Raw genomic sequence first — 57,671 nt, 5'->3', positions numbered from 1 at the left:
CATCAGGTCGGCGTTTTCTTTTTATGCCCACCCTCCAAGAATGGCTATCAGTATTGGGAAATGGTCGAGCAGATTGTTAAAAGGTGGCGCGAAATAAAAAAGCTTTGCAAAGAAAACAAACCTTTCGCATTTCGGTGCACCTCCAGAAGTAATGTATTTGAGAGATGGTAATCCATCCTCTTACAGTTACCTTTGCCGCATGAATTTGAAAAATGACCTTTTATTACGTGCGGCGAGGGGAGAGAAGACGGAGCGGACGCCTGTTTGGATGATGCGGCAAGCCGGAAGAATTTTGCCTGAATACAGGGCGGTTAGGGAAAAAGCCGGAAGCTTTATAACATTGGCAACAACCCCTGAAATGGCTGCCGAAGTGACATTGCAACCTGTTGATATCCTCGGCGTAGATGCAGCCATAATATTCTCCGATATCCTGGTTATCCCCGAAGCAATGGGACTACCTTATGAGATGATCGAGCAGCGCGGACCGGTTTTTCCAAAAACTATCCATACAACCCAGGAACTGGATAAATTACACGTCGCAGAGCCGGAAACGGATTTAAAATATGTGCTGGATGCGATTAAACTGACCAAACAAGGACTAGGCGGCCGTGTTCCGCTGATTGGGTTTGCTGGTGCGCCTTTTACCATTTTCTGTTATATGACGGAAGGAAAAGGCTCTAAGACGTTTTCTATTGCAAAAAGACATTTGTATGCTGATCCGGAATTTTCGCATTTGTTACTCCAAAAAATAACCGACAGTACCATTGCCTATTTCAAAGCGCAGATCACTGCCGGTGCTGATCTTGTTCAAATATTCGATTCCTGGGCAGGTATCCTTTCGCCGGAACAATATAAAATATTCTCATTGCCCTACATCAAGCAGATCTGCGATGCAATCAGCGAAGTACCTGTGACGGTTTTTGCAAAAGGCGCTTTCTTTGCCAGGCAGGAAATCGGGGAGCTTAATTGCTCCGTAGTTGGTCTCGACTGGAATATGGACATCGCCGAATCCCGCCAACTAATCCCTGAAAAAACGTTGCAGGGAAATCTGGACCCCTGTGTATTGTACGCATCTTACGATCAGATACGGATTGAGGTGAAAAATATGCTCCACCAGTTTGGCACACAGCATTACATTGCTAATCTGGGACATGGAGTATATCCTGATACAGACCCTGACAAAGTCCGTTGTTTCATTGAAGCAGTCAAAGAATTTTCCTGCTAGCTCGTTCCATTATGTTCCTTTCAAAATCAAAATGCGTTTTCCTGGATCGGGATGGAGTACTTAATGAAGATTGCCCGGATTATGTCTATCATTTGGAAGACCTGATTATTCCGGAGGGAGTAGTTGAAGCATTGAGAATGTTAAAGGAAGCCGGGTATTTATTGATTGTGATCACCAACCAGGCTGGAATTGCAAAGGGGTTATATACTGACAATCAGGTTTATGCCATTCATCAAGAGATGCAGAAGGTATCTGGCAATGCGCTGGATGACCTTTATTTCTCCCCTTATCATCCGCAATATTCCGGGGCATCGTTATCCAGAAAGCCTGGTTCACTCATGCTGGAAAAGGCGGCCGCTAAATATAACATTGATTTCAAACAATCCTGGATGATCGGAGACCGGGAGGGAGATATGCAGGCAGGAAAAAAAGCGGGGGTCAGAACAATTCACATTGTTCCTGATACTGAGCTTTCGAAAGGCGATTTTTTCGCAGCCAATTTATTAGAAGCTGCCAAAATAATATTGAGTAATATTAATTAAGCCTTAACCGAAGGTGCGGGCTGCGTTTTTTGAACTGAGCCGTATGCAGGGCAGGCATGTTTGGTGCAAGAAGCTGCGGCGAGGGTTCCGCAAATGGCAAGAAGAAATATGAGCTTTTTCATTTTTCTGTTCGTATAAGATTTTGTCACCGCAAAAATATAAAAATAAATTCTTTGAATGAGTGTTTCAGCAGAACTAATAACGAACTCATTCAAAGAACTTTATAAGCAATATCAAATTTTTGTTTCTGCCAGCTCTTCTTCAGCTTCCACCGGCTCGCCTGCTTTTTTCTTTTTACTTTCGGCTGCTACGAAAGGTTCGTCTTTAAAACCAAGGATTTTCAGCATGGTATCACTGTTCTGTTCTTCCGCAAAAACACGGGTTGTAAGGCGTCCCTCCTCGTCCCTATCCACCAGCACATGCTTTGGCGCCGGTATCAGACAATGTTGAATGCCACCATATCCGCCCAATGACTCCTGGTAAGCTCCCGTATGAAAAAATCCAATGTATTGCTTTTCCGAGTCTTCCTCGAAAATAGGCATGTACAAATCGGCGCTGTGCATCTCACTATTATAAAAGTCCTGGGAATCACATGTTAAGCCGCCGAGGTTAACTTTCTGATAAGGACTATCCCAATTATTGATCGGAAGCATGATGTATTTCTGGTTCATGCCCCAGGAATCAGGAAGCTGAGTGATAAAGGATCCATTGATCATATACCATAACTCCTTGTCATTCTGCAACTTCTTATCAATGATCTCATAAATTACCGCTCCGCTTTCTCCGACGGTATAGCTGCCAAATTCTGTAAAAATATGGGGAACCGGAACATTATTCTTGTTGCAGATCCATTGGATATTTTCAATGATTTCATCGATCATCTGCTGGTAATCAAAACCAGTTTGCAGCGAAGTCTGTATTGGAAGACCGCCACCTATATCGATCGAATCAAGCTCCGGACAAATTTTCTGCATTTCGCAGTACTTAAACATAAACCGGGTAAGCTCGCTCCAATAATAAGCACTGTCCTTTATCCCAGTATTGATGAAGAAGTGCAACATTTTGAGTTTAAACCGTGGATTTGGTTCAATCTTCTCTTTGTAAAGCTGTTGTACATCATTATAACGAATACCCAAACGAGAAGTATAGAAGGCAAAATTCGGTTCCTCATCCGTTGCGATACGCATCGCAAAATTGACCGTGTCTGCGGTGACCTGTTGCTCGTAAGATTCAATTTCCTTCAGGTTGTCCAGGATGGGGATCACATTGAAGCCTTCGTTAATCAACTCACTTAAATATTGCGTATAACGGGGAAGCTTGTAACCATTAGCCAGAATAAAAGTTGATTTATTAACCTTTCCTCTGCGATACAATTCACGGATGATAGGAATATCGAAAGAGGAAGAAGTTTCGAGATGTATATTATGTTTTAGTGCTTCTTCCAATACAAAACTGAAATGTGAAGACTTTGTGCAATAGCAATAGGTATAGGTGCCCTTGTAGTTATGCCTTTTGAAAGCATTCCGGAAAAACATATTCGCATTGTAAATATGCTCGCCGATCTTTGGTAAATAGTTTAATTTCAGAGGTGTACCATGTTCTTTGATGATGTCCATCAACGGTACATTGTTGAACAGCAATTCATTATTGTCAACATTAAATTCCATGGTAGGAAACTCGAACGTCTGCTGAATCAGGTCAATGTAGCTGCTTTTCATTGATTTATTGGTCTCGATGGCAATAAGTGAATTATGAGTTACGAAAAGAACGAAACGACCCGAAATTTGGGCACAATATGCGTTATTTCCAAACACGGTCTGTTACTAAATCATTCCCGTTTCGTATTGATTGATCGGCTGTTTTGGCAAGTTCATACCATAAATAGTCCGTTTGATAATCTTTTTGTTGACCACTCACCGTCGCCATCCCTACTTTTAGGTTTGATCATGTAGCGAAAATGATCCGGTTAGTTACACATCCGATACTTTAATACCACACTTTTCAAATACTATATCTTTAAATTATACTATTCATGTTTCGAGTGATTACAATTGCCATGTGGAGTGTTCATTAGTGTTTTGACTCGCAAGAAAGCCTATACAAAGTGGGATTAGGGAATAAAAGTTTGATATACAATACATTATAATAACACTTGCTTTAACTGATTCTGTATTTCTGTTAGCAATCCAAACGCTTTTCAGAAAACTTTAAACATTTTCATAGTTTTCTTAGTTTTTATCATTCGAATATTTCAAATTTGCCACGTGAAAGATCGAATTATAAAATCAGCATGTAATCTGTTTTGGCGCTATGGAATCAAAAGCGTCACAATGGATGATATTGCCAAGGATTTGGGTATATCAAAAAGGACAATTTATCAGCATTATTCAGACAAGGAAGCGATTCTCGCGCTCGTAATTCAAGACGAGATTAAATCGCAGAAATGCGAAATGCAAAAGTTGGATGAGCAGGCCTCCAATCCCATTGAACAGATGATGTATTCATCAACACAGATGCGGGACACACTTTCGAATATGAATCCTACCCTTTTATATGATCTCAAAAAATATTATCCGTCGGCCTGGGAATTGTTCCAAACTTATAAACATGAATATGTTCTTAAAAGCATCCGTGACAACCTGATCCAGGGAATTGAGCTTGGCCTTTATAGACAAGACATTGACGTTGAGGTACTTTGCCTTCTACGGATTGAACAAGTGGTAATGGCGTTTGACCCGAATATTTTTCCGCCTAAAAAGTTTGACATGATGCGGACCCAGATGCAATTCCTTCTTCACTTTTTGAGGGGAATTCTGTCAGAAAAAGGATTTGAATACTATAACACCATAAAAGATAAATCAGCATTTGAAATCAATATCCATGAAAAATGACCAAATCTTTCGCAGCGGCTTATTACTGCTGGCGATTTTACTCAGTTTCGCCCCCTTAAGAGCGCAAGACGGCAGTTTCTCATTAGACCAAGCCGTAGATTATGCTATAAAACACAATTTGAATATCAAAAACTCGCAACTGGATGCTAATTCAGCCGAAGCGCGTATTGGAGAGATCAGGGCAGCAGGTTTGCCTCAGATTAATGGTAATTTCACATTTACCGATAACCTGATTATTCAGCGTTTCTTCCTTCCAGCCAACTTTGCCGATCCAAATGCGCCAGCAGATGCTCCGCCTGTGGCCGTCAAATTCGGGGTACAATACCAGGGTTCTGCATCTGGAACATTAAGCCAATTAATTTTTAATGGTTCCTATTTTATTGGTTTGAAAGCAGCGGCTACCTATCGCGAACTGGCACAGAAGAACATTACATCTTCCAAAGTGTCCGTTGCCGAAGCAGTAACGAAGGCATATTATTCTGCGCAAGTAGCGGAAGAACGCGCCAAGTTGCTTGATCTCAATATCAGTCGTGTAGATTCGCTGATGATCGAGACAAAGGCCATGAATGTTGCTGGCTTTGTAGAGTTATTGGACGTCAACCGGATTGAAGTGCAGATTAATAACCTGCAAACCGAGCGTCAGAAGGTGCAAAACCTGATCGACCTAAGCTATGCCCTACTTAAATACCAAATGGCAATGCCTCCGGACGAGCCGATCAAACTTACGGACGATATCAATTCTGTGAACATCGATTCACTTAAAACCGCAACCGCACAACTAGGTACGTCTTACGAAAGCCGAATCGAATATTCGCTATTGAATACCCAGGGAAAATTGGCAGACCTGGATCTCAGAAACATCAGGGCAGGATATTTACCAAATGTTTCGGCATCGTTGGGCTACGGTCATAACAATGGACGCGATAGTTTCGCCGATTTGTTCGGATCCAAATGGTTTAATAATTCGGTCCTGACGGTCACAATTAACGTTCCGATTTTTGATGGCTTTACCAAAAAATACCAGATAGAACAGAAGAAAATCGCGATTGACAAAGTGAAAAATAGTCAGACGCTCCTGAAACAATCCATAGATCTGGAAACCAATCAGGCTGGCATTACCATCAAAAACGCATTCGCAACGCTCGAAACGCAAAAACGCAATCTTGATCTTGCCCAGGAAATCGTCCGCGTCTCGAAAATCAAATACAAAGAAGGCGTAGGTTCCAACATCGAGGTGATCAATGCCGAATCTTCGTTCAAGGAAGCCCAGACCAATTATTTCACGGCACTTTACGATCTGATGATTGCGAAAGTGGACCTAAGCAGGGCAAGAGGAGAACTCTATACCGATACCGAAAAATGAAATCAACACGAAAACAAAACTTCAAACAGCTACTTACTAATACCATGAAAAAACATATTTTGCTTATAGCGGTTCTGGCCTCCATACTCGCCTCTTGCGGTGGACAGAAGAAAGAAGGCGTGGAAGGTAAAAAAGAAGAATTGACCAAGCTGAAAGCCGAGCGGGTCGAAAACGAGAAGAAGATCAAGGCACTCGAAATTGAAATCGGGAAGCTCGAACCGAATAAGGTTATAGAGGCAAAAGTGAAGCCAGTTTCTGTGGATACCCTAGACGCTGAAACTTTCCGCCACTATGTTGAGCTTCAAGGTTCTGTTGACGCTAAAAACAATGTTATGGTAACTCCGAAGTCGGGAGGTGCTGTGGTAGCGATGTATGTAAAAGAAGGAGATTTTGTAAAAGCAGGAAGCGTGATCGGCAGGGTTGATAACAGTATCCTAAAAGAATCCGTCGAGGAGCTGAAAACACAAATGAGCCTTGCAAACACGCTTTATGAAAAACAAAAGAGCCTTTGGGACCAGAAGATAGGCACTGAGATACAATTCATTCAGGCCAAGAATAATAAGGAATCGCTGGAGAGAAGGATGAGTACTTTAAATACACAGCTTTCTCAAACAAACATTGTCTCTCCGATGTCCGGAGTGGTAGATATGGTCAATGTGAAAGTGGGTGAAATGGCGTCCCCAGGTGTTGGCGTTGTTCGGATCGTAAACCTTAGCAATTTGAAGGTATTGGCAAAAGTTTCCGATACGTATGCGTCGAGCGTTAAGAAGGGCGACCAAGTAATTGTCAAATTCCCGGACTTGAAAAAGGAGTTTAAAGCCAAGGTTTCATTCGTCAGCACAACCGTTGACCCACTTTCGAGGACATTTACTATTGAAGCAAACCTTCCTTCTGACAGGGATATAAAGCCTAATATGATGGCAAACGTCCAGATCAATGATCAAACAGCCAAAAATGCATTAGCGATCGACCAGAATTTTGTCCAAAGCACTGAGAAAGGCAATGTTGTGTATGTGGCGGTGACAGAAGGAAACAAAAAAGTCGCCAAAGCGAAGGAAGTAAAAACAGGGTTGAGCTACAACGGAAAAATAGAAATCCTTTCGGGATTAACTGCCGGAGATCAATTGATCACTCTAGGTTATCAGGAAGTATCCGACGGACAGCCCATCAGTTATTGATCCTACAAGAGTGGACATTCAATCATTCACTCATTCACTCATTCAAAATTAGCATCTATGAAATTTGAGGAATATAAAACCCTTGGCTTCACCAACTGGTGCGTAGAGAACCGGACAACGATCTACATCTTTACGTTTATCATCACGTTGGCTGGGTTTTTGGTTTACACCAATTTACCCAAAGAACAGTTTCCGGATATCAAAATCCCGCAGATCTATATCAACACGGTCTATTTTGGTACCGCGCCTGCTGATATAGAAAATACCATTAACAAACCCATTGAGAAACAACTTAAGTCTCTTAGTGGTGTTAAAAAGGTAAAGTCTAATGCATTGCAGGACGTTTCTGTAATCCTGGTCGAATTTACTCCCGACGTACCTGTCGAGGTTGCACTTCAGCGGGTCCGTGATGCGGTGGATAAAGCCAAAACAGATTTGCCGCAAAACCTCGACTCCGGCCCTACTGCGCAGGACGTTAACTTTTCAGAGTTCCCGATCATGAACGTCAACATTGCGGGCAACTATTCTCTGAAACAACTTAAACAATATGCCGAAGATCTGCAGGATGGAATAGAAGCGCTGCCAGAAATTACGCGTGTGGATATCCTCGGTGCATTGAACCGCGAAATCCAGATCAATGTAAATCTGGACCGCATGAAATCGACCGGACTGACCTTTTATGACGTTCAAACTGCTTTGCAGGGTGAGAATATCAACGTATCCGGCGGTGAACTGAATGTGGAAGGCGTGCGCAGGACATTGCGTGTCAAAGGTGAGTATACCAATGTTGCAGATATGTCTAACATCCGTATCCGTACCTCAACCGGCGCGACGATACGCTTGGGGGACGTTGCCGAGGTGATCGATGATTTTGAAGAGCAGCAAGATTTCGCGCGTCTGGCCAACAAGTCCGTAATCACGCTGAATGTCATCAAGCGTTCCGGTGAAAACCTCGTAGAAGCGGCGGATAAGATTGAAAATGTGATCGCAGATTACAGAGAAAACCGCTTCCCGTCCGGGCTGGAAGTTAAAATCACAGCGGATTCGTCGATCCAGACGAGGGCCGACCTTCATGACCTTATCAATACCGTCGTACTAGGTTTCATCTTTGTGGTAATGGTACTGATGTTCTTCATGGGCGTCCGGGATGCCATTTTCGTTGGTTTGTCAGTTCCACTATCTGCATTGGTTGCATTTGTAATGATGCCGATCATCGGTCCAATGGTAGGGACCGAATTTACATTGAATACCATTGTTCTTTTCGCATTCCTGCTTGGTATTGGTTTGGTTGTGGATGATGCAATTGTGGTAATTGAGAATACTCACAGGCTTTTTAACAACCACAAGGATTGGACCATTCAGCAAGCAGTAAAAGCTGCGGCAGGTGAGGTATTTATTCCTGTACTTTCAGGAACACTTACCACCATTGCGCCCTTCTTTCCATTGCTTTTTTGGACCGGTATAGTCGGGGAATTTATGAAGTTTATGCCGCTCACGCTAATTATAACGCTGGGTGCTTCCCTTTTCGTAGCTTATGTAATGAACCCGGTTTTTGCGGTATCATTTATGGGAAGGCATGACGATGAGAAGAAAGCGCACGATACCAGCTTTAAGGGAATCCGCAGGCCATTGATCATCTTAGCTGTGGCTGCTGGGGTAGGTTATCTGATCGATCGTGGTATTGGAAACTTTGTTGTATTCATATTAATCCTTTGGATTTTCAATCATTATATTCTGACACCAAGAATCCTTGTACCATTCCAGGATCGCTTGTTACCTGCATTGAAAAATAATTACAGAAAGCTGATTGACTGGTTATTAAGAGGATGGAGACCTGTTGTCATGATCGTTTCGATGGTCGTTTTACTGGTCGTAACCTTCGTCATTACTGGTATTGTTCAGCCGAAAGTACTTTTCTTCCCAAGCGGCGACCCGGATTTTGTGTATGTGTATGCCAAGATGCCGATTGGAACAGATGCGAAAATAACTGACTCTGTGACCAGAGTCATTGAACAAAAGGTTTTCGCTGTTTTGGAAAAAGAAAAGGCAATGGATATGGTCAATTCGGTAATTGCCAATGTGGGTAAAAACGCAGGTGACCCCTATAATCCCGACCGTGCTGCTACACCGCATAAGTCGAAGGTTACCGTTGCTTTTGTTTACGGAACTGAAAGAGGCGGCCGTTCATCAGAACTGATATTGCGGAAAATACGTGACGCGGTAACCGGAATTCCCGGCGCTGAGATCTCCGTTGAAAGAGAGGCGGTAGGACCTCCAACCGGTAAGCCTATTTCCATTGAAATATCAGGTGATGATTTTGTTACTCTTCAAAAACTGGAAAAAAGTGTTTTGCAACGCGTTCAGCAGTCAGGAATTGAGGGTATAGATCAGCTTCGTTCCGATCTGGTAACCAACAAGCCCGAAATCGTCATTGATATCGACCGGGAAAAAGCGCAGCGGGAGGGAATTAGCTCTCAACAAGTAGCATTGGCAGTGCGGACCGCATTATTTGGTCTTGAAGTTTCCAAATTCAGGGATGACAAGGATGAGTACCCGATCATGGTCCGATTGGAAAAAGACGACCGTGAACAAATTGAAAAGCTGCTGAGCCTTAATGTGGTTTATCGCGATATGGTTATGGGAGGTGCTTTACGGCAGGTACCCATTACCTCGGTCGCCGACATACATTATTCTACCACATTCAGCCAGATCAACCGGCAGGATCAGTCCCGTATTGTAACGCTTGGCTCAGACGTATTGCCTGGTTACAATGCAAATGAGATTGTAGCGCAGATCGAAACACTGATCGCTGACATGGAAGTACCGAATGGTTATATTATTAAAATGGGTGGTGAACAGGAAGAGCAAAATGAGTCGATGGCATTTTTGGGAACTGCATTTGGTGCAGCGATCCTGCTGATTTACCTGATCCTGGCAACACAGTTCAATTCCGTCGTTAAGCCATTTATCATCTTCTTCACGATCGTACTTTCACTAATCGGTGTACTGTTGGGTTTTGTCATATTCAAGAAGGATTTCTCCATCATTATGTCTGGTGTGGGTATCATTGCATTGGCCGGAATCGTGGTCAAGAACGGTATTTTGCTCATCGAATTTATCGAGGAGCTTCGTGGAAGGGGTTATCCAATGCGGGAGGCCATTATTGAAGGCGGGGCCATTCGTCTGACGCCAGTATTGTTAACAGCTTCGGCGGCGGTACTGGGTCTTGTTCCATTGGCATTGGGTATCACGGTCGACTTTGTCGGTCTGTTCCGCAACCTGGAACCTCACCTGATTGTGGGAGGGCCAAGTTCTATCTTTTGGAATATCCTGGCCTGGACGATCATATTTGGGTTAACATTCTCGACCATCCTAACCCTGGTCATGGTTCCTTGTATGTATTATGTAAATGAAAGGATAAGGGATAAATGGTTCAGAAAAGAAAAACCAGAAGTGGTTAATCCAAAATGGCAGGAAGAAACGATTTGATAAAGGCGTTGTTTAGATAAAAACCGCCTCAGATATTTGATCTGAGGCGGTTTTTATTTAAATGAAAGTATTGAGTCGATTTCGACCTTTTGTTTGCCGCGGAAACCCGGCGAACCTACTCCGTCGGTCAATGCGCTTCTTCGACAACCCCCAAATAATTGAAAGGACTTAACGCGCGGAGTTCTTCGCGAATTTGTTCGGGAACGTCCAATGTTTCTATAAACCGCGAAATGGAATCGTGGGTGATCTTTTCGTTGGTTCGGGTCAATTCTTTTAATGCTTCATACGGCTTTGGATAACTCTCGCGGCGCAGGATCGTCTGGATTGCTTCGGAAACCACGGCCCAGTTTTCTTCTAGTTCGGCTTTAAGAACTTCGCCATTCAATTCCACTTTACCTAATCCTTTTAGCAAGGAGTTTAATGCAATCGCCAAATGTGCCAGCGGAACGCCAATGTTTCTTAAAACAGTTGAATCGGTCAGGTCGCGCTGCAAGCGGGAAACCGGAAGTTTCGCTGCGAAATGTTCAAATAATGCTGTGGCAAGACCCAGGTTCCCTTCGGAATTTTCAAAATCAATTGGGTTAACCTTATGCGGCATGGCAGAAGAACCTACTTCACCTGCTTTAATCTTCTGTTTGAAATAACCCATGGAAATGTATGTCCACATATCCCGGTTTAAATCAGTTAGGATCGTATTAAGCCTTTTTAAACAGTCGAATGTTGCAGCCAGGTTATCATAATGCTCGATTTGAGTGGTATGACGGCTTCTCTTCAATCCTAAACCTTCTACAAAATGATTGGCAAAAGCCATCCAATCTTGTTTCGGGTAAGCCGCATGGTGCGCATTAAAGTTACCGGTTGCGCCCCCGAACTTGGCGGAATGTGGGATTTTGTCCAGCATTTCAAGCTGACGTTCCAATCGCTCTACAAAAACTAAAAATTCTTTCCCTACGCGTGTTGGTGACGCAGGTTGTCCGTGCGTGAAAGCAAGCATCGGTACATTTTTCCATTCGATCGACATTCTTTTCAAAACGAAAAGTACCTGCCGGAAAAGTGGCTTGATCTGGCGCTCCAATGCATCTTTCAGCGAAAGCGGGATCGCCGTATTGTTGATATCCTGGGAAGTGAGCGCGAAATGGATGAATTCCTGATAAGACTCGATTTCAAGCTTTTCAAACTGCTCTTTAAGGAAGTATTCTACCGCCTTAACATCGTGATTGGTAACTTTTTCAATGTCTTTAATATGAAGTGCATTCTCCTCGTTGAAATCTTCATAAATCTTTCGGAGAGCAGGGTATTTTTTCTTGTCAAATTCGGCTAATTGGGGGAGAGAAAGCTCGCAGAGTGCAATGAAATATTCTATTTCAACGAAAACTCTGTAATATATCAGGGCATACTCAGAAAAATAAGCCGAAAGCTCAGATACTTGTTTGTAGTAGCGCCCATCAACAGGAGAGATGGCCGTAAGTTGATTTAATGACATGATTTTCAATACTCAAATTGATTATCAGGCAAAGTTAGTAGAATTCAGCGTGTTAAATTGGTAAAAAGAATGGGAAATATTCTTTTTGGGATTTGTATCAGAATTTATAAAACTATTCGCATATTCGCTCATTCAACCTCATTTTTAACTTATGCAGCCTTCCCCTTTTGTCGGAGAACTCGTCGGGACTATGGTTCTTATATTACTTGGTAATGGCGTTGTCGCCAATGTAGTACTCAAAAAAACGAAGGGTGAAAGTGCCGGTTGGATCGTGATCACCGCTGGCTGGGGTTTTGCCGTAATGATCGGAATTTTTGTTGCAAATGCTTTCGGAAGCGCAGCCGCACATTTGAATCCGGCGGTAACCGTCGGATTTGCGGTTTTAAGGAATGATTATAGCCAAATCACCACCTACATCCCTGCGCAACTGATCGGAGCATTTCTTGGTGCGATACTGGTTTGGCTGCAATATTTCCCTCATTGGAAGGAAACAGAAGATGGAGGAGCAAAATTGGCTTGCTTTGCCACTGACCCGGCTGTCAGGAGCGTCGGGCCTAACTTTCTCAGCGAATTCATCGCTACCCTATTGCTGATCGTTGGCGTTGTTGCGATTGGTTATGCAGGTACTTCTGATCCTGATAAGGGTGGCATTCCATCGGGTGTAACGCCTTATCTGGTGGGTCTGCTGGTCTGGAGCATTGGATTATCCCTGGGAGGAACAACCGGTTATGCGATTAATCCGGTTCGTGACCTGGGTCCCCGGATAGCGCATGCTATTTTGCCAATTCCTAATAAAGGAGGTTCGGATTGGGGATATGGCTGGATACCCGTTGTGGCCCCCATTGCGGGAGCCATCGTGGGTGGACTTATTTTGCGCTCTTTCTCTTTTTAAACATTACTCTACTGTAATTTTTCCTCCACCCGAATAGCTTCGGTACTCTCCCTGATACATGGCGTCAGCTGCTGCCGGACCGACGGTGAATGTACCTTTGGACACAATGCGAACCTGGTAGTAAAACGATTTTTCGGCCGTGTTGGCGGTTGTGAAAAAGTGGATCCGATCGTCACGAATGTCATAATATTTAGGAACGGCCGCATCTTTTATCCACGGCATATCCCTTGGCTCGGTTACTCTTGGGTTTTCGATTTCAAAACCGGAAGGAAGCAAATCAGTAACTACAATGTTTTCGATAGGTAACCCATTTGTGCTGGCTAACGTCAGTTTTACAACGACAAGGTCATTCTGGTGAAATGCCTGTACCGGCGTGCCGGCTTTCGTGAGGAATTGTCTTCTAATGCTAAGTCCCTGATCTTCTTCTACATAACTTCCTGTCGCAGACATTCCTTCTGATTGTGAGAACCAATAAAGATCCCCCTTGCCCTGTGTTTTCACTAGCAGCTTTTGATTGACAATCCCTTTGGAGATTTTGACTTCTTTGCCAGAAAATGCAGATAGGTTTTTGCCATTTGCCGAAACAGTAGCAGTAACCGTCGATCCGGAAACTTTCTTTGCCATTTTTCCAAGTGCTAACACCGCAAACGCTGCCTCTTGCGTATTGAGGTAAGAGGTAGACGCAATTGCTTTTGATAATTGCCTTGCTATAATCGGAATTTGCAGGTTATCTGAGTCAGATTCGAGCAAAGTGTTCAATACCAAAGCTATATTTCGAAGGGGCGATGCATAGCTATTATCGAAATAGGTTTTATTGGTTTCCGTTACGTATGTTTTGGGAAGTAGGGAGGCGAAACTTCTGGCGTCTCCGGTCAGCTGAAATGCTCCCGCCAGTAGATATCTGGAATCTAATGTCAGCAGGTTCGGATTTTGTTTGTAATAATTCATTGAAGCCCTGTTTGGACGTCCGTTCAATGCCAATACGTAAAGTGAATAGATCGCCTCACGTCGCGCAACGGTCTTTCTAACCTGTGATCCTGATGACGGCTGGCCTTCATAACCAAGACCTGATCCTGTGCTGGCAATGATTACCTCGCGATTGGCAGTGGTGCCGGTTTGTAGGGTCAGGTAATCAATCGCCCGGCTAACGCTTTGAGCATTGACTTCAAAACCAGCCCCTCTCGCTTCTTCCAGAAAATGAACTGCATAAGCCGTTGCCCACCAATCTTCCACGGTACTGCCAGGCCACATAACCATTCCGCCATTGAAAAGTTGTTGCGATTCTATCTTCCTGATGGCCTGCTGCACATTCGTCATTGGGTTGAAGTCACTTTCACCCGTTTTTACAGTATAAACCGGAGCAGCCATCGCCTTGGCAAGATCAGCAAAATAGATTTGAGGAAATGCTTTTGAAACGATTTGTTCAAGGCAGCCATAAGGATATCCTAACAATGTTGAAAGTGCTTTCCCTCCGCCTTGAACCAGGGGTGATCGGCTCAAAATAACCTGGCTGCGGGTAGTGGCAGGAATAAATGAGGATGAAAGATCAATCATCCCCTGTTTTTCACCAGCGATCAATCCGGACGAGCTTGTTTTGAGAAGTGGTGATGCAGGACGGACCGTCAGTTCGGTCTGGTTTACGAATGTTTCTCCGAAGGCATTTACTTTGACAATTATCTTGCCTAGACCAATGGCTTGTACGGCCTTAACGGAAAATATCGCCCTGGATTCTTTGCCTGCCGGGATGACTATTTTTTGGGTCGCTGGCGCTTGTCCTGCCGCAAGCGGACCCGATAACTGTAATGATACAATAGCCTCCGCCGGTTTTTTCTCGGTGTTACTGATATTGACAGGAAGTATAAAATCGTCGCCCGGGCTCAGGAACCGCGGCAAGCCTGCGCTGATCACTACCGGATCGGCCACTTTCATATTGCCAGTAGCAGAGCCAAACGCATTATCCTTATAAGCAACAGCCATAATCCGCAGGTCGCCGCTGAATTGTGGAATGTTGATATCAAAATTCACTTCTCCACTTCCATTTGCAGTTAAAATGCCGCTCCAAAACGATACCAGCTCAGTTCGCCCGTTACTAAGCGGGTTAATCCTTCTTTCAAGATCATAACCATCCCCGCCAAAGCTGGAAGTTCCTGTGATTTTCAATTCGGGAAATAATTGAGCATACAAATCATGGCTGGTAACTTCCAGTGCCCGTTTTTGATAAAAAAGGCCGTGAATGTCTGGCGTTTTTGAATTCTTAATTTGTAGGATTCCTTCGTCCACAATGGCCAGGGTAACCTGCGCATTGGGAGCTGTATTAATCCGGATCTGTTGTTTGGTTTTCGATCTGGATTTTTCAATTGCAGTAATCGTTACAGGCAATTTGCGATTGGGATCTTCTACGAAAATGGGGGTAAATCCGTGGGCTACGGTTAAGGGAATGTCCGAAGCGTCCAGGGTGCGGATCAAAGTCGCGGTAATGAATATATTCGGCAAATGTACTTCCTTAATGTCCAGTTTAAATTCTGCTGCTTTTTTCTCGGTGGTCAGGATATGTTGCTCCAATACATTATTGCGCTCAACGGTAATCAGAAGCCTTCCATCGAACGGTGTTTTGAACAAAACCTTCGCCGATTCTCCAACTTTGTATTTATCCTTATCCGTCTCCATCAAAACCCTTCCCTCATTGCTTACTTCAAAGGATGAGTATTGAGTATAGCCATATCCGTAAGCATAAAAATTAGCGAGCGAATAGTGCTCCGCCCCTGGCCTGCGAACACGAATTTCGTATTCTCCCGATACTGTGGGCACATATTGGAATGATCCGCGCCCAGCTGTCATTTTTAGAGAATTAGAATACACCACTTTTTCGCTTTTGCGTGAAGTGTATTGGAGGCGTTCATATTTTTTCTCTACAACCGTCTGATATTCAATGCGGACAACTTCCACGCTCGCCGAAATGCCGCCTTTTAACACACCTTTACTATTAACTCCGACTAACTCGATGGGAACTGGCGCATTAACCCCAACATAAGAATCGGGAAGACGGATCCCGTAAAATACAGGTTGGGTAATGACATCAAAACGCTGCAAACGATTAACGGGTCGACCATTCTCATCAAAAACAGTAACGTAAATTTTACCTTCCAGAACACCAATATCTTTGAGACCAGCCGCCAATAGAAATTTTTCGGTTGCCTGGCCTTGTTCACTCGTCACACCCTGCCGACTATCACGCTCGAAAGTCGTTTCGGCGGGAATATCGAAGGTGAATTCTGGAAAAGATTTGGCAAAAAAGCCCTTTCGCTTTAACTGGAACTCCATTTCGTAATTCCGGTTAGCTGCCGGAGGCCCGAATAAATTAAGCGCGGTGGCTGTCAGCGAGACATTTGCGCCGGATACATATTCGGTAGCAGCGCCGCTCAAATCAACTTTAATGCGGTCGGGCATAAATTCCTCTACGCTCACGGCCTGAGAAGCAAGCAACAGATCGTTGGCATTGTAAACCTCCAACACATAAGTGCCCGTAAGAACCGCAGCGTCCATTGGGATTTCAGTTTCGACGGCTCCCTGCTCATTGGTTGTTTTTCGCCAGGTTCGGTATTCCCTGCCATTTGGGGTCACCAGACGTAATTTTAAAGGAATTTCACGCGCCGTCTGCCAGCTTTGGGTCCGCAGCACGGTATTGAAATGCATTGTTTCCCCTGGCCGGTAAATGTCACGTTGACCATAAATAAAGGCCTGGAAACCAGATGTGTTATCCCGCAAACCATCAACTTCAAATCGGGAAGTTTCAACTTGTGTGTCATTGAGAATGAGGTAGTTGAAATCATCCTTATTGCTCGCCGTAATCATGGCAATTTTAAAGCCAGGCGCTTTTTCACCCAATTTTTCAACATAACCTACACCCTTTCCGTCGGTGGTGAATGTATGTACTGCTTGGTTATTGGAACTAATGAGCGTGATTTCAAGATCAGCGATCGGCTCATTCGTTTTAATTGAATTGGCAAAAACCCAAATCTCGTCCTTGCCTTGCTTGGTGATGAGTCCGATATCCGATATGGAAACGAGCTTTGACGCACTCAGATAGGCTTCATCTTTTGAGTTCACCGAAACCAGGTAAACGCCGCGGCGTTGATTGTCTTCGGGCAATGCAACATTCAGTGCCGAAATACCTTTGCTTTTTGGAAGGTTTTCAGTTTCAACGCTTTTATCAACCAGCACATCACTAAAATTGCTTTCGGCATCGTCACTATATTGATATGCCCCGGTTGCTTTCCACTCATCTCCGACGTAGGAATAGTCATCCCAACGGTTGTTCCGGATATAACCCAGGATATTATTGGCATAAATTTTCGAAATCTTTACCTGCACCTTTGGAATGTTAACAATCTGCACGCCAATATTTTTGGAGCCTTTTGTCGACATGTAAACCGCCTTTTTATTGGCAAAAGAGATGGCAGCAGGCATTTTCCCAAAGAACAAGTCACGGGAAACCTCTTCTTCCAGAAATGGGCCAAGCACTCCTTTGAGCGTCTTATTGACCTGCAAGGCATAAGTCTCGGTTTCATTAAACTCACCACGAATGATAAAACCATTTTCGGTAGGCTCGATTTGCAGGGCGATTTCCGGGCTGATGGTAAATCCGGTAGCAATGCTTTCACGGTCCAGCTCCTGGGTGGTAATGATGCGGGTATAGCCTGAATTGTTTTCAAAACCTGTCTGAATGTCAACAACTTCCAAATGGAGCGGTGAAGGCAGGCTGGTTGTTTTTGTTAAAGCTTCCTGGCTTGTGTAAGCAGTATTTGGAATTTTTAGCCCTTTCTCAATTGCAATGCTCAACGGAACCGGATTGTTATCAGCTTTGCCCGTATTTTCGATGGATATGACTATCGATTCTTCATCTGTGGAAGGTAGTATCTTGTAATTAAGCGATTTATCAGCTTCCATCACTTTCAGTTTTTCCGCCACGTTCTGCTGGTCGACCGGGTAATTAAAAGTAAGCCGCAGTCTCGCCTCCTGCCGGTTAGATTCCTGCGAAAGCGCCCACCAGCTTTCAATGGTGGTTAATTGTAGGTAAGGGGTGTGGAAATCAATGGGATCTTTCGAAACATCCAGTTTTTTCTCTTTGTCCGCTTTTTCGGTCAGGAAATTGGTCAGTTGCGCCTTATATGCGGTTGCGGCGCTAAATCCTGCAATGGGAGAAAAAATCAGTTCATTGGGGGCTGTCCATTTGAATTTTCCTTTTACCGCGGGTTCAAATCGAACATATTGGGTAGAGTCCCAGCTGTTAAGTTCTGCGTTGGAAACCAGGTCTTTGTTAAAGGTAAAAACTAGGTTTTGAGACTGGCTGATTTCATCGGTAAAATTGGTTCCGGCAATGCGGATCTCGTTTAAAGTTGAGCAGCTATTGAGCAGCCAGGAAACGAACAAGAGGCAAAAAATGGATGTAGAAGAGATCAGTTTCATAAAGATGGGCATATAAAAAAACGGATGATTTTTATGACAAAAAACCATCCATCTAATTTAACTTTTATAAGTCACATCGCTTGAGATATTAATTCTAAATGAGTGAAAGGTTGTATATGCTGTTTTAACGGCTATTTTAATTAAAAAGCCTGCATTACTTCTTCTACAGGTCTGGCGCCTTCGAAAAAAGACACAAGGCGAATTAAAATGGCTTCAACAACTGCGTCCGGGCAGGAGGCGCCGCAGGTTAGCATAATGCGGACGGGCGATTTGTCGGGCAGATAATGCTGGGTTACCATTTCTTCTTTCAGGTGCAGATCGTAATGCCGGACCAATTGTTTATCCAGGATCTTATTGACGGATTCAATAAAGTAAGTCGGCATTTTTTGCTCACAAAGTTCTACCAGATGTGAGGTATTGGAGCTGTTATAACCTCCCGCAACGACCACTAAATCAGCTTCGTGGGTTAGCAATGCATAAGTCGCATCCTGGTTATCATTGGTTGCATAGCAAAGTGTGTCGCGTGTATTTGCAAAATGTTCTTCAACCTGCTCCGGGCGGAGGCTGTAATGCCTGATCATCGTATTTTTCAAAAAATCAGCAATGCCCTGAGTATCAGAAGCAAGCATTGTTGTCTGATTCACCACGCCAATTCTTTTTAAATCCTTGTCCGGATCAAAACCCAAAGAATATTGACCCTGAAAATCCTGGAAAAAATGGGCTGATGGCTCAGAGCCAATCATAAATTTTGCCAGTTGCTGCGCCTGGGCCATGTTTTCGACCACAACGGTTGGCGCATTTTCCTTGCTGTGTGAAAAAGTGGCCCGCGTCTCTTCGTGATTAGGTTTGCCGTGAACAATGATTGTATAATCTTTCTCACCGATCTGCGAAGCGCGGTTCCATACTTTTTCTACAAATGGGCAGGTGGTATCGTAAACAAATGAGTTAATGCCCAGCTCAGTCAGTTTTTTCTGATTTTCAATGGTTGTTCCAAAAGCCGGAACGATGACAATATCCTCATTAGTAAGTTCTTCCCAGCCAATGAGCTGATTTCCTTTGGTATCCATAATAAACCGCACGCCTCTATCGACCAGATCCCGGTTAACATCCGGGTTGTGAATCATTTCACTAAGCAGGAAAATGCGTTTATCCGGATTTTCAGAGATTGCTTTGTATGCAATGTCAATCGCATTTTCAACCCCATAACAAAATCCAAAATGGCGTGCGATCAAAAACTGAACAGGCCCGAAATCCAGCAATGTAGGCGCATAATCACGTTTCAGCTTGTCATTTTTACGACGGAATTCCTTGATCGGGGTAATGATCCGGCTCCGGTAAAAATCAGGAATGTTAAACGTTTTCATTTACTAAATTGGTAGATTGCTTTTTAACAAAATAGGATATTTTAATACCAATATTCAAAGAAACACCGGCCTTTTTTAACAACAAACCATGTTGACTCTTTGTTCGGGAGGGAATTTTTTGGAAAAAGTTGAATGTATGGTGCAACATGTATTCTTAACTACTGTCTTTACCTCAGAACGTTCAAAATCTAAACCTTCTGCTTGAAAACACAAATTTATCCCGACCGGCATGTCGATCTGGTGGAGCGTTGTAAACTCGGGGAGCGCAAGGCACAATATGAGTTGTACAAGCATTACTCCAAGGCAATGTTCAACATTTGCATGCGGATTTTGAACCATATGGGTGAGGCGGAAGATGCTTTACAGGAGGCATTTGTGGATGCATTCACAAATCTCCATCAGTTCCGGCAACAATCAACTTTTGGCGCCTGGCTGAAACAGATTGTTGTGAACAAGGCGATCAACCATATGAGGAGCAGAAAAGTTAAATGGGTTGAAATTGATGAGTTTCAGGAGACGTTGGAGAGGAGTGACCGCAATGAGGATTCGTTTGGACTGGATGAGAGTGATACGACATTGGAGGTCGAAAGGATTAGAAATACAGTTCAAAGGTTGCCGGATGGATATCGGGTTGTTTTAAGTCTTTACCTTTTCGAAGGGTATGATCATGAGGAGATCGGCGAGGTGCTTGGGATCAGTGAAACCACTTCGAGAACGCAATATATGAGAGCGAAAAGGAAGTTGGCGGAGATGCTGGTACGGTGAAATAGTCAGATATGGTCATTGATTGTCATTAGTAGTCATTCATTGTACTTTTTATAAAACGACTAGTGACTATAAATGACCACAAATGACAATTAGTGACTACAAATGACATTTAATAGCAGATAGTTAGTCTTTTACTTTAACTTTTACTGATTTGGAAAAATTATTTACACATGACAAGTTTATTAATCTATGAAAAATTCTTCTGATAAAAAAGATCGATTGGAGCGGTTTGTGCGAGATAACAGGGATGGATTTGATACTTTATTACCGCAAGATTCTTTATGGAGCCAGATTGAAAGCCAACTTCATAATGAGTTTCCGGTAGTTCCCGAGAAATCCCAAAAAAAAATTAGGCGATTAAGCAGCCCTTATTTTGACTGGCGGATTGCCGCTGGTGTCTTCCTGGCCTTGGGAATAGGGTTTTTGGCATACCTCAACAATGAGTACGGCATTACCCGTGACCCGCGCGTAGCTTTAAAAGTCCCTACCTACGCCCGAGAATTCAATCAGTACAATGTTGCAATAGACCAAAAAAGAGAGGAAATCATTAAGCTGGCCCGGAATAATCCGGAGGTTTACAAAGATTTCGCTGCTGATTTGGAAAGCTTGGAGGCGAGTTATCGAAACCTGCGCTCCAACTTATCGGATGCTCCTAACCAGGAAGCATTACTGGAAGCCATGGTCCAGAACTTACAGTGGCAGGTTGATCTTCTCAACCAACAGTTAGATATTTTGCAACGCATTAATAAAGTGAAAAATGACAACGATAAAGAGAACAGTAATACACCTGTTATTTAGTCTGGCAGTTTTGCTGCCACAGGTCGTATCAGCAATAAATATTTGTTGCGAAGATCCGGGATCCGAGCAAAACGGACTGATTGAGAAACGGAGAAATATTGTAAAGGTATTTGATGTAAAAAGCAGCGATTTGCTGGTGGTGGACAATCAGTTTGGGCAGGTAAAAATCAATCTCTGGAGCAAGGAGGAAATTAAAGTTGAGATTATTATTACTGCCAATGCGCCTTCTGATGATAAAGCATCTGACTATCTGGGAGCGATTAATATCGACGAAAAACGGGTTAAAAACCAGATCAGCCTGACCACGCATATTGACAGGAGCAGGTTCGGCAATAATGGATGGAACAATAGAAAAGGAGAGAAAAACTACATTCAAATCGATTACACAGTGTACATGCCCAAAGAGAATGCACTGATCGTTCGTAACAAATTTGGGAACACGGATATCCCGACTTTCCATGCACCATTGACTGTTAATTCCAAATACGGCAGCTTTGTGGCAACGCTGCTGGACAATGCCGACAACAACATTGATATCAGTTACGGCAGCGCAAAAATCGGTAAAATGGATGGGGGTAAGATGGAATGTCAATACTCCAATCTGACATTGGACCTTGTGAAGGATGTGCTGATCAATAACAAATTTGGTGAGCTCAACATTGGTGATGTCATTAACCTGGATGCAGATATAGACTATTCCGGGGCTAAAATTGGAACAATTCGTGGCTCAGGAAAGATAAAACTGAATTATTCGGGAAACTTTAAAATTAATGAGCTGACCAATTCTGCTCAGAATGTGGATATTCAGGCGGCTTATTCTTCCATCATATTACCCGCAGAAGCCAACCAATTCAATGTAACCGTTACATACGGTAATTTTAGTTATCCGGCAAGCAATGTTAATTTCTCAGTGCAACCCGCCAAGGATAACAAGTCTTACAAAGTGAGGCAGTACCAGGGTAAGATTGGGACAGGATCTGGTACCAAGATAACCGTGAATTCTACTTACGGAGATGTGAAGTTGAAAGATTAATCTGGCATTTATTCTTCCAGAAGGACATTGTATCTAAAATCCAACGGATCAAAGGCACTAAATAATTTCTGAATAAAAGCCGGATCGTTAATATAGAAATTCAGAAGATTATCATACCGTTCCTGGGCGATTCCGTTCGGGAACAGTTTGTTTTTAAGCCCCAATAACTGATCAATTTCTGATTCGTAATTGCGTTCTTCCGCTTTCGCAATGCGTTTTTCAAGATGTTTTAATGAGTTGAAAAGTCGCGTTTGCTCTGCTTTGACGGCTCCAAGCATTGTTTGATCAATTGCAACAGCCTTCGCCAATATCTCTTCGAAAACCTGATTAAAAGTAATCTTCTGATCTTCCAGACTGAGGATGTGATCGGTATTCTTTTCTACGAACCTCTTACGCAATGCTATTTCATCCAGAAAAAGATCTTTAAAATTGATTTTAAGTTTCTGCGCCTTTTTACATTGATGACCACTGAGATACAATGCAAAATTTCGGGGCATCAGCATAGGGAATGGCACCTGAAAATGATCAAAAACACCCTTCAATTGCATCCAGTACGGCACCTCTGACGGTCCACCAATATACGCAAGATTCGGAAGTATAATTTCTTCGTATAAAGGCCGCAGGATTACATTGGGGCTGAAATATTCGGGATGGTTATTGGCGAGTTCAAGGATTTCCTTTTCCGAAAATGCAATGTCCGTATTTAGGACTCTATAAGTCTCACCTTCCTTGGTAATGCGTTCCCTTAAATTATCATCCAGGTAAAACAGATTGATCTCCCGGGCGTGAAGCGGCGTATGGTATCCGAGAGAATTGAGCTTGGTAGTGGTTGTGGTAACCAGTTTTTCAGACACAGAACCAGTAAGTTCTTCATAAATAACTGGCAAAAAGTGGCGTTTCAGATCCGCGTGATCGGCGTCGATACTAATCAGGCCGTACTGCCCGAATAATTCGTGCATATAACATCGGACCGCATTGGCCAATGTTTCATTTTCGAGATAAGCTTTTGCGAATAAAAGTGGCTTATCGGGAAGCTGCTTTAAAATGCTTTCGAGATCGCGGGGATTCAATCTTCCTACCGCACCCTGATGCTCGCCAGTCCATTTATGTGTTTGGCCGAAAAGATGAAAAGATGCAATTTCTTCAAAATCATGGTCTTCCGAGGCCATCCAGTAAACGGGCACAAAATTGTACTCCGGATAAGCCTCTTTCAAAGCTTTGGCCAAATTGATCGTCGTAACAATCTTATAAATAATGTACAACGGCCCGGTAAAAATATTGAGCTGATGACCGGTCGTTACCGTGAATGTATTTTCTTCTAAAAGGATTGAAAAATCGGGCAGGTAAGGCAGTCCAAGGTATTGTTTGGTCAGTACATCGACCAGCGTTTTACGTTTTTCAGGATCGAAACCCTCCTTATTCAATATGGCTTCCCTTGCATTCTGTAACGTTGGATAAACGCTGTAAAACTCCTCTAAACCAGGCTTTTGATCAAGATAATCAAGAAGCAACGCCGGGAATTGTCCGGTCGTACGCAGATCCACAGAATGCTGGGTCATGAAAGGTGGTTTTTCAGTAGCTGGTAGAGAATCCAACGTAATATTTTAGATTTTTTATTCAAAAGAACCTCCTACCTAACGTGAAAAGGCCGGAATTTGGTTTCCCAAAATTGCGCAATTTGAGGTAGAATAAAAAACCTAGAAAATGTAATCGTTTTTGGAAATTATCTCGTCGGCGATCCTGCGTCGTGCGTCTTTCAGGTTCATTGGTTCTATTTTGGTGAACCGTTTAAGGCCCATCAGCATGACGCGTAATTCGTCACTTTCTGCAAAGCTCGTGATCGCAGATCTGCCGGCCTGATTCACTTTTTCAACCGCCCGGTTTAAATAGATTTGGGCGATGTCCTTTTGTAAAGCATTGGCGTCTGCTCCAAGCAACTCAACGCGTTTTTCAACGCGGAGCAATACCGATTCTGCCGCATATATTTCAATGACCATATCAGCCAGGTTCATGATAATTTCCTGTTCTTCTGAAAGTTTCATCATAAATTTCTGTACTGCCGCGCCAGCGACCATCAAGGCTGCTTTTTTTAGATTTTTGATCACTTTTTTCTCTGCAGCGAAAAGTGTTTCATCTTCATCCATATTGAAATCCGGGATGGACAAAATCTCTTTTCCAACGGCTGTCGCAGGTCCCATCAGGTTCAGCTGACCTTTCATGGCGCGTTTCAAAAGCATATCCACGACCAAAAGCCGGTTTATTTCATTGGTACCTTCGAAAATGCGGTTGATGCGACTATCACGATAAGCGCGATCCATGGGCGCGTCGGCCGAATAGCCCATTCCGCCATAAATCTGAACACCTTCATCCACAACATAATCCAGCACTTCTGAGCCATGCACTTTCATAATGGCGCATTCAATGGCCAATTCTTCCAATGCTTTCAGCTTAGATTCAGCGTCCGACAATCCTTTGGCCTGGTACGATGAGATCAGATCGTCAATATTCTGCCCGACTCGGTATGCTGCGGATTCCGTCACAAACATTCCCACCGCCATTTCAGCGATTTTATGTTTGATGGCCCCGAAATTGGAAATGGCTGTTCCGAATTGTTTGCGCTCATTGGCATAATTTATCGCCTGTTTGGCAACTCTTTTGGCTCCGCCAAGTGCAGCGGCAGCTAATTTGATGCGTCCAATGTTCAGAATGTTCACCGCTATTTTAAAGCCGTTTCCCTGTTCTGACAGCATATTTTCGGCCGGTACCAAACAGTCATTAAAGAAAATCTGCCGCGTATCTGACCCTTTAATGCCCATTTTATGCTCAGGCTCGTTCATCGTGACGCCACCGAATGACTTTTCAATGATGAACGCACTCAGGTTTTTATCTGCTAGTCCATTCTCTTCTACTTTTGCAAAAACAATCAGAATATCAGCAAAGCCGCCGTTTGTGATCCACATTTTCTGACCATTAATGACGTAATGCTTGCTATCTTCGGTCAGTATCGCTTTTGTTTTACCAGAATTAGCATCAGACCCCGAATCAGGCTCAGTGAGGCAATAGGCCGCTTTCCACTCCCCCGAAGCCAGCTTTGGTAAATACTTCGATTTCTGTTCCTCATTTCCATAATAAAGGATTGGCAATGTACCGATGCCCGTATGCGCCGAAAGTGCGACTGAAAATGAATTTCCCGCGCCGGTTGCTTCGGCTACCAGCATGGACGTGTTGAAATTCATGCCAAAACCTCCGTATTCTTCGGGTACCGCGGTGCCTAGTAAGCCAAGCTCTCCAGCCTTGTCCATTAAGCCTGAAATTAACTCAGGGCTAGTCGCATGGTCAATTTCATCCAGCCGCGGCCAGATTTCTTTACTCAAAAAATCCCTGCAGGTATCTGCAATCATCCGTTGCTCCTCTGTAAATTCTTCGGGGATAAAGATTTGTGAGGCAGCCGTTTCCTTGATCAGAAATTCTCCTCCCTTAATAGACGTTTTGTTTGCTTCTGCAACGGACATATGACAAGTTTTTTAGTCAGCTAATAAAAGGTATGCTTGCATACTATACATACAAATATAAATTATTAGTGCTTATCATGCACACATACTACTGGCAAAAAAGCCGCAATCAAATCTATCGAATACAGTTATTTTTTGAAAATCCGGAATTGTTTGAGTAGGGCGCCGTTGTTTTTGAGGCGGATAAAATAGATTCCGGACGAGAGCCCGAGACTGGAAAGGTCAATGTTGGCGAGATTGTCCGCTGCAACTACATACGTTTCCGGAAGTGCTATTCGCTTTCCGGACGCAGTTACTATTTCGTAAGACAAACTATCACCTTGCTGAACTTCCGGTAGTTTGATGTTCAAAATTTCTTCAACGGGATTTGGATAAAATGCCCAATCCTCCATTTCCTGGGTAATATTTATAGAGCCGCTGTACGAAATGCTGAATTGAATTGAATTCGTCACAACGGCCGAATCCTGCTTGGCAGCTGTGACGGTAAGGGTATAGTTGCCGACATAAGGTGCAAAACCAAGCTCGTTTTCATATAAAGCGTAGGGGAAAATAGTTGTTGTAGACCTCTTACGGTAAGGGCCGTTTAGATCGAACGTAACTTTATCGTATTCAAAGTTTCCATATGCATAAATGTTCAGCAATGGGGGTAATGAGTCATAGGGAAGGATATCGTCACCATCCAGCTTTCGGATCACGCTTTGATCCACTTTGCTGCCGCCTTTAACCAATTCAAAACGCAATTCAGGGATTTGCACCAGGATGATAAACGGTACTTCCACATAAGCACCTGCATTGTCATATGCCCGGATAATCAAGCGATACTCCCCTTCTACTGTCGGCGTTCCAGAGAATACATTAAGCGCGAAATTGAGCCACGTAGGGCGATTCACTACGGAAACGGAAGAAATGTATCCGTCGGGATCACCAAAAATGTTCGAAGGAAGAATGTAATTGAAAGGCATATTGATCTGCGCAAACTTGATCGGAAGGTTGCTGCTTGCAAAGGGTGGGGCGTTCAGGAACTGCGGCTCTACCACGCGGATTGTAAAATAGGTTTCTACAAAAGCATTGAGGTCATCATATGCTTTCAGGATAATGCGGTATTCACCCAATTGCGCTGGAGTTCCGCTTAGCGTGCCATTGGAAAATTTAAGCCAAGCAGGCAGTTCACTTGCTTCAATTCTGGTGACAGTTCCATCACTGTCTTTGAAGGCATCGTTGGGAATTGCGATGCTGAAAGGTTTGCTGATCGCAACAGTTTGATTAGAAAAATTACTGTCCACGGTAGGCGGCTTATTTACATTTTCCCGGGTATCCACACGAATTGTGAAAAATGCTTCCGCAGTTCCGCCCTCGTCGTCTACTCCTTTGAGGGTGATTCGGTAATCACCCAATGCTGTGGGTTTACCTTTGAGGATCCCGCCTTCATATTTGAGCCATGAAGGAACTGAGGCTACGTCAATTTTAACAACCGTACCGTCCACGTCTGAAAATGTGTCAATAGGTAGTCTGTACGAGAAATCCTTATTGACTGCAACGACCTGCATAGGAACTGGCCTGAACACATAGGGCGCATGATTGGAAGCTTCATTCCAATACTCAGCAGTTAGCAAATCTTCGTGAAGACGGATCAGGACAGGTTTGGGATTGGCTGGATTGGCATAAGCTTTCTTGGCCCATTCATCGTACGCGACTGCAACGGCTCCTTTTTTTTCCACCGCCGCGGACAAGCGATAGTTGACGGTATCGGCATATGTAATTTTTGGAATTGGATTATTGAGCCATGTGGTTGTTGCAGGTCGTAAGAATGTCTCAGATCTTACCATTTGATCCATTGTCGAAATAACGACTGCGACAACATTAGCGCCATGTGCAAAGTTTTCGTTGATCTGTTTCGCATGGGAGACGTTATCAAGATAAGAGCTGACGAAAAGCTCATTAGCGGTAATAAAACTCGCTGGCGCGTCACTTTTCAATATATCCACCGACCACCTGTGGTCATGGTTGGCGTTATCATTAACCTTAATGCCGTCTGCTTTGGCATTTAAATCCCGAAAACCCAGCGTCCCTCTCATGACGGAGGGAGGATCGAAAACGGAGCCATAATCGGACACAAATTTGATGGCCGGATCCACGGACTTAACCGTGCTGATCATTTGCTCTATGTATTTTTTGAAAACCATATGGCGGTAGATGTACCAGTCCTTGCCATATCGTTGCCGAAATGATTCCGATGGGTCCCAGGGCGTTGCGGGTGGTTCAGCGTCTTCAAATTTTTTGAAAGTCGTTCCCCAAAGAAAATTCAGCCGTTCAATTTTGGTATAATGGGATTTTAGAAAAGCCTGAAAACCACTTTTCATAGACTTAGAGTAATCGAACACAGCTGTGTTTTCTCTTCCGGAAGAGATCAGCCCGCTTGGATATTCTCCTTCCTGGGTTGAGGTATTGGTCACAGAAACATAAAGCAGCTTGTTACTCGCCTGAAGGTATTTGTAATGATTGACAGTTTCTTTTACAAAAGCCAAACCTTTATTCACGATGGCTTGATTGTCAAACCCGAAAAAAGTATCCAGATAACCACTGAGCAGCGGGATGTTCGAGTGACTGAACTGGCTGTCTGAAGACTCCCAAAATCCTTTAATGCGGGTGCTATGGCGTCCCAAATGAATTCTTAGCGCCACTTTCATACCCAAATCCGTGGCGATTTTGATCTGCTCATCATACTTGGCCCATTGCGGCGTTTCAGTTGGCGAACTAAAATAAACCTTATCCCAGGGAATCGTTATATAGACGGCATTCATGCCGTATTGGGCAGCTGTTCTTATCAAGTCAGGCTCCGGACCGCGATTGTCGGGATCCGTAAGGTTGAGGAGCATTAATGCCAGGTATCGCTGGGAATCAACTTCTGTTGTTTTCTGATTGGTTTGGGCAAATAGCGGTGTAGCACTAAATACTCCGCATATGATTAAGAAAAATACTTTGGCGAAGACATTTAAAACGGTCGTAAAGTTGATCATACTAACAATCTTTGTCAATTAATTTAACCCATTCATTATACCCATTTTCCACACTGAAACGGCTGGCCACCTCAGCACTTTTAGCCGCATTTGTGGCGACTTTACCAGTCATGATCAGCCGCATCGCGGTAACCATTTGCTTCACACTGAGATCTTCGGTTACAATTCCCATGCCATCCTCAACGAACTCCAAAACGCCTCCAGAAGGGAACGCAACAATCGGTTTCCCTAAATGAGCAGCCTCGATCATGACCAGCGGAAAAGGATCTTGCCTCGAAGTCAATAAAAACCCATTTCCCATATCCAAATAATTGTAATAGTCTTCTTTTTGCTTACCAAGAAGATGAATATGTGTTTTAGCTTTGGTATTCAGGCATCTTTGCTCGGTATAGTAAACCAAGCCGTCATCTATCGCGGCACCTACCCAAATCAAATGGACGCTTGCGTCATCCAATTCCTCTGCAATGTCAGGCAAAAAGTCGAATCCTTTTCGTTCCGAGGTCATTCCCGACATCATCCAAATATAATCATCTTTGGGAATATTGAGTTTTTTCCGCAGCTCGGCTGTCCGCTCAGGATTTCTGATTACTTTTTCAGAATCTATAAACTCGTATAAAAGACTAACGTTTTTGCCTCCGGCTTGTTGGATGGCCTCACAAGTTACTTTTGAGCAACCAATAAGCCTGTGAGAATTGCTGATAATGCTTTTAAAATCCTGTGAACTCAGATATATATAAGTTAACGGCAGCTCGTGAAAGTGCGTGATCAGCTTGATTGAAAATTCTTTGGCAACCAATGCAGTTTCCGGGAGCATGGTCGTGTTCACATACCACAGATCAGCTTTGAATTCTCTTGCTAGCTTTCTCAGCGAGCGTAAAATGGGATTTACACTCAAATGAAACATTACTTTCTGAGCCAGGCTGAACTTCCTTGGAATGATAAATACAGGGATATCAGACGGAAATTCTTTCAGTAATTCACCATTTGCAAAGCTGACAATCCCCACGTCAAACCGGCTTCTGTCGATGCGGCGAAGGATGTACAAAAGCATCATTTCCGAACCTGTGCGTGTGGCGAAAGGGGTAAAAAAAAGAATACGTTGTTTGACGTTGTTCATGAAAGCAGGGCAGAGAAGGAAATCTATGAAATTGTCAGGCGGTCAATGTTTTCGGAAGGATCAATTTTGTACAGTCCTTTCTTCAAAAATAATGTCCTGAAAAAGTATTTTAATATCACCCGTGTTTTTCGCACAAAGATAAACTGGGTGGTCAGTTCGGAAAATGGTTTTCCCGATTCTCTTAAATTAATAGCAATGCGCCAGGCGAAAACGACGGGTATCATAAAAATATAATGAATTATCAGGATCAAATATGAGATAATGCCGTACTGTTTCCTGATCCACAGGAAGTTAGAGACCTGCATTTGCGTACTGAAGCGATTGATCCAAGAAATTCGTGTGCGCCGAAAAGGGTTTTCATTTTCAAGGTGAATGAATTTGCTGTCTTTGAGTAGGCAAAGCTTACCCAACTTACCCAGCCGCCCCGACCATTCCACATCTTCTCCATACATAAAAAAATCCTCGCTGAATCCGCCGGTTAATTCGAATCCCTTTCTTCTAACGAATACAAAAGCTCCAACCAGCCAGTCGTATTGCTCGGGATCTGTGTAATTGGGTTCAGGGAATAATGTGCCCATTACATTTTCAACAATGCGACTGGGAGGCAGAATGAAAAATGTCTTTCGGAAATCATTGAAGCTTTTATAAAATGGCATCGGCGTACCGTCTGCGTAATACTGATATGCCCCGCAGGCAATTACATCCTGCCTTTTATTCAATTGGTCGAAGCAGCGATAAATGATGTTATCGGTAATAAGCGTATCTGCATTCAGCAACAAAAAATAATCGCCGGTCGCTACTGACATTCCTTTGTTGTTAGCCCTTCCAAAACCGGCATTATAATCCATGTCAATCCATGTAATGTCCGGGTATGTGTTTTTGATTTCCTCTGCCGCGCCATTTGCGGGATCGTTATCGACAATAATAACTTCGAATTTTATATTGGATGTATGTGCATAAATTGAATTTAAGCAGTTGAGTATCAGATGAGGTATTCGGTAATTGATAATGATAATGGATACATCCATGAAAAGGGGCGTGCATATTATGGGGGTAAAAATAAAGAATCTCCCCGGAAGATAGATAACTCTTCCAAGGAGACCGGTAAATAAGTAGGATATTAGTATACGGCTTAATTGAGCCTTTCAAAAATCCCCGCCACGCCCTGGCCGCCTCCAACACAAGCAGTAACCATGCCATATTTTTGGTTTCTACGCTGCATTTCGTTAAAAAGCTGAACTGAAAGCCGGGCTCCCGTAGATCCCAATGCGTGCCCTAATGCAATGGCGCCGCCATTTGGATTTACGATTTCGGGATTGATCCCAAGTTCCTGGATTACGGCAAGCGCTTGTGCTGCAAATGCCTCATTGAGTTCAATTTGCTCAATGTTTTCTAATTTCAGCCCTGCTTGCTTTAATGCAAGAGGAATAGCAGCAACCGGGCCAATTCCCATAATTCTCGGGTCCACGCCAGCAGTCGCATAGGATAGCATTTGTGCTACTGGCTTTAAATTCAATTCATTAACAAGCTTTTCCGACATTACCACTACAAATGCCGCCCCATCCGAAGTTTGAGAAGAATTTCCCGCGGTAACAGTGCCTCCGGCTGCAAAGACCGGTTTTAGTTTACTTAAGGCATCAATATTAGTATCTGCCCTTGGTCCTTCATCTTGCGAAATGACGGTTTCTTTCGTCTTTTTCTTACCCGAAGCAGCGTCGAAATAAGTTTCCTTTACCGTCACTGGCACAATGCCATCTGCAAACCAGCCCTCTTTTTGAGCCCTCAATGCTTTCTGGTGCGACTGAAAAGAGAATTCGTCCTGTTTGTCCCGTGAAATATTAAAATCCTTAGCGACTTGCTCAGCAGTTAACCCCATACTCAGATAGTAATCCGGATTGCTGTGGGCAATGTCGTAATTCAATGCTGTTTTCCAACCCATTGTCGGTACCATGGACATTGATTCTGTACCGCCAGCGATAATGCATTCAGCCATTCCGGCGTGGATTTTAGCGGATGCCATGGCAATTGCCTCAACGCCTGAGCCACAATATCTATTGATGGTGATGCCTGAAACGTTTTTTGGAAGCGCGAGCAATGCAACATATCTACCCATTTGCATTCCCTGTTCAGCTTCGGGAACCGCATTTCCAACAATCACATCATCAACCCGTGAGGCATCCAATGCAGGTAGCTTTTCAAGCAAATATTTTATAACGGAAGCCCCGAGGTCATCCGGACGGGTAAAGCGAAATCCGCCTTTCGATGCCTTTCCAACAGCCGTACGGTATCCGGCAACGATATATGCATTCATATTTGAAATTTTAATCGGATAAAAAAAAGCGGAAGCAAGGAGATAGTATGTGTGCATACTATCGGTAAAAATAGCAATTATGCATAAAACAACAAACCGCCAGAATTTGTTTTCCGGCGGTTTGCAACTACTAAGTCTTTGCTGATAGATAATGATTTTTACGAAGGAATTTTACCTTCCTCTAATGATTTCGGGCGTTTTGCAATGTCCGGCATGACGATCCATAACGTGATGTAAATTATAATCACGGGAAATGTTACTGGGATGAAAACGGCCAGTACCAAAATTACCCTAAGGATGGTGACGTCAATGTCAAAGTATTCTGCAAGTCCGGAAGCAACGCCGCCAATCATTTTGTTGCTTGAATTTCTGAATAATCTATTGTGGTTCATGGCTATATCCGTTTATTTTCTTTTTGATAAATCAAAGGTACTATGCATTACATAGTAGTTGTGTTTTTTTTGATAAACGGTTTCATAAGGTGAGAACGGGTAATTTTTGATTTTGAATTTAGAATGCTAGGAAAGATCCGAAGGCATTATATCTGCATTAGGATTCTGAAAGATGTTGCACAATACTATTGCCAATGAATTACCTTTGCAACTTGAAATATCATCCTTGCTGACAATCTGACATTTAGGTAGAAGTAGGCTCAATATTTTTTAAAGAAATTGATCGGTTAAAACATACATTAAAATCATGTTTAAAATATTTTCTAAGCTATTTGGCACAAAATCAGAGCGGGATTTAAAAGAACTTGTCCCGTATGTTGATAAAGTCAATGCCGAGTATGCCTTGCTGGCCTCCCTATCTAATAATGAACTCCGCGCCCAGTCCGAAGGTCTGAAACAGCAAATTGTTGATCAGCTCAAATCCATTGATGATCAGATCACTTCATTAAAACAAGAGGCTATTGACGAACCCAATGTGGATAGCAAAGAGTTGATTTTTAAGAGAATTGACGCGCTTGAACTGGATCGCAATAAAGAACTTGAAAGGATACTTCTTGAAATACTCCCCAAAGCATTTGCCATTGTAAAAGATACTGCCCGTCGTTTCAAAGACAACGAGCAACTGGAAGTCACTGCAACCTATTTTGATCGCGAAATTGCCAGCAGAAAATCGCATATCACCATTGAAGGCGATAAGGCTGTTTGGAATACAACATGGGATGTAATCGGCCAGCCTATCAAATGGAATATGCTGCACTATGATGTTCAGCTGATTGGTGGCGTCGTTTTGCATCAGGGAAAAATCTCTGAGATGGCGACCGGGGAAGGTAAAACCTTGGTAGCAACACTTCCAGCTTTCTTGAATGCATTGGCTGGTCAGGGTGTACACATTGTTACTGTCAATGATTATCTGGCTAAGCGTGATGCCGAATGGAATGCCCCTCTTTTCGAATTTCACGGACTGAGTGTTGATTGTATCGACCGCCATCAGCCCAATACCATCGCCCGCAGAAATGCATATAAAGCGCATCTTACTTACGGAACCAATAATGAGTTCGGGTTTGATTATCTGCGTGACAATATGTCACGGACGCCGGAGGAACTGGTTCAGCGCAAGCATCATTTTGCAATGGTCGATGAGGTCGATTCCGTACTGATTGATGATGCACGTACTCCTTTAATCATCAGTGGACCAGTTCCAAGAGGGGATGAACAGGAATATCTGGAATTGAAACCCCGCGTTTCGAGGATTGTAGAGGCCCAGAAAAAATTGGCCATGGATTTTCTGAATGATGCAAAAAAGAAAATTACTGCCGGAGATAAAAAAGAAGGTGGTCTGGCATTGTTCCGTGCGCATCGTGGTATGCCAAAGTACAAGCCACTGATTAAATACATGAGTGAATCCGGTATTAAAGCCTTAATGCAGGAATCAGAGTCCATACATCTTGCCGAAAATCAGAAATTAATGCCGGTTGCAGATGCACCGCTTTATTTCACAATAGACGAACGTCACAATAGCATTGAGCTGACCGAAAAAGGGATCGATTTTCTTACAGGAGAATCGGAAGAAGCCAATTTCTTCATTCTTCCGGATATCGCAGTTGATCTGGATATGATAGAAAAAAATCCTTCTTTAAATGAACAGGAACGCATCATTCAAAAAGAAGCATTGATCCGCGATTATTCTGTAAAAACAGCCAGGATCCATACGGTTAATCAACTTTTGAAAGCATTCACACTTTTCGAGAAGGATGTGGAATATGTGATTATGGATGGAAAAGTGAAGATCGTTGATGAGCAAACCGGCCGTATCATGGATGGTCGCCGCTACTCAGATGGTTTGCACCAGGCAATTGAAGCGAAAGAGAGTGTTCGGGTGGAGGACGCAACCCAGACGTATGCGACTGTTACCCTGCAAAATTACTTCCGTATGTACCATAAGTTGGCCGGTATGACCGGTACAGCCGAGACAGAAGCAGGGGAATTTTGGGAAATTTACAAACTGGATGTTGTTTCTATCCCAACCAATGTCAATGCGGTTCGTAAGGATCAGGAAGATAAAGTATATCGCTCGGTTCGTGAAAAATACAATGCGGTTACGGACGAAATCGTAGAATTGGTAGAAGCGGGCCGACCGGTCTTGGTGGGTACGACCTCGGTCGAAAATTCGGAGATTATCAGTCGGATGCTGATGCTTCGAAAAATCCAGCACCAGGTATTGAACGCCAAGCAGCACCAGCGAGAAGCCGAAGTGGTTGCGGAAGCCGGAAAGCCGGGAACTGTTACCATCGCTACCAACATGGCGGGACGTGGTACGGACATTAAGCTAACGCCAGAAGCGAAAAAAGCAGGTGGCCTTGCCATCATTGGTACCGAAAGACATGAAAGTCGCCGTGTCGACAGGCAGCTGCGTGGTCGGTCGGGTCGCCAGGGTGACCCTGGCTCTTCCCAGTTTTTCGTATCCCTGGAAGATAACCTGATGCGTCTTTTCGGATCTGACCGAATGGCAAAAGTGATGGACCGGATGGGATTGGAAGAAGGTGAGGTGATCCAGAGTGGTATGATCACGAAATCTATCGAAAGGGCTCAGAAAAAAGTGGAAGAAAACAACTTTGGAATGCGTAAGCGTCTTCTTGAATACGATGACGTGATGAATTACCAAAGGGAAGCCATATATACCCGTCGCCGCAATGCATTGTTCGGTGACCGTCTGGCGGTGGATATTGCCAATACATTGTACGATGTGAGTGACGAGCTGGTCAATTCCGCAGGAACCTACGCTGAACTTGATTTGGCTGTTATTACTACCCTTGGAATGGAGCTTCCCTTTACCGAGGCAGAATATGCCTCTTTCAAGCCGGCGGATCGTTCCCAGAAACTGTATGAAGCTGCCGAAAGACATTATCAGGATAAAAACAACGCAATTTCTCAAAAAGCATTACCTGTACTTCGTTCCATTCACGCTGATCGGGGTGCGACGATAACGGAGATCATGGTTCCTTTCAGTGACGGTATCCGCCAGGCCGGAGTCGTTGTCAACCTGAAAAAGGTGCTTGATAATGAAGGAAAAGAAATTACGCATGAGATGGAAAAAGCAATTGTTCTTTCGCTAATCGACCAGGAATGGAAAGAGCATTTGCGTGAAATGGATGATTTAAAGCAATCGGTTCAAAATGCGGTTTTTGAGCAAAAGGATCCTTTACTGATCTATAAATTTGAATCAGTCGAGCTTTTCAAACGCTTTTTGAGCAAGGTTAATTTTGATATGATCTCCTTCCTGATGAAGGCAGATATCCCTCAGGAAGAGGCAGTTCCGGCAACCGCTGTTCAGCAAACTGTTCGCCGTACCGCTCCTGCGCCCGCATTGCACACCAACCGTGAAGAAGATTTCGATCTCGACCTGGATGCTATGAATGAATATGCGCGTCCGGAATCCACTACTAAAGCGCAGCCGGTTCGCACGATCAAAATTGCCGACAGAAATCAAAAAGTTTCAGTCCAATACCGTGACGGCCGGATTTTGCGGGATGTAAAATTCAAAAAAGTAGAACAGGAAGTGAAAAATGGGGAGTGTGTGGTGATTGAATAGAGAAACGTCAATGATAGTCATTCATGGTCATTTATAGTCACTTATTGTAAGCAGTGATCATACATTGTCACTTATAGTCAAGAATAAAACAATGAATGACTACAAATGACAATTATGACCATTCTCCCCGTCATTAAAAATTCCGAATACCGGCCCCGACCTTCGAAAATCGATCGTCGGGGCTTTTTCTTTATCGCGAGAACAGTATTTATCCGATATTTGCACCAGGGTAAGACTTTAACAAAACACAAGCCTGCATGAAACTGCATAGAGAAGGATATGCAATTATGGCGATTACAGCCATCATATTGATACTGATAAACTTAGGAATACATTATCTTCTACCCGGCGGCTTCTGGATCCCAGGACTGGTTTTAATCGGAAGCATAATTATTTTTTTATTGATTGTCCAATTCTTTAGAGTACCCTCCAGAGTAGTACATAAAAGTGACCGGCAAATTGTTGCGCCATGTGATGGTAAAGTGGTTGTCATCGAAGAAGTTGTAGAAAACGAGTACTTCAAAGGCCCGAGAAGACAGATCAGCATTTTTATGTCCCCGCTGAATGTACATATCAACTGGAATCCTGTCAGTGGCGTGATCCAATATTTCAAGTATCATGCCGGACTGTACTTAGTTGCGTGGCATCCAAAATCCAGCACGGATAACGAGCGTACAACCGTCGTGATCCGCACCATTGAAGGAATTGACATATTGTTCCGTCAAATCGCAGGGGCCGCCGCCCGTCGCATCAGATGGTATGTGAAAGAGGGGGACAAAGTGGAGCAAAGCACCGAAATGGGCTTCATTAAGTTTGGCTCACGGGTTGACATCTTCGTCCCGCTCGACGCTGAAATCAAAGTAAACCTTCAAGACAAAACGGTGGGAAGTGTGACCGTGCTTGCAGAATTATCAAGGTCTTAACCCGCCAAGCCACTCGCCAATTTGAGCAAAAAACCCGGGGACAGAAGCCGGATATACAATGGCCATAAAAATCATCCCAAAAATAGCCCCGTACATGTGGGCACTATGGTTAACATAGCTTGTGCCCTTTCTTGCTTCATAAAATGAATATCCCAGAAACAGTATTCCGAAGATAAATGCCTTCATTTTTATAAAGAAATATAAAGAAATGGTCATTGTTGGAGCAAACAGAATGGCGGCAAAAAGCACCGCAGATACCCCCCCAGAAGCCCCCAGAGAATTATATTTGGAATTGGTGCGGTGTTTCAGGAACGTGGGAATATCTGCTACCACAATGCCTGCGATAAACAACAAGAGATAGTAAATCGCGCCACTCGCTCCGAAAAGCCCAGCGAAAAGTCTTTCAATTCCTTCCCCCACAAACCACAAACTGAGCATATTGAATATCAGGTGGCCAAAGTCTGCATGGATAAACCCGGAAGTGATAAACCGGTAATATTCATTGTATTTACTAACTCTGTAAGGATTGAATATCAACTTGTCCATCAAGCTGTAGTTATTCAACGCGTAATAACTAAGGCCAGAAATAAAGACTACAAGTATGAGGGTAATTGACATAAAGTTTTGTGCTATTAAAATTGATTATTTTTCACGTTCTACCAATTGCTTAACAAAGTTTAGCAACGTTTCTTTCCGGGGGTTCTCGATTTTTAATTCATTCAGATTGGATAAGCCGCGGGTAAAATATTCATTAATTTTTTGTTCTGTAAATGCCTTGATATCCAGCGCCTCATATATATTTCTGATGGCTTCTACTTTTTCATTATTATTAAAATTTTCCAGCATCAGCCACTTTTCCAGCTCGGTTTTCAAATGACCTTCGGCTTTGGAAAGGGCCTCAATCAGCAAAAATGTCTTTTTGTTTGCGATAATGTCGCCGCCTACCTGCTTGCCAAATTTGGAAGGATCGCCGTACACATCCAACAAGTCATCTTTCAACTGGAAACCAATACCCATATTCTCACCGGCGGAATAGAGCATTTGAATTGATTCGGCATCAGCTCCGCCAAGGATACCACCAAGTTCCAATGCAAATCCAAGCAGTACCGAAGTTTTTAGGCGGATCATTTCAAGGTACTCTTCTTCCGTCACATTTTGGCGGGTTTCAAAATTCATATCCAATTGCTGTCCTTCGCAGACTTCGGCAGCAGTCTGGTTGAAACGCAAAAGTACCTGGCGAAGTTTTTCCTTGGGGACGTCCAAAAGCAGATCGTATGCTCTTATCAGCATTACATCTCCCGACAAAATCGCTGTATTGGCATTCCATTTTTCATGGACGGTCGGCTTGCCTCTTCGCAAAGGTGCGCGGTCCATAATGTCATCATGCATAAGCGTGAAATTGTGAAAAACTTCAACCGCCATAGCAGGTTTGATCGCTATTGAAAAGTCCTCAGAATAAATGGATGTAGCCAAAAGAGTCATTAGTGGGCGAAAACGTTTTCCGCCCAACGCCATAATATATTTGATCGGTTCATACAATTCCAAGGGATTCTCTCCGTAGGAATGTCTGTCAAATTCAGCTTCAAGGATTTCAAGAAATCGGTCGGAATTATTCATTCGTGGCTAACAGCAAACGGCTTACATTTAAGCCAGACAATTTAGGTATTACGTATTTCGACTTACAATATTCAACCTTAAATTCGTTTTTGGATACCTTTGGGTTGAATAATTTTCAGTTTCAAATCACCATCAGATGCCTTTCTACCAATATTTCAACGGCGATATCCTTCCAATCGACGAAAGTATTTTCAAAACCAATGACCTCGGACTACTTAGGGGTTATGGCCTTTTTGATTATTTCAGGACTTATAATGGCGTGCCTTTTCGCTGGGACGACTATTGGAGAAGGTTTGAGAATTCGGCGCGATTATTAAAACTAACATTGCCGATTTCACAGCAAGAAACGGAAAAAGTATTGGCTGATCTGCATGCGATGTCGGGAGAACAGGAAGTTGCTTTCAGATTTGTACTTACGGGTGGATATGCGCCGGATAGCGTAAATGTAGTCCAGCCCAACCTTCTTATCCGGACGGAACCATTGCCGCAAGACAATCCTGCCGGGCGTCTCAAAGGGATCAAAGTGCTTCCATATGAATACGTGCGTGATCTCCCGGAAATCAAAAGCACCAATTATGTTCATATGGTTTTGATGGCGGACGAGATGAGACGTCAACAAGCCGCAGACCTGTTGTTTCATAAAGATGGAGAAGTAAGCGAGTTGACCAGAAGCAACATCTTCATTTTTCGAGGGAATAAGCTTATCACCTCAGATCGCAATGTATTAAATGGGATTACAAGAAAAGTAATCTTGGAACTCGCCCAGGCTCATTTTCAGATTGAAGTTCGTCCAGTTTTATATAAAGAAGTAGTTACTGCGGATGAAGTATTTACAACAAGTACCACCAAATGGGTGATGCCAGTAGTTCAAATCGGCGATTTACCCATTCAAAATGGTTTGGCGGGAACAAGTACATTGTTTTTACGGGAACTGTTTGAAAACCTGATTGCAGATTGGGGCAAATAAAAAAGTGTAGCACCATGGCGCCACACTTTTCCAAATGAAGTGTAATAAGTTTATTATTTAGTAGGCGCAAGAGGTGATTCTTTGTTAACAATCGGCCAAACACCTGTTCTTGGAAAGCTCATACCTTTTGTCATCCCACGTTTCATCTCATCAGCTCCAAAATAGTACAATGGCCAGCCTTTGTAGGTCAATTGCTTTTTACCAAAAACGGTTATGCTTCCAAAAAGCGCTTTATCCGCAGTAGAAGGAAGGTCTTTTATCTCGGCTGAATAAATTGGCCATGTTGCGTCATGAGCCGCATCGTTGGTGGTCCAATTATTGTTCATCGATGAGTCACGCGCAAATGCGTAAAGCGTTCGTCCCAAGCTATCTACAAAGAACTGAGTCTCTCCTACTCCTTCCGTGTAATCTGCTTTGTAAGATTTCCCGTCATGGCCGACCAACTGCGTATTCGACAACATTACAGTGTAACCTGTTTTAGCAACGTACCACCGGGTACCAACACCTTCTCCTTTTACATCACCAGCAGCCGCATCGTCTTTATAATAATATAACGGCCAACCTTTATACGTAGTTTGTGGCTTACCATCCGCACGGGTGATCGAACCGAAATCAGCGGCTTTCAAGCCTGCGTCCAGCTTCGCCGAAGCTACATTAGCTACTGAAAAAATTGGCCATGTATCCAGGCAGCCGCCGGTACATACCGAAGTGCCCGCAGCATCCCTTGTAAAGAAATAAAGCGTTTTTCCGTCTTTGTCCGTTAAAACTTTGCCAAGCGCTGCGGCATCTTTCAGCTGAATATCACTCGGTACAGCAGGAACAGGAGGAGTTGTTTCATCATCGTCAGAGCAAGAGAAACTGAACGCCATCAGAAATCCCATCGCCACCAGCATGCGGGAAATTGAAAAGATTTTCATGGATTTATAATTATTGTTAGAGATGAATTGAATTGTCGTGAATACGATTGAAACTTTCCAATGGTTGCGCGCCAAACAAAAAAGCATAACCCGAGAGCTATGCTTTTCATCAAGCCAATTCATTATACCCTAACTCCAACCCTGAGCGGTGATCGGAACCCGGCTGTCTGCTTTGGTATGCAGCATAATTTCGTCTTTTTTATCAGTGATGTAACCGATAACGCTAATTTTAGGATTATTTTTAATCAGCTCGTAAGCAGTTTGAGAAACCGTAAACAGCAATTCATAATCCTCGCCCCCATTCAATGCGGCCGTAACCGGCCCGATATTCAGTTCAGAAGCAGCCAGATACGTTTGTTCGTCGATTGGAAGCCTCTCTTCAACAACTACCGCGCCAACGCCAGATTGAGCGCAGATATGCAGTAAGTCGGAAGCAAGCCCATCAGAAACATCAATCATTGCAGTCGGAATAACGCCGGCTTCTGCAAGCTCATAAATGACATCCATCCTTGCTTCCGGGCGAAGTTGACGTTGGATCACATAGTCTTTGCCATCTAATTCAGGCTGCATTTCGGGATTGGCTAGAAATACCTGCTTTTCTCTTTCCAACAATTGTAAACCCAGATATGCACCTCCTAAATCGCCGGTAACACAAAGCAAATCATTTGCTTTTGCAGTATTGCGATAAGTTACTTTGTCCTTACTTACCCTGCCAAAAACACTGACGGAAATCATCAGCCCTGATCTTGAAGTAGCAGTATCACCGCCAACCAGATCTACATTGAAGTCCTTGCAGGCTATCTTGATGCCCTCATAAAGTTCGTCGACTGCTTCTACCGAAAAACGGTTGCTTATTGCCAAATTCACAATGACCTGACGAGGTATTCCATTCATCGCCGCAATGTCCGATACATTAATTGCGATGGCTTTATATCCTAAATGTTTCAAAGGGAAAAAAGCTAAGTCGAAATGCACACCTTCCAACAACATATCAGAAGTGAGTAAGCCATATTCGTCACCATTATCTATCACCGCTGCATCATCGCCAATTCCTCTGATGGTATCAGGAAGCACCGCCTTAACCCCTTCATTTATTCTTTTAATCAACCCGAATTCCCCCAGGCTGCTTATTTCAGTTCTTGTCTCCATGGTGCGAAATTAGCCAAAAAAAGCGAAGCCACTTCCCGCAAGAAATGGCTTCGCTTTTGAAATATAACTTAATATCCGATATGCTTATGGATTAGTCAGTGTATATTCATTAAGGGTACCACCGGTTTTTGAACTCGCTTTAAGCCTTGTGAGAACAACTTTGGCATCTTCCAATGAAGTAATGGTAAATTCTATGGTACCGCCTGTTCCGGTTGGCTGTGGCGTCAAGTCTTTCAATATCAGCTTAGTATCACCTTCCAAATCCCAGGTTCCGCTGAAACTCGTTCCATCAAATTCGGTTAAGGTTACCGTTTTCGCACCTGAGGCATTGGTTAATGTGAGTCTGAAAGCCGAATAGGCAGGAGTTGTGTTGTTAGATCCGCCTCTGGTGTAAACCACTGTGCTTCCGTGTTTGACAGATTCTGCGGTCCAGGCTTTGGCAATGCGTTCAGAAACTGGTTTCACTTTCTCCTTACAACCCGTTGCAACCAATGTGAGTACCAGTATTGTACACCAAAGCAGAGAGTAACTTTTTTTCATATTTCTTATTTCATGAATTTCTTACAGAACGCCAAGTTCTTACTTTTTAGTCTTATTATCAAAATATTCAGGCAAGATCATTTTTAATTTAAGGCCGGACGTCTGTTATCATTAAATTGCCTGTAAAAAGTGAACAATGAAAGAATACACCAGGGCACAGCTGGCACTTCGAAACGGACAGGATAAGGAGGAAATATGGTGCGCTTACAAAGGGGTTATTTACGACGTTACCACATCCCGCTTATGGCGTAACGGACATCATTATGAGCATTGGGCAGGTCAGGACCTTACCAAAGAACTTGGTGACGCCCCACACACCGAGCGCGTTTTTGAACGGTTCAGCGTAATCGGAAAATTATTAATACCGTGATATGCTTTCAAAATTAACCTTACTTGCCGACAGCGGATCTACAAAAACCGATTGGATTGTAATTAATTCGGATGCTCAGGTAAATACCTTCCAATCAGCCGGTATCAATCCATTTTATCAAACCGCAGAAGAGATTATTCCGGTAATTGAAAGCCAGGTAATTCCGCACATTCAAGGCGATATAACCAAAATACATTTCTTCGGGGCGGGTTGTGCTGATGAAAAATCGAGTAAGCCGGTCTTCGATGCATTGAAAGAGACCATACGGTCGGCAGGATTAATAGAAGTTGCCTCAGATATGCTGGGAGCCGCAAAAGGATTGTGCGGCCGTTCGCCAGGACTTGCCTGTATTTTGGGAACTGGGGCCAATAATGCATTTTATGATGGTGAAAAAATAATTAAGTCAATTGGCTCATTGGGTTTCTGGCTGGGCGATGAAGGCAGCGGTTCTTACCTGGGAAAAACGCTCGTCGTGCAGTTTTTGCAAAATGATCTGCCGGCAGACCTTCATGACAGTTTTGCGAAAATCTATCCGGAGGTCAACAGGTTATCGGTTCTGGACCATGCTTATAAAAAGCCGTATCCCAATCGCTACTTTGCAGCGTTTTCCACGTTTATTGCGGCAAACAGGCAACATGATTACATTCAAAACCTGATTAGCGAAGCGTTCGGGTTATTTGTTCAAAAGTATATTCTCAAACATCCTGATGCCGGGAAATATCCCGTACATTTCACGGGGTCTATCGCCTACCATTATAAGGATCTTCTTATTGCAGGCCTGACAAAATATGGATTACAGTCAGGCCGCATACTAAAATCTCCATTGGAAGGTTTGGTACAATATTATTCATGAAATGCTAAAAGATTAAATGTCGCGGCGTACCATTCAATCCCTCACGGTCTTTTCTGCATTGCTTATCATTGGCGTGGTAATCACACAGATCTTCTGGGTAAAACAGGCGCTGGATCTTCGGCACAGGCAGTTCAACCAGAACGCCCACGTCGCATTGCAGGACGTTGCGGGGAAACTGGCTACGGTAAACGGGGTGATGCAAACCACCAATCCGGTTGAGCAGTTATCCAATGAATATTTTCTTGTTAATACAAATGCGACTACGCAGCCGGATCTGCTGGAAATGTTTATCAAAGACAGTTTCCAGAAGCATAACCTAATTGCGGATTTTGAGGTAGGGATTTATGATTGCACTACGAACCGAATGCGATATGGTATGTCGTTAAGTACCAAAAACAGTGATAAAACTCCCACGCCAACTTCCAATTGGATCAAAACCGATAAGTATCCCTACTACTTTGGCGTACGTTTTCCAGCACAGGAAACTTATTTTGCAGGAAGCATCAACGGGGCGATATGGTCGTCTATTCTGGTACTTGTGGCAGTTTCGTTTTTTGCCTATGCATTATTTGTAATCCTGCGGCAAAAGCAATTGTCCGAGGTACAGCGCGATTTTGTAAATAATATGACCCACGAACTGCAAACCCCCATCTCCACCATTAGAATTGCGGCAGATGTGCTAAATTCAGAACAAATCGTTACCCAGCCACAGCGACACAAAAGATATGTTCAAATTGTGCAAGACGAAATATTAAGATTACAGGGACAAGTTGAAATGGTGCTTTCCATGGCGAAAGCCGAGCGCAATGTCTTGCACCTCCAAAAGGAAAAACTCAATGCTGACGAAATGATCCAGTCGATTTTACAGCCTTTCGAAGGCAAAATCCTTTTCCATGGCAAGGCAAAAAATAACCTGATCGAAGCGGATCCCTTTCATTTTCGCTGCATGATCACCAATCTCATTGATAATGCATTGAAATATTCGAACGACGTTCCAGAGGTATCCGTTGAACTGTACACAAAAGGCAAATGCCTTTATATTGAAGTCCGGGATCAGGGAATTGGGATTGCGCCTGAATATCAGAAGAAGATTTTCAACCAATTTTTCCGAATTCCTTTCGGCGACGTTCATAATGTGAAAGGGTTTGGCATTGGGTTGAGTTATGTGAAGCAAATTGTGCGTGCGCACCGCTGGCGTCTTGACCTGGAAAGTCGGCTCGGAAAAGGAAGCACATTTAAAATTTCAATTCCCCAGAAACAAGCGTCATGAAAAAAAGAATTTTATATGTTGAAGACGACCCCAACCTCGCTTTTGCAACAAAAGATAACCTGGAAGAATATGATTATGAGGTAATTCATGCAACAGATGGTGCAGAAGCACTCAAATTTTTTGGCAAAGAACATTTCGATATTTGTGTATTGGATATCATGCTGCCGAAAATGGACGGTTTCACATTGGCCGAAAAAATCAGAAATTCCGACAGCCAGGTACCTATTTTATTCCTGACGGCGCGAGCCTTGCAAGAGGATAAACTCAAAGGCTTGCGACTGGGTGCGGACGATTACATTACAAAGCCTTTCAGCATTGAAGAGCTAAAACTTCGGATTGATGTTTTCCTGAGGCGAAGCAAGTCTGACCAGCCGGTGCCAGCCAAGATGGATGCCAGTAAGATTGGGGCATATATTTTTGATTTTCAAAAACTTACATTAAGTATCGATACGAAGGTGCAGAATCTCACATTCAGAGAAGCGGAGGTTCTGAAATACCTGGCCGGAAAGCCTGACCAGGTGATCAGGCGTGACGAACTTTTGAAAGCGATCTGGGGCGACGACGATTATTTTATGGGCCGGAGCCTTGATGTATTTATCTCGCGGCTGCGTAAATATTTATCCGGAGATCCTGAAATTAAGATTGATAATGTGCACGGCGTTGGTTTTAGGATGCGGTGGTCGTGACGGGTTTTTTGAAAATTTCTTTTATCGTTGTTTGCTCAAAAAAAATTAATTCCGCATATTTGCACCCTCATTTGGAAAAATTGCAAGTTCATGGCTAAGGTTTGTCAAATTACAGGTAAAAGAACACGTGTTGGAAATAACGTTTCCCACGCTAACAATAAAACAAAACGTAAATTCTTCCCGAATTTGCAAAAGAAACGCTTCTTCCTTCCTTCATCCGGAGAGTGGGTAACGTTGAAAGTATCGACATCCGCACTTCGCACTGTTAACAAGAACGGAATAGAAGCAACTATACAAAAGGCATACGAAAAAGGAACACTTACGTTCTGAAAAAACTTGTGAATAAGTATGAAAAGGACTTCTCTGTCAACGAGGAGTCCTTTTTTTCATGAATACCGATCTTACCTATCGCTGAAATGTCTGAAAACGGAAATGTCTTTCTTCTTTTAGGATCCAATCTTGGGGACAGGCACGGGATCCTGCAATCAGCCAGGAAATTGATAGCCGAAAAAGTAGGTAATCTCATTCAGCAATCCTCTATTTATGAAACTGAGCCATGGGGCATTACGGATCAACCGGCATTTTTAAATCAGGTGATTGAAATTGAAACGAGACTGGCACCTGAGGAAGTTTTGAGATCTATGCTGGATATTGAGCATGAGCTGGGCCGGATACGTTACGAGCGTTGGGGTGCTCGGGTAATCGATATCGACCTGCTCTATTACAAGGATGTGATCATGGATAGTGCGCGGCTCACTTTACCTCACCCACGGATTCAGGACCGCCGGTTCACACTGATACCGCTCGCAGAGATTGCCCCTGACTTTATTCACCCATTGCTAAACAAGACTTCCCTGGAATTGCTCGCAGCATCGGAAGATCATAGTGACGTGTCAATAATTTCATAAAATAATACTATTTTAGATACGTAACTTCATTTCTTCTGTTTGCCCATTTATTCCCGTTTTTCGCTAGTTCATCATTTTTTTCTGTCATATCAACCTCATTAACACGTGCTTTGTACGTCTCCGAAGTGGAGTTAAATATTTATTACCTGCAATTTCTAGGGGGAGTTCATTTTGAGTTGTCTTGAAACAAAGGAAAAATTCAATTTGGAGTTAGTTACAGCGTAAAATCAGAAGTTGTCCGTCAACAGAAGTAAAAATGTCAACGTAAACAAAAGTAAAGCCCATGAAGGTAAAATTATTCAATTACTCAATGCTCTTCGTTCTGCTCTGCCTGAGCTTGCCATCGCTGGCGCAAAATCGTCACACGGTTAGTGGTTATGTCAAAGACAATGCTAATGGTGAAGGTTTGATCGGTGTTTCGGTATATGTCCGTGAAGCTGAAACCGGTGTCGTTACCAATCCTTACGGATTTTATTCGCTAACCCTTCCTGCTGGCACCTACACCCTTGTTTTCTCATACATAGGTTATCAGAAAATAACTAAAACCGTCGCGCTCGATTCCGATCAGACAGTGAGCATTGAAATGTCTGACGAAAGCAACCAATTGCAGGAAGTAACCATTTCCACGCAAAAAGAAGACGAAAACGTTCGCGGGATAGAAATGTCCGTCAATAAAGTCGAGATGAAAACCATCCGGAAAATGCCCGCTTTGCTTGGAGAAGTGGACCTTATCCGCAGCATCCAGCTTTTGCCGGGCGTCACAACAGTTGGCGAAGGCGCTTCCGGATTTAATGTTCGCGGAGGTGACATCTCCCAAAACCTGGTATTACTTGACGAAGCTCCTGTTTACAACTCTTCCCACCTTTTCGGTTTTTTCTCTGTATTTAATCCCGATGCCGTGAAAGACGTGAAATTGATCAAAGGTGGTATTCCGGCCCAATACGGCGGCAGGATATCTTCCATTCTCGATGTAAGGATGAAAGAAGGTAATTCAAAAAAGCGCGAGATTAATGGCGGGATCGGGACTATTTTTTCCAGACTCACTTATGAGCAGCCTTTTGCAAAGGGAAAAGGTTCTTTTATCGTAGCGGGACGTCGCTCTTACATTGATGTATTGGCAAAGCCATTTTTGAATTCAGATCTTAAAGATTCCAAATTCTATTTCTACGATCTTACTGCCAAGGTTAACTATCAGCTTGGGAATAAGGATACATTTTTTGCTTCGGGATATTTTGGGAAAGATGTTTTTGGAGGAGGTGATTTTGGGTTTGGCTGGGGCAATGTAACTGCTACCGGTCGCTGGAACCACATCTTTTCCAATAAGCTTTTTATGAACCTGACGGGTTATTACAGTAACTACGATTACAATCTGGGGCAAAACCAAAATAAACCGGATGCAAAGGACAGGTTCGACTGGAAATCCAAGATTATCAGTTCAAGTATCAAGCCGGACTTTACCTTTTACATCACCCCCAAAAATCAGCTGACATTCGGAGGTCAATACATTTATTATGATACCCGCCCGGGAAAAGCAATCGCCGTTTCCGAAGGCGAAGATACCGATATCAGCCTCGAACCGAGGTATGCCGATGAATCAGCATTGTATATCGGGAACGAGCAGAAGCTGACCGACCGGATTTCACTTCAGTATGGTATACGTTACTCCTATTTCCGAAGCCTCGGGCCGGGGACAGAATATCTTTATCAGGAAGTAGATAAGGGACAACGTAAGGAGCCAATATTTCCTGGAACTACCTATAAAAAAGGTGATGTGATCAAAAGCTACGACAACTGGGAGCCGCGTGCTTCAATTAATATTGGACTGACCTCAACGGCTTCTATCAAAGCCAGCTACAATCGCACGGCACAGTACCTGCACCTTTTGTCAAACACCGCAGCCAGTTCGCCACTGGACGTCTGGACGTTGAGTTCCCTTAACATTGCACCCGAAAAAGCAGATCAGGTTGCATTGGGATGGTTCCAGAATTTCAAGGACAACACGTATGAAGCCTCAATCGAGGTCTATTACAAAAAACTATACAACCAGATCGACTATGTGCCTGGCTCAGACCTGCTTCTGAATCAATTTGTGGCGGGAGATTTGCTTTTTGGTAAAGGCCGCGCTTATGGTGCTGAGTTTTATCTCAAGAAAAATAAAGGAAGGCTGACTGGCTGGGTAAGTTACACATTGGCCAGAACTGAGCGGCTGGTAGAGACAATCAACAATAATGATTGGTTTCCCGCAAGATTTGATAAGCCGCACAACTTCACATCCGTCGCAATTTACGACCTGACAAAACGCCTTACCCTTTCTGCCAATTTCACGATTGCATCAGGAACGCCAGCGACTTTCCCTACCAACCGTTACGAATGGGGAGGCTGGCCGATCGGTAATAACTATCAGGGAGCAAGAAATAACAACAGGATTCCGGCTTACCACCGCCTGGATCTTGCCGCAACTTTGAAAGCAAAGAGAAAGCTCTTTAAAGTTGGAGAAGGGGAATGGGTGTTCTCGGTTTACAATGTCTATAACCGCCGCAATTCGTTTTCAGTTTATACCAGGGCCAATGAAGATACGCCACTTAAAACAGAGGCTATTCGTTACTCGGTGATCGGGAGCTTTATTCCTGCGATCACGTATAATTTCAAATTTTAGCTATCAGCCAGAAAAGAAACAGATGAAAAATTTAAAGAATTTATTTGCTATAAAAATTTGGGCGCTGGCAGCACTATCGGCTGTGTTGCTCACCAGTTGCGAAGACGTGATCGATCTGGACACAACCTCAGGCCCGACCCAACTCGTTGTAGATGCATGGATTACCAATGAAGCAGGTCCCCAAACCATTAAGCTGACGCGGTCAACCAACTATTTCAACAATGCCGCAGCAGAGCCAGTTTTAGGCGCAATCGTCACAGTTACGGACGACAAGGGTAAAGTCTATGAATTCGAAGATGTTGCGGGTAATGGCAAGTATATCTGGGGGAAAACAAATGCGGATACCCTGGGGCGGATAGGCAGAAGTTATACACTCAAAATCACCAATGAGTCTGACATTTACACCGCAGCAACTGAATTAAGGCGCGTGCCTACCGTTGATTCCATTGTATATACAAAAGAAAAATTGCCTTTTAAGCCTGATAAAGGGCCGCAGGAAGGTTTTATTGCAGAGTTTTATTCAAGGGACATTGCGGGTGCGGGAGATACTTATTGGATTAAGCCAGTCATCAATGGAAAGCCGACGGTTGAAAAGGCAGCTTCGATTTCCATTGCGTACGACGCCGCATTCAGCGCGGGCGCTCCTTCCGACGGGTTAATCTTTATCCAACCAATCCGCCAATCGATTACCACGGATTCCCTATATTCTGCCGGGGCTTCTGTTGGAGTGGAGTTACATAGCATTACCCATGAAGCTTTTGAATATTTGAACCAGATCAGCGAACAGGCTCTGAACGGCGGATTATTCGCAACGCCAATTGCCAATATCAAATCCAATGTTATCAATGCCGACCCGAAAGGGAAAGGTGCGCTCGGATTTTTCGGAGCGTCTGCGGTAAGCAGGAAAACAACCATAGTCGATCCTGAAAAAGCCCGTCCCGACGACAATTAGAACGATTCTGACTTTAAGCTCATCCACTGGTAAACCCCAATTTGCCAGTGGATTTTTTATTATATTTCATTTTTAAACGTAACGTAAAAATGAAGAAACATATCCTTCTATTCTTGCTGATTTCACCTCTAATCGCGGTTGCACAGAAACGTCCCAGAGAAATGGGTATCAAAATAGGTGTTTTGCCAACCGGTACTTTGAATGCCATAACGGATGTAGCGGGCGTGAAGGTCGGGCAAGTAACATTAGTAGAAGGCGCAGATATAAGGACTGGTGTAACAGCGATCCTGCCGCACGACGGCAACCTTTTTCAGCAAAAAGTACTGGCGGCCATGTACATTGGTAATGGTTTTGGAAAACTTGCAGGCTACTCTCAGGTAGAAGAACTGGGTACCATCGAATCGCCCATTGTGCTTACCAATACTTTAAGCGTACCCACTGCCGCCGACGCGATTATTGATTGGACCTTGGGACAAAAAGGAAATGAAGATGTAAGGTCCGTTAATCCAATTGTAGGTGAAACCAACGATGGCGGACTGAATGATATCCGCGGCCGGCATGTAAGAAAAGACCACGTCCTGAATGCATTGGCCCAGGCAGAGACAGGTCCGGTTGCCGAGGGCAATGTGGGCGCGGGAACGGGAACGATATGTTTCGGATGGAAAGGTGGGATAGGTACTTCATCCCGAAAGCTTCCTGCGAAACTGGGCGGATATACCGTGGGTGTGTTAGTACAAACTAATTTTGGAGGCGTGTTAACTATCAATGGTGTTCCCGTTGGTCAGGAACTTGGGAAATACTCTTTTAAGGAGACATTGGACAAGTCTTCTGACGGCTCTTGCATGATGGTGATCGCTACCGACGCACCGCTCGATCCCAGAAATCTAAAAAGGCTGGCAAAAAGAGTAATGCTTGGTATGGCACAGACCGGCGGCATTGCAGCCAACGGAAGCGGGGATTATGTAATTGCTTTTTCCACGGCCAACCGCGTCATGCATGCTGCTGCGGAACCTACTGTTAGTGCCAATCTTCTTCACAACGATTACATTTCTCCACTCTTCCTTGCTGCCATAGAGTCGACCGAAGAGGCTATCATTAATTCGCTCCTGATGGCCAAAAGCATGGAAGGTACCCAAGGTCATAAGGTAGAGGAACTTCCCAAAGAGCAGGTCATTCAAATCATGCGCAAATACGGCCGATTGAAAGAATAATAACCTATACCAAACCTAGGTACAGCAACTTTCCCAAGCAACGTATATAGATATAAGTAAGTGTATACCCCTAAGGTTATTCCTTATAATTGAAAACCCTTAAATTTTATTGGGTTAAAACGGTGATATTTAACAAATTATGATCTTTTGTCGAAATCAGGTAATCTTACCTGGTTATTTCTGTAGTTTAACGTATTGTCCGGACGTCAGCAGAAAACTACCTTTGAATTCCTAAATTCTTATACTCAACCCCGAAGAAATATGGAACATTCTACCACACATGCATGTCTTGTGCACCCTCACCCCCTGGAGTGCGAAGCAGTAGCTGAATGGTTAAGGAGAAGGTCTTACATAGAATTGGTCGGAAAGTGTAACAGTCTGGACCAGATTATCCAACTGCCCTATTTAAAAGAAGTTGATATCGTAGTGGTATTTGCGCATCATGCCGAAAAAACAGCTGACCAGATATTAAAAATCAGAAAACTTTATTCTCGTCTTAAATTTTTACTACTCGCTCCGAGCCCATGTGCTGAGTCCGTAAGGGAAGTGATACGTTCAGGGGTAAGCGGTTACATTGTTTTTGAAGCCGAACTGGATGAATGGGAACGGGCAATAAGGGCTGTTTCGGAAGGCAAAGTTTATTACGGGCAGGAAGTAATGCTAAAACTTGCCGAAAGCTCTCTTGAAACCTTCATTCAAGAGCCAGCACCAACAACTAGGGATTTTTTAAGTAAAAGAGAGGTGGAAATCCTCCGGCTCGTAGCCAGCGAATACTCAACCAACCGCATTGCAAATGAACTATGTATCAGCGATAAAACTGTTGAAACGCATCGCAGAAACCTCTTTCACAAATTGGGTGTAAAGAATTCAGTTGGGCTTACGAAGGTTGCCGTTCGGATGGGTGTGGTGTAGTTTTCGCAAAATTTATAGTGGAAAACCCTGAGAAGAGTGCCCTGATAACAAAAGTAAAATCAGGGTAAATATTTAGAAAAATCAGGGTTTCCGTCGATTGAAACAGCGCTTCTAATCGGGCAACTTTGTCTAAGTATTTTAATTATGGAACTGACGAAGCGCGAAAAAGAAATCCTGGATCTAATTATGGATGAATTGAGCTCCAAAGCAATAGCCGACAGACTTTCTATCAGCATTTCAACGGTGGAAGCTTATCGCAGGAGTCTTTTCAGGAAATTCGGCGTGCGATCCGTGATCGGTCTTGTGAAAGCAGCAATGAAAATGTAGTAATCTTGAAATTTGATTTAAGTATGGCAGATATCCGCCATTTGGCAGTGAATTGGGTCGATGGGATGAAAATCTCAAAGCAACACTTTGTTGAAACGGACCATTATCACACGGATCAGGTCAGGCGGGGACAAGCCGCTTTTCAAACACCGCTAAATTACGGTCTGCTCATTGCAAAAGATGGAACAGAATCTCTTGAAATGCAGGTGCTGGGAGATGCCAGTCAGCAAATAAGAGTACGGATCGATCAATGCTCGGCAGTTTCACCCGATGGAAGTCTATTGGATGTTACGCCATCCGACGAACTGAAACTCGATACATCGCTAGCAAGCATCCTGGAACAATATCGTTTGCCGTCAGGACAAAATATGGTGTTGTATATGGTGCTCGGTATCAGCCTATTCGAGCGGAAACAAGTAGGGATTCCTTTGGAAAACGAGATTCCTGTAAGGCATCCCAATACATTACCCAGTTACCGCATCAACATTGTACCATCTGAGTTGATCAATACAGACCAATGGGGTGGGACCGGATTAATCATTGGAAAAATAGAATACTCCAATGCAGAACTGAAGGTAATGCATGATTTTATTCCCGCATGCAGGACTGTAAAAAGCCATAAGAGTTTGCGTGATTGGTACAACCGGTTCGGCGGATATCTGAATGATATTGAAATGTATTCTTTCCGTATCATGCAGAAAATCAAGACAAAAAGTCAGAAAAGTACGCTTTCAGACAGTGTGCAGGCAATGGTCGAGAGGTTGGTGAATGTGTTTGCGATGGTGAATATTTCTTTTCAGCGTCAAGTGCCTTTCGAGCAGCCGGTCAACATGGTTGTATGCATGATCCAGGCAGTGCAAAGTATCCGGACATCGCTGGAATGTTTGACCGACCGGGAAAAAGAGGAAGTGCTGGGTTATCTGGGCGAATGGGCCGACGATTCCCCGGGAAGTCTGGAAAAGCAGATAACGTCGGTCATTCAGGTAGTTTATAACCATAATGATATGCTGCCTTGTTTCAAAACGATCGATACATTTTACAGCATGTGGACCGCATTATTCTTGAAATTAAGTCAATTGGAATTCATAGGAAAACGCAAGGGGCAGCAAGTATTTATCATCGAAAGTCCCGTCCACGAACCGCCGGTACAGCCCGAAAAAACAAAATCACGATGGAGCCCATTGTGAGACAGTCAATCAATGACCGCCGGCATCAGCCGACGGGTTACCCCGAAAAAAATGGATCCAGTCAATAAAAATCAGAGAAAAACGGCAATTGGGAAGTTTATTGGCATGTATATGCTCTCGTTGACCTTTCCAATCCTGGGCGTCTACCTGCTCATGCGGGTGCCTGGCTCAGTAGGCGAGTCGGAGACAAAACGGTACAAGGAAATTGTGGATGAGCAAACCCCAATGCTGACGGATACGGACACATTGAGCACGATTTCCCGGAAACTGATCCAGCTGGATGGGGCATACAGCAGCGCGACGGACGAAATGGCCAAAGCAACCGCGCGTACCCAGCTTGTTGACATTGAAAGCCGGATCAATGGGATTATGAGCCATTTCAATGCATTGGCAACGTCTGCGGCGCACGAACAGAATAAGAAACTATCTGGTGGCATCGCCAAATTGACCGAAGCATTGGTAACATACCGCCAGACCATTGGAGAATTGCGCAGGACATTAGATAGCAAAGGAATTGACGTCCAGGTTGTGAATGATCTTCGAAATCAGATCAATATGAAAGACCTGGAAATAAAAAGTATGGAGCGTCAGCTGCTCGTCGGTGCTGCCAGTGGTGGCGGTGGAGGCGGCGGCGGCGGTGGCGCAGATGCGAAAGAATTGCAAACCAAATTAAACCTGATCCAGAAAGACCTCGATAATTGTAGATCGGCGAAATCAGGTGGTGGTGGTGGTGGCGGCGATGCTGCGGCTATCCAAAAGCAACTCGAAGAATGTTTATCCGCTAAAAACGGAACGGCTGTTACCTACCGCGAATGGCTAAGGTACTCAGAAGCAGAGGGATATTACCAGTTGATGACCCAGGGAAATCTCCGAAAGAACGACCGGCGGGTATATTATGACCAGGCGAAGCAAATCTACGACGGGCTGCAACTTTCCACGGCTAACAAGGAAATGAAAGCAAAAGCGACGGAAAGGTTAATTAGTTTACAAAAAAATCAGCCGTAGGGCTAGTCCAACTTTCTTCCAATCAATCCATGCAAACCGAAGCACTCAGATACGCGATCAGCGTGGCGCAATCATTGGCGCGTGAATACCGGCAGGAACGTTTTGGCCCCGCACATTTACTGATGGGCTTGCTGCACAACGACGTGGGCCTTGCCTCCGAACTAGTGACGGCTGGGAAGGATATTCCCTATTTGCGCGACTGGGCGGAAGTAAGGCTGGAAGAAAGCCCGAAATCCATCAAAGTACCGGAGGATCCGCAGGCAGACAATGCCGCTGGTTCCTGCCTTGAACTGGCCGAACTGATTGCAATGCAGCTGAATACGGATACCAATCCGCTTTGTGCATTGGCGGCAATCCTCAAACCAGGTGTCGGTTTTTCAGCGGAACAGCTGAAATCGCTTCCCATTACCCAGAAGGAAGTAATGGCAATTAGCAGCCGGGGCGAAGCTAAGCCATCGGAAAACAATGTTGCTGAGGAAAATAAGGCAGTTTCAAAACCGGCTGGTGGCGCTAAAACGGGAACAACGAATCTTGAAAAATTCACTTCGGATAAAACACAAAGAGCGGCGGACGGCAAAACGGATTCGGTCATTGGCAGGGATCGTGAGATACGTCAGATGGCCGAGATCCTGGGAAGGCGCAGCAAGCCCAATGTGATCCTGATTGGTGAGCCGGGTGTGGGGAAATCTGCATTGGTGGAAGGTTTTGCCAAACTGATATCCGAAAAGAAAGTACCTCAGTTGCTTCAAAATGCAAGATTGCTGGAAGTGGATATGGGTGCATTAGTAGCAGGAGCTTCTTACAAAGGAGAGATTGAAGAGCGTTTGAAAGGCATATTGAATGAAATAAAAGCTTTTGACAAAGTGATTTTATTCATTGACGAAATCCATATGCTCCTGGATCCGAAAGGCTCGATTGGAACGGGCGTCTCGCAATTATTAAAACCGGAACTGGCGCGCGGCGAGATCACCGTAATTGGAGCGACCACGCCGGAAGAATACCGAAAATACATTGAAAAAGACGAGGCGTTTTCGCGCCGGTTCGAGATACTGAATGTAGACGAACCCGATGAGGCGACCGCTACCCGGATGATCGAACACATTTTGCCTGTTTACGAAGCGCATCATGGTTTGAAAGTCTCAGCAGGTACTGCGGCAGAAGCCGTCAAATTATCAAAAAGATATGTGAAAGAGCGACGCCTGCCCGATGTAGCATTGGATTTGCTGGATAGGACCATGGCGGCCATGCGGTTAATGGATGAAGTTTCGGAAACAGAATTGGTTACGCTGCAAACGGATCTGGATGCATTATTAGCTGTGGATGAAGCAGAAAGGGTTCATGAATTGAAATGGTTTGCCCGCCAGTTACCCAATCGGCTTAGCCCGCTGCTCATTGGGAAATTGGATCAAGCGGAAGAGGTAGACCTGGAAACGGCGGAAGGAATTCACGGCCAATTGAGCAGTAAGTTGGCTGCTTTGGTAGAATTGGCCACTTTACGATCCGATAGCGTGGGTAAAAACGAAATCGCGGCGGTAATCTCTCATAAAACAGGTATCCCGCTTGGAAAACTGCAAAGCTCGGAACGGGATAAGTTGCTGGGAATTGATGAAGTTTTGAAAAAACGGGTTGTTGGTCAGGACCAGGCGGTAAAAGCATTGAGCGAAGCCATTCTGGAATCGCGCTCGGGTCTGATCAAAGCCGGACAACCCATTGGATCCTTCTTTTTACTCGGACCTACTGGTACTGGTAAAACAGAAATTGCGAAAGCATTGGCAGATTTCCTCTTCAATGACGAATCGTTCCTGATCCGTTTTGATATGTCGGAATTTAAAGAAGAACATTCGGCGGCCTTGCTTTACGGCGCGCCTCCGGGGTATGTGGGTTATGAAGAAGGAGGGTTACTGGTGAACAAAATCCGCCAGAAACCGTATTCTGTCGTTCTTTTTGATGAAATAGAAAAAGCACATCCATCTGTTTTTGACCTTTTTCTGCAAATACTGGATGAAGGCAAATTGCACGACAGGCTTGGTAAGGAAGGCGACTTTTCGAATGCCGTGATATTGTTCACCTCCAACATTGGCCAGGAACATATCGTGAAGGGTTTCAACGAAGGTATTGTGCCCAAATCCACTGACTTAATGGAGATTATGGCCAAGCATTTCCGTCCCGAGTTTTTGGCAAGGCTTACTGAAATTGTCCCATTTGCACCGATTTCAGAAGATAATGTAGTCAAGATATTCAGCATCCATTTGCGCAGCCTGACGGATTTAATGGAAAAACAGGGAATTACATTAGAACTTACTCCGGAGGCAAGAAAACACATTGCCATGCAGGGTTTTACGCCCAGATATGGCGTGAGACCATTAAAAGGAGTGATTCGAAACATGTTAAGACGGCCCATCAGCCGGATGATCATCTCAGGAGAAGTTGAAAAAGGTTCCGTAATCAGGTTAAGCCTGAATGATCAGAGTGAGGTTGTATGGACAACCGAAAAAGACGTGCTGGAAGGGATTTCTTCGTAAAGTGAATCGAAAAGCAGTTTATAAATTGTCAATACCATGCAAATTCAGATATTCAGGAGCAATAGAAACTGGGATTCTGCCCTCCTGCCACTTGATGACAATACTTTCGGCATGATCCTTCAATTCAGGGTCAGGCTCATACGGGTTGAACCAACCACCCGGTTTTTTAGCAGTGAGACGTACGCAACCGGGAATGGAATTTTGCATGA

At 43.8% G+C, this 57,671-nt stretch carries 46 protein-coding genes (2 of these 46 cut by a window edge); 29 read left to right on the top strand and 17 right to left on the bottom strand.

What is annotated here, in order from left to right; translation table 11 throughout:
- The 3 genes in view from FHS68_RS01810 to FHS68_RS01800 are tightly spaced (at most 28 nt apart) and all read left to right on the top strand, a layout consistent with a single transcriptional unit that may run on beyond the window.
- On the top strand, positions 1-171 hold the 3' end of the coding sequence (locus FHS68_RS01810; protein ID WP_167266712.1) for a PIN-like domain-containing protein. 231 nt of this gene lie to the left of the window's left edge; only the last 171 of its 402 coding nucleotides appear in the window; its start codon lies beyond the left edge, outside the window; it ends in the stop codon at positions 169-171.
- A gap of 28 nt (positions 172-199) precedes the next feature.
- Positions 200-1,225, top strand: coding sequence for a uroporphyrinogen decarboxylase (hemE, locus tag FHS68_RS01805; protein WP_167266709.1), 1,026 nt, complete (start codon positions 200-202; stop codon positions 1,223-1,225).
- A gap of 11 nt (positions 1,226-1,236) precedes the next feature.
- Entirely contained in the window at positions 1,237-1,767 is a 531-nt protein-coding gene (locus FHS68_RS01800; RefSeq protein ID WP_167266707.1) for a D-glycero-alpha-D-manno-heptose-1,7-bisphosphate 7-phosphatase, read from the top strand.
- Here the strand turns inward: FHS68_RS01800 and FHS68_RS26525 are convergent.
- On the bottom strand, positions 1,764-1,889 hold the full coding sequence (locus tag FHS68_RS26525; RefSeq protein WP_262889567.1) for a hypothetical protein: 126 nt from the start codon (positions 1,887-1,889) through the stop codon (positions 1,764-1,766). The genes FHS68_RS01800 and FHS68_RS26525 overlap by 4 nt on opposite strands.
- A gap of 111 nt (positions 1,890-2,000) precedes the next feature.
- Complete coding sequence (locus FHS68_RS01795; protein WP_167266706.1) at positions 2,001-3,485, bottom strand: type III PLP-dependent enzyme domain-containing protein; 1,485 nt, start codon at positions 3,483-3,485, stop codon at positions 2,001-2,003.
- Between the two features lie 612 nt (positions 3,486-4,097).
- Here FHS68_RS01795 and FHS68_RS01790 point away from each other — a divergent pair.
- Genes FHS68_RS01790 through FHS68_RS01775 form a run of 4 tightly spaced genes read left to right on the top strand, consistent with a single transcriptional unit; the run spans position 4,098 to position 10,688 of the window.
- Positions 4,098-4,658, top strand: a complete 561-nt coding sequence (locus FHS68_RS01790) for a TetR/AcrR family transcriptional regulator (protein ID WP_229211740.1) — start codon at positions 4,098-4,100, stop codon at positions 4,656-4,658.
- Positions 4,648-6,021: a TolC family protein gene (locus FHS68_RS01785; protein WP_167266701.1), complete on the top strand. Its 1,374-nt coding sequence runs from the start codon at positions 4,648-4,650 to the stop codon at positions 6,019-6,021. Before FHS68_RS01790 ends, FHS68_RS01785 begins: the two co-directional genes overlap by 11 nt.
- A 44-nt stretch (positions 6,022-6,065) precedes the next feature.
- Positions 6,066-7,199 (top strand): efflux RND transporter periplasmic adaptor subunit, encoded by a 1,134-nt coding sequence (locus FHS68_RS01780; protein ID WP_167266698.1) that lies wholly within the window; start codon positions 6,066-6,068, stop codon positions 7,197-7,199.
- 57 nt (positions 7,200-7,256) lie between these two features.
- Positions 7,257-10,688 (top strand): efflux RND transporter permease subunit, encoded by a 3,432-nt coding sequence (locus tag FHS68_RS01775; RefSeq protein ID WP_167266696.1) that lies wholly within the window; start codon positions 7,257-7,259, stop codon positions 10,686-10,688.
- Between the two features lie 127 nt (positions 10,689-10,815).
- Here the strand turns inward: FHS68_RS01775 and purB are convergent, their stop codons facing one another.
- Positions 10,816-12,171, bottom strand: a complete 1,356-nt coding sequence (purB, locus tag FHS68_RS01770) for an adenylosuccinate lyase (RefSeq protein WP_167266693.1) — start codon at positions 12,169-12,171, stop codon at positions 10,816-10,818.
- Positions 12,172-12,322: 151 nt separating this feature from the next.
- On the opposite strand from purB, the gene FHS68_RS01765 reads away from it, so the two are divergent.
- Positions 12,323-13,063 carry an MIP/aquaporin family protein gene (locus FHS68_RS01765; RefSeq protein ID WP_167266690.1) on the top strand — a complete coding sequence of 247 codons (741 nt, stop codon included), beginning with the start codon at positions 12,323-12,325 and terminating at the stop codon, positions 13,061-13,063.
- A 3-nt stretch (positions 13,064-13,066) separates the two neighbouring features.
- Here FHS68_RS01765 and FHS68_RS01760 read toward each other — a convergent pair whose 3' ends face one another.
- Together FHS68_RS01760 and FHS68_RS01755 are read right to left on the bottom strand one after the other, a co-directional pair.
- A complete protein-coding gene (locus tag FHS68_RS01760; RefSeq protein WP_167266687.1) occupies positions 13,067-18,529 on the bottom strand; it encodes an alpha-2-macroglobulin family protein in 5,463 nt (1,820 codons plus the stop codon).
- A gap of 140 nt (positions 18,530-18,669) precedes the next feature.
- Entirely contained in the window at positions 18,670-19,893 is a 1,224-nt protein-coding gene (locus FHS68_RS01755; RefSeq protein ID WP_167266685.1) for a 4-hydroxy-3-methylbut-2-enyl diphosphate reductase, read from the bottom strand.
- A 201-nt stretch (positions 19,894-20,094) separates the two neighbouring features.
- Between FHS68_RS01755 and FHS68_RS01750 the strand changes: the two genes are divergently transcribed.
- The 3 genes from FHS68_RS01750 to FHS68_RS01740 all read left to right on the top strand — a co-directional run bounded on the left by FHS68_RS01750 (position 20,095) and on the right by FHS68_RS01740 (position 22,492).
- The gene (locus tag FHS68_RS01750) at positions 20,095-20,658 is read left to right on the top strand and encodes an RNA polymerase sigma factor (RefSeq protein WP_167266682.1); all 564 of its coding nucleotides are present in this window, start codon (positions 20,095-20,097) and stop codon (positions 20,656-20,658) included.
- Between the two features lie 192 nt (positions 20,659-20,850).
- Positions 20,851-21,459, top strand: a complete 609-nt coding sequence (locus FHS68_RS01745; protein WP_167266679.1) for a hypothetical protein — start codon at positions 20,851-20,853, stop codon at positions 21,457-21,459.
- Entirely contained in the window at positions 21,419-22,492 is a 1,074-nt protein-coding gene (locus FHS68_RS01740) for a hypothetical protein (RefSeq protein WP_229211739.1), read from the top strand. Before FHS68_RS01745 ends, FHS68_RS01740 begins: the two co-directional genes overlap by 41 nt.
- Positions 22,493-22,500: 8 nt before the next feature.
- Here FHS68_RS01740 and bshC read toward each other — a convergent pair whose 3' ends face one another.
- The 7 genes from bshC to FHS68_RS01705 all read right to left on the bottom strand — a co-directional run bounded on the left by bshC (position 22,501) and on the right by FHS68_RS01705 (position 32,841).
- Complete coding sequence (gene bshC / locus FHS68_RS01735; RefSeq protein ID WP_167266676.1) at positions 22,501-24,051, bottom strand: bacillithiol biosynthesis cysteine-adding enzyme BshC; 1,551 nt, start codon at positions 24,049-24,051, stop codon at positions 22,501-22,503.
- Between the two features lie 138 nt (positions 24,052-24,189).
- Positions 24,190-26,004 (bottom strand): acyl-CoA dehydrogenase FadE, encoded by a 1,815-nt coding sequence (locus FHS68_RS01730; RefSeq protein WP_167266674.1) that lies wholly within the window; start codon positions 26,002-26,004, stop codon positions 24,190-24,192.
- A gap of 128 nt (positions 26,005-26,132) precedes the next feature.
- Complete coding sequence (locus FHS68_RS01725) at positions 26,133-29,021, bottom strand: putative Ig domain-containing protein (RefSeq protein WP_167266671.1); 2,889 nt, start codon at positions 29,019-29,021, stop codon at positions 26,133-26,135.
- Between the two features lies 1 nt (position 29,022).
- Positions 29,023-30,138: a glycosyltransferase gene (locus tag FHS68_RS01720; RefSeq protein WP_167266668.1), complete on the bottom strand. Its 1,116-nt coding sequence runs from the start codon at positions 30,136-30,138 to the stop codon at positions 29,023-29,025.
- A gap of 23 nt (positions 30,139-30,161) precedes the next feature.
- Complete coding sequence (locus FHS68_RS01715; protein WP_167266665.1) at positions 30,162-31,166, bottom strand: glycosyltransferase family 2 protein; 1,005 nt, start codon at positions 31,164-31,166, stop codon at positions 30,162-30,164.
- Positions 31,167-31,270: 104 nt separating this feature from the next.
- Positions 31,271-32,449 (bottom strand): acetyl-CoA C-acyltransferase, encoded by a 1,179-nt coding sequence (locus FHS68_RS01710; protein WP_167266662.1) that lies wholly within the window; start codon positions 32,447-32,449, stop codon positions 31,271-31,273.
- Positions 32,450-32,607: 158 nt separating this feature from the next.
- The gene (locus FHS68_RS01705; protein WP_167266659.1) at positions 32,608-32,841 is read right to left on the bottom strand and encodes a PspC domain-containing protein; all 234 of its coding nucleotides are present in this window, start codon (positions 32,839-32,841) and stop codon (positions 32,608-32,610) included.
- Positions 32,842-33,148: 307 nt separating this feature from the next.
- Between FHS68_RS01705 and secA the strand changes: the two genes are divergently transcribed.
- Both secA and FHS68_RS01695 read left to right on the top strand, forming a co-directional pair.
- Complete coding sequence (gene secA / locus FHS68_RS01700; RefSeq protein ID WP_167266656.1) at positions 33,149-36,490, top strand: preprotein translocase subunit SecA; 3,342 nt, start codon at positions 33,149-33,151, stop codon at positions 36,488-36,490.
- A gap of 257 nt (positions 36,491-36,747) precedes the next feature.
- Positions 36,748-37,413, top strand: a complete 666-nt coding sequence (locus tag FHS68_RS01695) for a phosphatidylserine decarboxylase family protein (protein ID WP_167266654.1) — start codon at positions 36,748-36,750, stop codon at positions 37,411-37,413.
- On the opposite strand, the gene FHS68_RS01690 is transcribed toward FHS68_RS01695, so the two are convergent.
- A complete protein-coding gene (locus FHS68_RS01690) occupies positions 37,402-38,031 on the bottom strand; it encodes a rhomboid family intramembrane serine protease (RefSeq protein ID WP_167266651.1) in 630 nt (209 codons plus the stop codon). The genes FHS68_RS01695 and FHS68_RS01690 overlap by 12 nt on opposite strands.
- Positions 38,032-38,055: 24 nt before the next feature.
- A complete protein-coding gene (locus FHS68_RS01685; protein WP_167266649.1) occupies positions 38,056-39,030 on the bottom strand; it encodes a polyprenyl synthetase family protein in 975 nt (324 codons plus the stop codon).
- A gap of 136 nt (positions 39,031-39,166) precedes the next feature.
- Between FHS68_RS01685 and FHS68_RS01680 the strand changes: the two genes are divergently transcribed.
- Positions 39,167-39,997 (top strand): aminotransferase class IV, encoded by an 831-nt coding sequence (locus tag FHS68_RS01680; RefSeq protein WP_167266646.1) that lies wholly within the window; start codon positions 39,167-39,169, stop codon positions 39,995-39,997.
- A 53-nt stretch (positions 39,998-40,050) separates the two neighbouring features.
- On the opposite strand, the gene FHS68_RS01675 is transcribed toward FHS68_RS01680, so the two are convergent.
- The 3 genes from FHS68_RS01675 to FHS68_RS01665 form a co-directional block, all read right to left on the bottom strand.
- Positions 40,051-40,914, bottom strand: a complete 864-nt coding sequence (locus FHS68_RS01675; protein WP_229211738.1) for a hypothetical protein — start codon at positions 40,912-40,914, stop codon at positions 40,051-40,053.
- 129 nt (positions 40,915-41,043) lie between these two features.
- Positions 41,044-42,063 (bottom strand): thiamine-phosphate kinase, encoded by a 1,020-nt coding sequence (thiL, locus tag FHS68_RS01670; RefSeq protein ID WP_167266643.1) that lies wholly within the window; start codon positions 42,061-42,063, stop codon positions 41,044-41,046.
- An 84-nt stretch (positions 42,064-42,147) separates the two neighbouring features.
- Positions 42,148-42,603 carry a hypothetical protein gene (locus FHS68_RS01665; protein WP_167266640.1) on the bottom strand — a complete coding sequence of 152 codons (456 nt, stop codon included), beginning with the start codon at positions 42,601-42,603 and terminating at the stop codon, positions 42,148-42,150.
- A 136-nt stretch (positions 42,604-42,739) separates the two neighbouring features.
- Here FHS68_RS01665 and FHS68_RS01660 point away from each other — a divergent pair, with 136 nt between their 5' ends.
- The 15 genes from FHS68_RS01660 to FHS68_RS01590 form a co-directional block, all read left to right on the top strand.
- Positions 42,740-42,973 (top strand): cytochrome b5 domain-containing protein, encoded by a 234-nt coding sequence (locus FHS68_RS01660; RefSeq protein WP_167266637.1) that lies wholly within the window; start codon positions 42,740-42,742, stop codon positions 42,971-42,973.
- Position 42,974: 1 nt separating this feature from the next.
- Positions 42,975-43,826: an N-acetylglucosamine kinase gene (locus FHS68_RS01655; RefSeq protein WP_167266635.1), complete on the top strand. Its 852-nt coding sequence runs from the start codon at positions 42,975-42,977 to the stop codon at positions 43,824-43,826.
- Between the two features lie 16 nt (positions 43,827-43,842).
- Complete coding sequence (locus FHS68_RS01650; RefSeq protein WP_167266632.1) at positions 43,843-45,096, top strand: sensor histidine kinase; 1,254 nt, start codon at positions 43,843-43,845, stop codon at positions 45,094-45,096.
- The gene (locus FHS68_RS01645) at positions 45,093-45,782 is read left to right on the top strand and encodes a response regulator transcription factor (protein ID WP_167266629.1); all 690 of its coding nucleotides are present in this window, start codon (positions 45,093-45,095) and stop codon (positions 45,780-45,782) included. Before FHS68_RS01650 ends, FHS68_RS01645 begins: the two co-directional genes overlap by 4 nt.
- 90 nt (positions 45,783-45,872) lie before the next feature.
- Positions 45,873-46,112, top strand: coding sequence for a 50S ribosomal protein L28 (gene rpmB, locus FHS68_RS01640; RefSeq protein WP_167266627.1), 240 nt, complete (start codon positions 45,873-45,875; stop codon positions 46,110-46,112).
- An 86-nt stretch (positions 46,113-46,198) separates the two neighbouring features.
- Complete coding sequence (folK, locus tag FHS68_RS01635; RefSeq protein ID WP_167266624.1) at positions 46,199-46,690, top strand: 2-amino-4-hydroxy-6-hydroxymethyldihydropteridine diphosphokinase; 492 nt, start codon at positions 46,199-46,201, stop codon at positions 46,688-46,690.
- A gap of 283 nt (positions 46,691-46,973) precedes the next feature.
- A complete protein-coding gene (locus tag FHS68_RS01630) occupies positions 46,974-49,346 on the top strand; it encodes a TonB-dependent receptor (protein ID WP_374757488.1) in 2,373 nt (790 codons plus the stop codon).
- Between the two features lie 22 nt (positions 49,347-49,368).
- Positions 49,369-50,298, top strand: coding sequence for a DUF4249 domain-containing protein (locus FHS68_RS01625; protein ID WP_167266621.1), 930 nt, complete (start codon positions 49,369-49,371; stop codon positions 50,296-50,298).
- An 89-nt stretch (positions 50,299-50,387) separates the two neighbouring features.
- Entirely contained in the window at positions 50,388-51,509 is a 1,122-nt protein-coding gene (locus tag FHS68_RS01620) for a DmpA family aminopeptidase (RefSeq protein WP_167266619.1), read from the top strand.
- A 261-nt stretch (positions 51,510-51,770) separates the two neighbouring features.
- Positions 51,771-52,421, top strand: coding sequence for a response regulator transcription factor (locus FHS68_RS01615; RefSeq protein WP_167266617.1), 651 nt, complete (start codon positions 51,771-51,773; stop codon positions 52,419-52,421).
- A gap of 144 nt (positions 52,422-52,565) precedes the next feature.
- On the top strand, positions 52,566-52,748 hold the full coding sequence (locus tag FHS68_RS01610; protein ID WP_167266614.1) for a response regulator transcription factor: 183 nt from the start codon (positions 52,566-52,568) through the stop codon (positions 52,746-52,748).
- Between the two features lie 23 nt (positions 52,749-52,771).
- Positions 52,772-53,935 carry a hypothetical protein gene (locus FHS68_RS01605; RefSeq protein ID WP_167266612.1) on the top strand — a complete coding sequence of 388 codons (1,164 nt, stop codon included), beginning with the start codon at positions 52,772-52,774 and terminating at the stop codon, positions 53,933-53,935.
- 51 nt (positions 53,936-53,986) lie between these two features.
- Positions 53,987-54,940: a hypothetical protein gene (locus FHS68_RS01600; protein ID WP_167266609.1), complete on the top strand. Its 954-nt coding sequence runs from the start codon at positions 53,987-53,989 to the stop codon at positions 54,938-54,940.
- Positions 54,941-54,969: 29 nt separating this feature from the next.
- On the top strand, positions 54,970-57,462 hold the full coding sequence (locus FHS68_RS01595) for an ATP-dependent Clp protease ATP-binding subunit (RefSeq protein ID WP_167266606.1): 2,493 nt from the start codon (positions 54,970-54,972) through the stop codon (positions 57,460-57,462).
- Between the two features lie 36 nt (positions 57,463-57,498).
- Positions 57,499-57,671 carry the beginning of a zinc metalloprotease gene (locus FHS68_RS01590; RefSeq protein WP_167266604.1) on the top strand. It continues 673 nt past the right edge of the window, so 173 of the gene's 846 nt are visible here — the first part of the coding sequence; its start codon is at positions 57,499-57,501; the stop codon falls past the right edge of the window.

The sequence above is a fragment of the Dyadobacter arcticus genome, from assembly GCF_011762185.1.
Taxonomy (GTDB): domain Bacteria; phylum Bacteroidota; class Bacteroidia; order Cytophagales; family Spirosomataceae; genus Dyadobacter; species Dyadobacter arcticus.
Note: the sequence above shows the minus strand (reverse complement) of the source record. Positions and strands in the feature narration are given on the sequence as shown.

Coding starts and splice junctions, on each gene's coding strand:
- purB (WP_167266693.1), bottom strand. CDS start 12,171: ATGTCATTAAATCAACTTACGGCCATCTCTCCTGTTGATGGGCGCTAC.
- FHS68_RS01690 (WP_167266651.1), bottom strand. CDS start 38,031: ATGTCAATTACCCTCATACTTGTAGTCTTTATTTCTGGCCTTAGTTAT.
- FHS68_RS01645 (WP_167266629.1), top strand. CDS start 45,093: ATGAAAAAAAGAATTTTATATGTTGAAGACGACCCCAACCTCGCTTTT.
- FHS68_RS01680 (WP_167266646.1), top strand. CDS start 39,167: ATGCCTTTCTACCAATATTTCAACGGCGATATCCTTCCAATCGACGAA.
- FHS68_RS01785 (WP_167266701.1), top strand. CDS start 4,648: ATGAAAAATGACCAAATCTTTCGCAGCGGCTTATTACTGCTGGCGATT.
- FHS68_RS01710 (WP_167266662.1), bottom strand. CDS start 32,449: ATGAATGCATATATCGTTGCCGGATACCGTACGGCTGTTGGAAAGGCA.
- FHS68_RS01725 (WP_167266671.1), bottom strand. CDS start 29,021: ATGATCAACTTTACGACCGTTTTAAATGTCTTCGCCAAAGTATTTTTC.
- FHS68_RS01595 (WP_167266606.1), top strand. CDS start 54,970: ATGCAAACCGAAGCACTCAGATACGCGATCAGCGTGGCGCAATCATTG.
- FHS68_RS01600 (WP_167266609.1), top strand. CDS start 53,987: ATGGATCCAGTCAATAAAAATCAGAGAAAAACGGCAATTGGGAAGTTT.
- FHS68_RS01610 (WP_167266614.1), top strand. CDS start 52,566: ATGGAACTGACGAAGCGCGAAAAAGAAATCCTGGATCTAATTATGGAT.
- FHS68_RS01655 (WP_167266635.1), top strand. CDS start 42,975: ATGCTTTCAAAATTAACCTTACTTGCCGACAGCGGATCTACAAAAACC.
- FHS68_RS01790 (WP_229211740.1), top strand. CDS start 4,098: ATGGATGATATTGCCAAGGATTTGGGTATATCAAAAAGGACAATTTAT.
- FHS68_RS01765 (WP_167266690.1), top strand. CDS start 12,323: ATGCAGCCTTCCCCTTTTGTCGGAGAACTCGTCGGGACTATGGTTCTT.
- FHS68_RS01625 (WP_167266621.1), top strand. CDS start 49,369: ATGAAAAATTTAAAGAATTTATTTGCTATAAAAATTTGGGCGCTGGCA.
- bshC (WP_167266676.1), bottom strand. CDS start 24,051: ATGACCCAGCATTCTGTGGATCTGCGTACGACCGGACAATTCCCGGCG.
- FHS68_RS01720 (WP_167266668.1), bottom strand. CDS start 30,138: ATGAACAACGTCAAACAACGTATTCTTTTTTTTACCCCTTTCGCCACA.
- FHS68_RS01795 (WP_167266706.1), bottom strand. CDS start 3,485: ATGAAAAGCAGCTACATTGACCTGATTCAGCAGACGTTCGAGTTTCCT.
- FHS68_RS01605 (WP_167266612.1), top strand. CDS start 52,772: ATGGCAGATATCCGCCATTTGGCAGTGAATTGGGTCGATGGGATGAAA.
- rpmB (WP_167266627.1), top strand. CDS start 45,873: ATGGCTAAGGTTTGTCAAATTACAGGTAAAAGAACACGTGTTGGAAAT.
- FHS68_RS01780 (WP_167266698.1), top strand. CDS start 6,066: ATGAAAAAACATATTTTGCTTATAGCGGTTCTGGCCTCCATACTCGCC.
- FHS68_RS01615 (WP_167266617.1), top strand. CDS start 51,771: ATGGAACATTCTACCACACATGCATGTCTTGTGCACCCTCACCCCCTG.
- FHS68_RS01745 (WP_167266679.1), top strand. CDS start 20,851: ATGAAAAATTCTTCTGATAAAAAAGATCGATTGGAGCGGTTTGTGCGA.
- thiL (WP_167266643.1), bottom strand. CDS start 42,063: ATGGAGACAAGAACTGAAATAAGCAGCCTGGGGGAATTCGGGTTGATT.
- FHS68_RS01705 (WP_167266659.1), bottom strand. CDS start 32,841: ATGAACCACAATAGATTATTCAGAAATTCAAGCAACAAAATGATTGGC.
- FHS68_RS01650 (WP_167266632.1), top strand. CDS start 43,843: ATGTCGCGGCGTACCATTCAATCCCTCACGGTCTTTTCTGCATTGCTT.
- FHS68_RS01660 (WP_167266637.1), top strand. CDS start 42,740: ATGAAAGAATACACCAGGGCACAGCTGGCACTTCGAAACGGACAGGAT.
- secA (WP_167266656.1), top strand. CDS start 33,149: ATGTTTAAAATATTTTCTAAGCTATTTGGCACAAAATCAGAGCGGGAT.
- FHS68_RS01665 (WP_167266640.1), bottom strand. CDS start 42,603: ATGAAAAAAAGTTACTCTCTGCTTTGGTGTACAATACTGGTACTCACA.
- FHS68_RS01715 (WP_167266665.1), bottom strand. CDS start 31,166: ATGGATGTATCCATTATCATTATCAATTACCGAATACCTCATCTGATA.
- FHS68_RS01630 (WP_374757488.1), top strand. CDS start 46,974: ATGAAGGTAAAATTATTCAATTACTCAATGCTCTTCGTTCTGCTCTGC.
- FHS68_RS01685 (WP_167266649.1), bottom strand. CDS start 39,030: ATGAATAATTCCGACCGATTTCTTGAAATCCTTGAAGCTGAATTTGAC.
- FHS68_RS01695 (WP_167266654.1), top strand. CDS start 36,748: ATGAAACTGCATAGAGAAGGATATGCAATTATGGCGATTACAGCCATC.
- FHS68_RS01760 (WP_167266687.1), bottom strand. CDS start 18,529: ATGAAACTGATCTCTTCTACATCCATTTTTTGCCTCTTGTTCGTTTCC.
- FHS68_RS01730 (WP_167266674.1), bottom strand. CDS start 26,004: ATGTCCGTTGCAGAAGCAAACAAAACGTCTATTAAGGGAGGAGAATTT.
- FHS68_RS01755 (WP_167266685.1), bottom strand. CDS start 19,893: ATGAAAACGTTTAACATTCCTGATTTTTACCGGAGCCGGATCATTACC.
- FHS68_RS01675 (WP_229211738.1), bottom strand. CDS start 40,914: ATGAAAATCTTTTCAATTTCCCGCATGCTGGTGGCGATGGGATTTCTG.
- FHS68_RS01620 (WP_167266619.1), top strand. CDS start 50,388: ATGAAGAAACATATCCTTCTATTCTTGCTGATTTCACCTCTAATCGCG.
- folK (WP_167266624.1), top strand. CDS start 46,199: ATGTCTGAAAACGGAAATGTCTTTCTTCTTTTAGGATCCAATCTTGGG.
- FHS68_RS01775 (WP_167266696.1), top strand. CDS start 7,257: ATGAAATTTGAGGAATATAAAACCCTTGGCTTCACCAACTGGTGCGTA.
- hemE (WP_167266709.1), top strand. CDS start 200: ATGAATTTGAAAAATGACCTTTTATTACGTGCGGCGAGGGGAGAGAAG.
- FHS68_RS01800 (WP_167266707.1), top strand. CDS start 1,237: ATGTTCCTTTCAAAATCAAAATGCGTTTTCCTGGATCGGGATGGAGTA.
- FHS68_RS01740 (WP_229211739.1), top strand. CDS start 21,419: ATGACAACGATAAAGAGAACAGTAATACACCTGTTATTTAGTCTGGCA.
- FHS68_RS26525 (WP_262889567.1), bottom strand. CDS start 1,889: ATGAAAAAGCTCATATTTCTTCTTGCCATTTGCGGAACCCTCGCCGCA.